We start from the raw sequence: 57169 nt of genomic DNA, 5'->3' as shown, positions 1-57169 counted from the left end.
GCCCGGGGACCTGGCCCTGGTCGCCTACGACGACGAGATTGCCGACCTCGCGGACATCTCGCTCACCGCGGTCGCACCGCCCAAGCACCTGCTGGGCATCACGGCCGCGCAGACCCTGCTGCACCGGCTCGACGATCCCGCCCTGCCGCGCCGCCGCGTCCTGCTGCGTCCCGGCATCACCGTCCGGCAGTCCTGCGGGGCGGCGCAACCCCCCACCCGAGACACCTGATGGGCCCGCCCCCGAGACAGCTCGACGGGCCCACACAGAACCACCCTGACGAAACGGGAGACAGATTCGTGAGTGACATCCGGCTGGGCCTGATCGGCGCCGGCGCCGTCGGTGCCCTGCACGCCGAGGCCGCCGAGGCGACCCCGGGCGTGCGGGTGACCGCGGTGTGCGACCTCGTCGAGGACACCGCGCGGGCGCTCGCCGAGCCCCTGGAAGCCGGCGTGCACACCGACCACCGGAAGCTCATCGCGTCCGGCACGGTCAACGCGGTGGTGGTCAACACGCCCCACGCGCTGCACACCGACATCGTCACCGACTGCGCGGCGGCCGGACTCCATGTGCTGGTGGAAAAACCCATGGCCACCAACACCGAGGACTGCGCGATCATGGAGCGCGCCTGCCGGTACGCCGACGTGGTGCTGTTCGTGGGGCACATCCAGCACTTCCTGCCCCCGATGACCGCCGCCAAGGCCGCGCTCGACGCCGGCACGATCGGGCCCCTGCTCGCGGTCTCCGACTGGCGCAGCACCGACTACCGTCCGGGCAGCCGCCCTTCCTGGTTCTTCGACCCGGCCGTCTCCGGCGGCGGCGTCTTCATGAACATCGGCGCGCACTGCGTCGACCGGCTGCTGTGGCTGACCGGCCGCCGGGCGGTCGCGGTCGCCGCCACCGCCGGCCACCGCCTGGCGGCGGGCGTGGAGACCGACGTGCTCGCACGGCTGGAGCTGGAGGGCGGCCTGGTCGGTCACGTCGGAGTGACCAGCACCGGGCTGCCGGCCCGCGACGAACTCGTCCTGATCGGCGAGCGGGGCGTGATCCGCGTGGCCCGCGGCGCGGGAGCGGAGCTGTACGCGGACGACGGCCCGGCTGATCCCGGGCAGCCCGGCGCGTTCGGCACTCCGGTCGTGCTCGCCGAGGAGGGGGCGGACGACGTACCGCGGGCCTTTTGCGCCCAGCTGGCGGCGTTCGCCGCCGCCGTCCGACGTGAACAGCCGCCGGCCGTACCGGCCGAGCACGGGCGGCGGGTCATCGAGGTCATCGAGGGCGTGTACGAGTCCTGCGACAGCGGCCGCCGGATCGTCCTCGGCGCGAAGGCGGGCGTCGCCGTTGTCTGACCCGTTCCGCGGTACGTCGAAGGAGACAGCCTGCGACGACCGCTCATCCGCACCCGCGCTCACGCGGGACCGGCCCGAAGGACGCTCATGAACGGTCACATCGCACGGTCCCGGGCGAAGGCCGTGGCGGGCGGTGAGGTCCGCCCGGAGAAGGGCCGCGGGAGCGCCGCCGTGTCGTCCGGCCCTCACGCCGGCGTGGTGCCGCATGGTCACGTTGTCGCCATCGACCTCGGCGGCACCGACATCAAGGCCGCCCTCGTGGCGCACGACGGCAGTGTGGTCCGGCGCGTGCGCCGGGCGACCCGCCGTGAGCGCGGGCCGGAGGCGGTCGTGGACCGGGTGGCACAGACCGCGCAGGCCCTCGCCGCCGACGCCGTGGAGGCGTTCGGGACGACGCCGCTTGCCGTCGGTGTGGCGGTCCCCGGGATCGTCGCCGAGCAAGCGGGGCGGGCGGTGTACTCCGCGAATCTGGGCTGGCGGGAACTCCCGCTGCGCGATGTGCTGGCGGAGCGGCTGGGCCTGCCCGTGGTACTGGGGCACGACGTCAGGGCCGGGGCCGTTGCCGAGGGACGGCTGGGCGCGGCGCGCGGACGGGGCGAGTTCCTGTTCGTCGCGCTTGGCACCGGCATCGCAGCGGCCCATGTCCGCGACGGCCACGCGCACGGCGGCAGCGGCGGCGGAGCCGGGGAACTGGGTCACCTGACCGTGCGGCGCGGTGGCCCGACATGCGGCTGCGGAAACCGGGGCTGCCTGGAAACCCTGGCGTCCGCCTCGGCCGTGGCCCGCCGCTACACCCGGGCCGCGCGCCGGACGACGGTGGGGAAGACCGCCGCCCCCGCCACCGCCGAGGAAGTCTCACGGCTCGCCGCCGCCGGGGATCCGCTCGCCCGCCGCATCTGGCAGGACGCTGTCGAGGCCCTCGCCGAGGGGCTGGCCGTCTACACGGTCCTGTGCGATCCCGGCCTCGTCGTACTGGGCGGCGGCCTGACCCGCTCGGGCGCCGCACTGCTCGGACCGGTCCGCGCCGCACTGGCCGGCCGACTGCGCTTCCACTCGGCCCCGGACCTGCTGGCGGCGGAGCTGGGTGCCGAGGCCGGTTGCCGGGGCGCCGCACTGCTCGCCCTGGACACCGTCTCGACACCGCTGCCCTTTTCCCTGCCATAAACCCCCTTCCCGGACCTGTTCCACCCTGCACCGAGCTCCGCCCGCTGTCCGATCACACAGTCATCGCACCGCACTCCCGAGGAGACCCCGTGCACGAGTTCACCACCCGGCGGCTCGGCCGCCGCAGATTCCTGACCGCTGCCGCGCTGACGCTCGCCCCGCTCACCGGCGCCGCCCAACTGCTCTCGGGCGCCACCTCGGCGGCCGCGGCCGACGACGCCTACGACACCCTCCGCGCCACCTGGGCAGACATCCTGACGGGCGGAGACATAGACCCGTCCGACACGGGGTATGCCACCGCTCTGTCCGCCCTGTCCACGACCGCCACCGGCCTGTGGAACTCCCTCTCTGCGAATGCCTCGGCGAACTCCCTCTGGCCCGGCCTGACCCTGTCCGTCCCGGCCAACATGACGGCCAGTTACAAGCAGCTGGCGACCATGGCCACCGCCTACGCCACCCCGGGCACGGCGGCCACCGACGGTAGCGGCCGCGCCCTGTACGCCAACAGCACGCTCGGCGCCGCCGTCGTAGCAGGCCTGGACTTCCTCCACACGCAGGTCTACAACGCCGACGCGACGGAGTCGGGCAACTGGTGGGAGTGGGAGATCGGCTCACCGGTAGCCCTGACCAACGCGGCCACACTCGTCCACCCGCTGCTGACCACCAGCCAACTGGCCGACTACACGGCGGCGATCGACCACTTCGTCCCCGACCCCACCCTCAACAGGTACGGCCCCGCCCGCACCACTTCGACCGGCGCCAACCGGGTCGACCTGTGCCAGGTGGTCACGGTACGCGGCATCCTCGGCAAGAGCGGCGAGCGCCTGACGACGGCCGCCGCCGCACTGTCCGACGTCTTCCCCTACGTCACCACGGGCGACGGCCTGTACGCCGACGGCTCCTTCGTCCAGCACACCGACATCCCCTACACCGGCACCTACGGCATGGTCCTGCTGCGCGGTCTCACCCTGCTCTTCCAGCTCCTGGACGGATCCGACTGGGACATCACCGACCCGGCCGCCGCGCACATCCACGACTCCGTCGACGGCGCCTTCGCCCCCTGGGTATGGAACGGCCTGTGCATGGACGCCGTCCGGGGCCGGGCCGTCAGCCGCTCCGCCGAGACGGACTTCTACGACGGAAACCTCATCGCCCAGGCCGTGCTGCGCGCCGCGATCTCCGCCCCGACCACGGCCCGGGCCACCCGGTTCAGAAGCCTCGCCAAGGGCTGGATCATCCGCGGCGACGCGTACGCCCCCTTCACCAGGACCGCGGGCGTCGCGGGCATCGCGCTGGCGCGGCTGGTGCTCGACGACTCCTCCCTCACCGCGGCCGCCGAGCCCGTCGGGCACGTCCAGTTCCCGTCCATGGACCGGGCCGTGCACCGTGGTGACGGCTGGGCGTTCGCCCTCGCCATGTCCTCCGCGCGCATCGCCCGCTACGAGGCGATGAACGGCGAGAACCTGCACGGCTGGCACACCGGCGACGGCATGGGATACCTCTATCTCGCCTCCGACCTCGGCCACTACACCGACGGTTACTGGCCCACCGTGGACCCCCACCGGCTGCCGGGCACCACCGTCGACACCCTCGCCCTCGCCGACTCCGCCGGGACCGGCACCCGGCCGGCCGCGACCTGGGTGGGCGGAGCGAGCCTGGCCGGCAGGTACGGCAGCGTCGGCATGGACTTCCGCCAGTACGGCTCGACGCTCACCGCCAAGAAGTCGTGGTTCTGCCTGGGCGACTCCGTGGCTTGCCTGGGCGCGGGCATCACCGGCGGCAGCGGGGCCGAGGTCGTCACGGTCGTGGAGAACCGCAACCTTGGTGCCGACGGCACCAACACCCTCACCGTCGACGGCACCGCGCAGTCGGCCAGCATCGGCTGGTCGGACACCCTCGACGTCTCCGGCTGGGCGCACCTGAAGGACGTCGGCGGCTACCTGTTCCCGGGCGGAGCCACCGTCCAGGCTGCCCGCACGGCCCGCACGGGAGCCTGGCGCGACATCAATGCGGGCGGCACCATCGACACCATCACCCGGCGGTACGCCTCTCTGTGCCTGTCCCACGGCACCGCCCCGTCGGGCGAGTCCTACGCCTACGTCCTGCTGCCCGGATTCAGTGCCGCGCGGACAGCGGCCCGCGCCGCCTCGCCCACCGTCACCGTGCTGGCCAACACCGCCTCCGTCCAGGCCGCCCGCGACAACTCGCTCGGGCTGACCGCCGCGAACTTCTTCAGTGCCGGGTCGGTCGGCGGGATCACCGTCAGCGCGCCCTGCTCCGTCATCATGCGGAGGAAGGGCAACCAACTGGTCATCGGCGTCTCCGATCCCAACCGGACAGCCTCGACCGTCACTGTGCAACTGGTCTACGGCGGAACGCTGGTGAGCGCGGACTCCGGCATCACGGTCACCCGGTCCTCGCCCACCATCACCCTCACGGTCGACGTCTCCGGCGCGGCCGGAGCCACCCGCGAGGCCACGTTCAAGGTGACCTCCGCGACCCTCACACCCACGGCCGACACCTACGTCCGCGACGGCTCCTACGCCGACACGAACCACGGCACGGCCACGACCCTCGTCGTCAAGAACGCCAACGGCAGCGGCTTCACCAGGCAGGCGTATCTGACCTTCGACACCACCTGCGTCTTCGGGACGGTCACCGCCGCCACTCTCTCGATCCGCGGCTTCGTCTCCGACAGCGGCGGCACCAGCGCCACCCTCAGCGCGTACGCGGCGGCCGACACCTCATGGAGCGAGTCCGGCCTCACCTGGAACACCCGACCCGCACTCGGCACCGCCCTGGCCTCCGCCACCGCCACCACGACGAAGTCCACGCTCCCCTTCGACGTGACTCGCCACGTCGCCGCCCGGGCCCGCGCTCGGCAGCCGGTCTGCCTCGCCCTGGCCGAGGCCGCCCCGGGACTCGCGGTCGTCCTCGACTCCCGCGAGAACAGGACGAGTCCACCGGTCCTGTACCTGGACCTGGCCGGAGCGTGAGGCCATCGCCGCATCAGGCCGCGGCCCGAACGGGAGAGAGCGGCACGTCCGGGCCGCGCGTATAGAGATTGACGACCAGCCGTCGTGCTGGTCGCGGGTCACGGCCATAGCGGCCGGTGCCGGCAAGGCCGCGCTCCCGGCCCCGGGCGAGGAGGTCGCCGTCGTCGGCTGCGGCACCTCGTGGTTCATGGCCCAGTCGTACGCCGCTCTGCGCGAAGGCTCCGGACACGGCCGCACCGACGCCTTCGCCGCGTCGCAGTTCCCGGCCGGCCGCCGCTACGACCGTGTGCTGGCGCTGACCCGGTCGGGCACCACCACCGAGGTTCTCGATCTTCTGGGGCGGCTGCGCGGCACCACCGTCACCGGCGTGATCACAGCGGACGACACCACCCCCCGTCGTCGGCAGCGTCGACCACGTCCTCGCGCTCCCCTTCGCCGACGAGCGCTCGGTGGTGCAGACCCGGTTCGCCACGACGGCGCTCGCCCTGCTGCGCACCCACCTCGGTGAGGACCTCGCGCCGGTCGTGGCGGACGCCCACAGCGCCCTGGCCGACCCTCTCGACACCGCCGTGGTGGCAGCCGAGCAGTTCACCTTCCTCGGCAGCGGATGGACGTGCGGACTCGCCGACGAGGCGGCGCTCAAGATGCGTGAGGTCGCCGGGGCGTGGACCGAGAGCTACCCGGCGATGGAGTACCGCCACGGTCCCATCAGCATCGCCGCCCTCGACCGTGTGGTGTGGGCCCTCGGCTCCCTCCCGGACGGGCTCGCCGAGGACGTCGCCCGCACCGGCGCCACCCGTCTCTGTGTGTTGCTCCCCCGCGTACGGGCGCGCGGCCTTGCCTGCATTCCGCGGGCCCTTTCCGGAGCCGAGGCTCAATGGTTGTCAGCGGTGGCGAAGTCGGGCAGCTCGGTGGACAGCAGGTGGTCGGCGGCGCCGTCGAGGAGCTGGGCCGTCTCCGTGGAGCGGGGGAGCATGGTCTTCTCGTAGGCCTGGATGGCTTGGTCGATGGTGGGGTGGCGTGCGATGGCGAGGGCTAGCTCGCAGGCGTCCAGCATGGCGAGGTTGACGCCGACGCCCAGCGGGGGCATGAGATGGGCGGCGTCGCCGAGCAGGGCCACCGTGGGGTTGTGCTCCCAGGTGTGGGGGACGGGCAGGGCGAAGATCGGGCGGTCGACGTAGAAGCCGTCGTTGTCGGTGATCAGCTGACGCAGGCGGGGTGACCAGTCGCGGTACCGTTCCACGAGGTGAGCGCGGATGCCGCTGGTGTCCTGGGGTGTGAGGCCGCTCGCGGTGATCCAGTCGGCCGGGACACGCTGGATGAGGTAGACGCGGATGTGGTCGCCGCTGTTGCGCTGGGCGAACAGGCCGCGGTCGCCGTCCGCCGCGGCGGCACTGCCCTGGCCGACGAGCTCGGCGATGTCGGGGTGGCGGGTCGAGACGTCGTGGAACCAGGCTTCCAGGAAGCTCACACCGCTGTACTGGGGCGTGGCCTGGGAGACGGCGCGGCGGACCTTGGACCATGCGCCGTCGGCGCCAATGACGAGGTCGCATTCGATGATGGTGCCGTTCGTGAAGTGCAACTGCCGAGGGCCTTCTTCGGGGCCGCTGATGGTCCGGAGGGTGTGGTCCCAGCGCACGGTGCCGGGCTGAAGCGAGTTGAGCAGGAGGCCGCGCAGCTGGCCGCGGTCGATTTCCGGCTTGAACCTCTCGTCCTGCTCGGGGACGTGGTGGAAGAGGATCGTGCCGGCGGGGTCCACCTGACGCATCTCCTGCCCCTCGGGGCGGGCCAGTTGGAAGAACTGCTCCAGGAGGCCGGCTTCGTGCAGGGCGATTTGGCCGTTGTCGGCGTGCAGGTCGAGGGTGCCGCCCTGGTCGCGGGCCTGAAGGCCGGCGTCGCGGTCGTAGACGGCGGCGGTGACGCCGTGCCGCTGCAGGATGCGGGCGCAGGTCAGGCCGCCGGGGCCGGCGCCGATGATGGCGATGCGGGGTGAGGTGGTGATGGGCATGAGGTGCTCCGTTCGTCTGTGGGGAAGTGGGGTGTCTGTCGTGGCCGCTGAGCCGGAGGGACGGCGGGGTCTCGTCGAGGGGGAGAGGGGGCGCCGGGCGGTGCCGCGCAGCCGCCGCTCAACAAAAGCACATCAACTAAATAAGTGCAACGGTTCAACTTTTGGAGTTGGTTAATCGAAGAGGTAGGGTGTCGTCATGTCCAGCACGACGACCGGCTCTGCGGCAGATGCCTCTCCTGCGCCGACGGGGCGCCGCGAGCGCAAGAAGGCCGCCACCCGACAGGCCATCGCCGACGCCGCACTGCGCCTGTTTTTGCAGCGCGGATACGACGCGGTCGGCGTCCGCGAGATCGCGGACGCCGCAGATGTGTCCACCACCACGCTGTTCAAGCACTTCCCGGTCAAGGAAGCCCTCGTCTTCGACGAGGAGGCCGACCAGGAGGCCAGCCTGCTCGCCGTTGTCCGCGAGCGGCCCGAGGGCCAGTCCATCCCCGCCGCGCTGCGCGAACACGCCCTGACCACCCGACTGGCCTCCGCCGACGGCGACGCTCGCTTCACCGCCTTCACCAACCTGGTGGCCGGCACGCCCGCGCTGCGCGACTACGCCCAGAACATGTGGCTGCGCCACACCACCGCACTCGCCCAGGCCATCGCCGAGGAGAGCGGCCTCGCCGCGGACGACCCCGCCTGCACCGTCCTGGCGCACTTCGCCCTCGAAGCCCCCCGCGCGGCCTACACCCGTGACAACCCCCGCCAGGTCGTCACCCGGGCCTTCGATCTCCTGGAAAACGGCTGGAGCACGCTCGCCCGATCGAAAGCGTGAGCAAGCCCTTGTGTCCGTGCCCCTCCCACATCGGCCACTCCGTGATGGCTGGCAAGGCGGGGAGGCCGCCGAGTCGACCCAGAGCGTAGCCACGGCCCGCTGACAGAGGCTCGGCGACCCTTGCCGCACCGTGCGCAGCTGTTCAGTCCGTGGCCGTGGATCTCCGGGCGGCGGTTACGCATGCTTCCTCCCAGGTGTCACCATCCCTGGCCTTCGCCGTGTTCCAGGAGCTTCCGGATGCGCGGCAATCCCGCATCCGGTGGGACATCCAGCGCGACCATCCGGTACCGCTCGATCCCCTCGCCGGTTGTGCCGAGACGGTGGAAGACCTCCAGCACGCTCTGCCGTGCAGCAGTTGAGCGTCGTCCTTCAGCACGATCAGCCGGATGGTGACGGCGATGCCAGTCGGCTCGTCTGCATCTCTTGGACTGTGCGGGTGCTGTCAGTGGCCTCTGTCAGGGCCGACTCGTTGAGCAGGACGTCGAGTTCGTTCATGACAGCCTCCCGTGGGCCTGACGCCGCTCCGCAGCGCTGATCAGGATTCCGAGCAGCACCGCCAGATCGGCTGCGCCCTCTGCGTCGTCGGCCCAGCGGGTGGTCTGCAGTGGGTGAACCTGGTCGAGGAGGACGCCTTCACGTGCCAGGACGAAGGCCAACGCCAGCATGGCCGCGCGGGCGTTGCCGTCCTCGAACGGATGGAAGAAGAGGATGTCGAGGTAGGCCCGGGCAGCGCGTGAGGGCAGGGGCAGATCAGGTTGAGAGCTTTCCGACAGACAGTGCTCGAACAGCGCCTGCGTGTCGGGTGCAAGATCGTAGCGCTCCCGTCCGCCCTTCGCGAAGGCCGGCAGCGCGCGGAAATCGACCCGGTCGTGGCCCAGAAGATCCCGCTGCCACTTCGCCATGAGGGCGAAAGTCAACGGCCGGCCCTGTTCGGCGTCGGCGAAGGCCACGGCGAGGGCGGTCAGGAACCGCGCGGTTCCCTGGCTGTCACGTCCGCCCCGCGTTGCCATGAAGAAGTCCCGGAAGCCGTCGCGGGCCGGTGTTGCAGAGAGAGTGGGCGAGCCGTGCCAGGATGGCCAGGAGATCTCCGTCCGGATGAGCAGCCAGTCGGCGAGGCTGTCCTTCGGCCGGCCGGGCCCGGCAGTCATCTGATTCCGCCCACGCCGCTGGCGAACCGCGAGCTCACGGCATCGACCACCGGAACGTCGGGTGCGATCCAACTGCCGAACCGGCCGCCGACCGCGTTCTTGACGATCTCCTGGGCCTGGCCCTCGTCGATACCGTTGTACGCGAGGAACCATTGGAGGACTTGTATGCAGTGCCCGTACCAGCCGCTCTCGGCCTGGGTACGGTCGGCCACCACGGTGACCAGGCGGGTGCATGCTCGCTCCCAGTACCAGCGGTCCGTCGAAGCCACCGGGGTGTTCCCCGGCGGAGCCAGATCCGCGAACCGTTCCGCCAGGTCCTCCAGCCAGCCACGCCATTCCCGAAGGGCCTCAGCAACCAGTGAGGCTGTCGCATCCGAGGTCGTCACAGAGTCCGATGAACAGCACCACGCCTCAACGACGCCTCCGTCGACGTCGCCCTCGCCAACCGACCAGTTCCATCCGCAGGCCCCTCGGCCGTACTGGCCCCTCAGAAACCCGGTGACGGGATCCAGCGATCGCCAACCATCCTTGCGAGCGACTTCAACGCTGGGCAGCAAGGGCGCGACAAGGCTCGCCAACTCCTCCGCTGCATCGTCGTTCATCTCGAACGGATGTCGAGCCGGATCCACATCTGCCCACGTCAGGGTATGTGCCCACAGTTCACTCACCGCCCCACTCTGCCTTGCGTCGCCACCCTGGCTCCACTCCATATCGAGTGGCCGCCCCATCAGCGGGAAACGATCGTTGGTCTACTGGGAAGCGATCTTCAACCGCGGGTCTGTGTTGCCCGGTCAGAGACACTCGTGAACACCCCGGTGACGGGCGAGGTGCCGACGTAGGCCTTCAACCACGGGCGTCGGGGGGCCACCCCGGCTGGCGGCGCCCTACGCCCGCTTCGCGACCCCGACACAGTGGAATTCGACGAGGACGACGAGGCACAGCGGGAGCAGACTCTGGCCAGATACGTGCGCTGGCGAGGCCGTACCACTCCTGTATGGAGACGCGCCTGACCCGTTTTGCGCCCGACGATGCTTTCGCCCCTTGACCTTGACGCAACGGCAGGGTTTCTACTGGCGGCATGCGAATCGGAGAGATCGCCGCGCTCGTGGGGGTCACCACCCGGGCGATCCGGCATTACCACCACATCGGGCTGCTTCCGGAACCGGAGCGGCGCCCCAACGGCTACCGGGCCTACAGCGTCCGCGACGCCGTCCTGCTCGCCCGGGTGCGCCGGCTCACCGAACTCGGCCTCAGCCTCGACGAAGTGCGCGACGCCCTCGCCGACGACGCCGGGCGCGAACTGACCGAGATATTGGAAGAACTCGACGCCGACCTGGCCCGCCAGGAAGCCGACATCAGGGAGCGCCGCTGCCGGCTCGGCGCCCTGCTCGCCGAGCCGCCCGGCGCGACCGGGCCCGTCTCACCCGCCCTCGCCGCACTGCTGGCGCAGGCCCCCCGAACGGACTCGCCGAGCGCGGCCAAGGACCGTGACTACCTTATGCTGCTGGACGCCACCAGCAGCGGTAACCAAGAGATGTTCGGGCTGCTCGGGACGCTGGTCGCCGATCCCGCGGTTGTCGAACTGTATGAGCGCCTGGACGGGCTCGCCGAAGCCCCCACCGACGATCCGCGCATCGCACCCCTGGCAGCTGACCTGATGGCAGCCGTCCCCGAGGAACTGTTCGCCGCGATCCCCGAGGACGGGGTGGTCGTGACCGGATTCAAGGAGGCGCTGCTCGCCGAGTACACCCCAGCGCAGGCGGAAGTCGTGGGCCGGCTCATGGAGGCTCTCGTGGAAAGGGCCGGGGATGAGCGGCCGGGCAAGGGGCGTACGGGCGGCGCGGGTCGCGGTAGCCGCCGTACTGCCGGGGGAACTGGCACTGGCGGCCTGCCTCGTGGCCGGGGTCCGGCCGCCCGGGTGGGCGCTGGCGGGCGCCGAGGTGCTGGTGCTCGCAGTGCTGCTGCTGGAAGCCTGGGTGCTGCGCTCTCTGTACGTCGCCGCACGCGCCCGCGGCGCGGACCGCCGGGCAGCGCTGCGGGCTGCCGTACGGGAGGCGGTGCCGGCGCCGGTCCGCCGCCTGGTCCTCCACGAGCTGCGCGCCCTCGCCTCCCTGGGGCGGTGGGTCCGGCGCGGCACGCACGGGGTGCGCCCAGGGGACCTCGCTGCCGCGTACACCGGGCCCCAGACCGCGATGATGTACGGGCTGCTCTTCGTGATGGTGATCGAGACGGTGGGCCTGGCCTTCCTCATCCCTTGGCCCGTGGTCCACCGGGTGATCCTGGTACTCGACCTGTACGGCGTCGTCCTCGTACTGGCACTGCACGCCGCCTGCGTCACCCGGCCGCACGTCGTGCGCCCCGACGGTTCTCTGCGGATCCGCTACGGAGCCCTCTTCGACCTCGCCGTACCGCCGGACGCGGTCGCCTCGGTCCGGGTCGACCGTCGCTATCCCGAGGGTGGCCTTATCACCCTGTCCGAGGACGGGGTCCTCGACCTGATCGTTGGCAGCCAGACCTCGGTGACCCTGGAGCTGAACCGGCCACTTCCCTTCACCCGCCCGCTTGGCGCAACGGAAGAGGCCCACACCATCCGCTTCCATGCCGACGACCCGCGTGCACTGGTCAGCGCACTCCGTCAGCCCGCCTGAACACACAGTTCGGTCTTCGCCGCGACGCGGCGCCGGGCAAGGCGCGTCGATCGATTGCACGTTCGATAACGAAGCACTACTAGCTAGCTAGGCTGCTTCCAGCGCTGTGAGCTCGGCGTGACGCAGCCAGTCGGTGTACCAGCGAGCGAAGGTCACTGGAGTCCCGTCGTCGCTCCGAAGTGGGGCCAGGTCGGCCTCGTCCGCACGATCGTCGGTCCACATCGTGCCTTGATGCGCGCCGCTGATCACCAGCCAGTCACGCAGGGCGCAGCCGCGGTGGGAGATGACGATGGCACCGACGGTGCGATCGGGGTTGAACATGACGGCGTCCCAGCGTTCGTCCCACGCCTCGATGGCGTCGTCGAACTCTTCGACTTCGTCGAAGTCCTCTTCCTTGGGGCACTGGGCGGCCAGTTCCTCCAGTAGCTTCGGGTCCGGCCCCTGCTCGGGAAACGGCTCGGCAAGCCGGGACAGATCTGCCAGCTCGGCGCCATCACCCTCCCACCGCCAGCGGCCTTGCACTCGCCGCACCGGGAACACGCCATACGCGGGACCGGCGCCACCCGCGCCGACACACAGGAGGAAGGTCCGGAATTCCTCTGGCAGCCGCACCTTCATCTGCGCCTCGAGCTCTGCGAGCTCGGTGTGGCTGAGCGGCTGCTCCAGAACCCAGTTGTGCCCCAAGGCCCCGAACACCTCGTTGCTCGCGGGGGATGCCCCCAAGGCCTCGACCCGTTGACGCATGCCCGCCCATTGCTGATCAGTCATGTGCAAAAGGTAGGTGCCGCCACCGACACCGGGATCGACAGGCCCCTCCTGGGAGCCAGGTGGGGCCGATTCACACCGTTCCTACCGGAGCCAGATGAAGCCGTCGCAGCGGGGTCAAAGAAGACCGTCCTGGACAGGCAAGCGGAGCAGGGCCAGGCTGGCCGTGCACGAGCAGAAGGCCGGCGGAACCTGGCTCTCCCGCTTCCGCAGGTGGCGCGACCACACCTCGGCTGTCAATGGCGGCTGCCAGTCTGAACGGATGGACCGTGATGGCGAGTAGCTGCTACGCCGCCGGGTCTACGGCGCCGACCACGACCACCCCGGCCCGCGGCCCGACCCGACCGGCGACCCGGCATCGTTCCCTCGGCTTGAAGTCGGCCGCCCGAGGCGAGTGTTATCCTGCGAAGCGACATTTGCCGTCAACCGAGGAGTCACAGACGTGGTGGGTGAAGACGACATTTCCGGGTGAGATCCGGATCTGACGGCCACCGGCCGGCGCCAGCGGGTGCTGCAGCCGAGGTGGTCCGTTTCGTCGTACCACTTTTCCCACGTCTGCCCAGAGGCAGAGGACCAAGCTCTGCCCTCAGTACCTCCGAGGTCCTCACATGTCCGACGTCGCCATCGTCTGCTCGAACCTCTCCTTCGCCTGGCCCGACGACACCCCGGTCTTCCACGACCTGTCCTTCTCCGTGACCCCCGGCCGTACGGGCATGGTCGCCCCCAACGGGTCCGGCAAGTCCACCCTGCTCAAACTGATCGCCGGTGAACTGGGACCCGCCACCGGATCGGTGTCCGTCAGCGGCACGCTCGGCTACCTCCCGCAGAGCCTGCCCCTGACCGGGAACCTCACGGTCGCCGAGGTGCTCGGCATCGCCGACGTGATCCGCGCCCTGGACGCCGTGGAGTCCGGCGACGTCGACGAAACGCACTTCACCACCATCGGCGACGACTGGGACATCGAGGATCGCACCCGAGCCCAGCTCGACCGACTGGGCCTGGCCGACCTCACCCTGGACCGCAGCCTGAGCACGCTCAGCGGCGGCCAGATCGTCTCCCTCGGCCTCGCGGCCCAGCTGCTCAAGCGCCCCGACGTCCTCCTGCTCGACGAACCCACCAACAACCTCGACCCCGAGGCCCGGCACAAGCTGTACGACGTCCTGTCGGACTTCAACGGCTGCCTGCTCCTGGTCAGCCACGACCGCGCCCTGCTCGACCGGATGGAACGCATCGCCGAACTCGGCAGTGACGAGCTGCGCATGTACGGAGGCAACTTCACCGAGTACCAGGAGGCCGTACGCGCCGAGCAGGAGGTCGCCGAGAAGAACGTCCGCAACGCCGAACAGGAGCTGAAGCGGGAGAAGCGGGAGATGCAGCAGGCCCGCGAACGCGCCGAGCGCCGCGCGAGCAACGCCGCCAAGAACCTCAAGAACGCCGGTCTGCCCCGCATCTTCGCCGGCAACATGAAGCGGGGCGCGCAGGAGTCCGCCGGCCGGGCCGGGCAGATGCACGCCACCCGGGTCAGCGAGGCCAAGGCCCGCCTCGACGAGGCCGGGCGCGCCCTGCGCGAGGAGCAGCGCCTCACCCTGGAACTGCCCGACACCCAGGTGCCCGCCGGCCGTAACCTGTTCCTCGGCGAGGACATGCAAGTGCGTCTCGGCGACCAGGACGTGTTCGCCGCGAACGGCGTCGACCTGACGATCCGCGGTCCGGAACGCATCGCGCTGACCGGCCCCAACGGTGCGGGAAAGACCACCCTGATGCGCCTTGTCACCGGCGACCTCACGCCGGAGAGCGGGGAGATCAAGCGCAACGACGGCCGCATCGCCTACCTCTCGCAGCGCCTGGACCTGCTGGACCTGGACCGAACCGTGGCGGAGAACTTCGCCCAGTACGCCCCGGAACGGCCCGAGGCCGAGCGCATGAACCTGCTCGCCCGCTTCCTCTTCCGGGGCCCGCGGGCACACCTGCCGGTCGGAGTGCTCTCAGGCGGCGAGCGACTGCGCGCCACCCTCGCCTGCGTCCTGTGCGCCGAACCCGCCCCGCACCTGCTCCTGCTCGACGAGCCGACCAACAACCTGGACCTGGTCAGTACGGGCCAGTTGGAGAGTGCGCTCAACTCCTACCAGGGCGCCTTCCTGGTGGTCAGCCACGATGAACGGTTCCTCGCCGAGGTCGGGATCAGCCGGTGGCTGCGGCTGGCCGACGGGAAGCTCACGGCGACGGGAGCCCACACGGTGTGATCCGCCGGTGTGTGATGTGGCCCGCTCCGAGGCTCCCGTGCCCGGCGGGCCGACCACCGACCCCATCGGACGGACACCCATGACCCCACCTGCCCTGCTCGCCCACGACCTCGTCCGCTTCCTGGGCGGCCGACCCGTCCTCGACGGCGTGTCCCTCACCGCGTCCCCCGGCCACCGCATCGGGCTGATCGGCGAGAACGGCGTCGGAAAGTCCACCCTGCTGCGAGTGCTGGCCGGCGTGGACGAACCCGACGCGGGCAGCGTCACCCGCCCCGGCGACCTCGGCTTCCTGCACCAGGAAATGCCGTTCGACGCGGCCTCGACCATCGCCGCCGTGCTGGACGAGGCGCTCCGCGAGGCCCGCGAGGAACTCGCGGAACTGGACCGGCTGGGTGAGGAACTCGCCCGCGTTCCCGAGGACGACCCCGGCCACCAGGAACTCCTCGACACCTACGGCAAGCGTCTGGAACAGGCCCAGGACCGGGAGTACTGGGACGCCGACCGCCGCGCCGCCCTGGTCCTGGACGGTCTGGGTCTCGCCGCCGTCGGGCACGACCGTACGCTCGGCTCGCTCTCCGGTGGCCAGCGTGGACGCCTGGCCCTGGCCGCGCTGCTCGTACGCCGGCCCTCGGCGATCCTGCTCGACGAGCCGACCAACCACCTCGACGACGGCGCCGCCGCCTTCCTGGAGGAACAGGTCCGCTCCCTGCCCGGGACCGCGGTGGTCGCCAGCCACGACCGGGCGTTCCTCGACGCCGTCTGCACCGACGTGATCGACCTCGACCCGGCGGTGGACGGCCCGGTCCGCTACGGCGGCAACTACAGCTCCTACCTGTCAGAGAAGCGTGCCGAGCGGGAACGCTGGCAACGGCGCTACACCGAGGAACAGCAGGAGCTGGACGCACTGCGCGAGTCGGCGGGCGTGAGCGCGCACCGGGTCGCCCCGGACCGGGGCCGTACCGACAACGAGAAGATGGGCTACGGCCACCGGGCCGGTCGGGTGCAGAACCAGATCTCCCGCCGGGTGCGCAACGCCACCCGGCGGCTGGAGGAGCTGGAGCGCAGCCAGGTCCCCGAGCCGCCGCATCCCCTGCGGTTCGCCGCCGGGGACCTGGCGGCACGGGCGGAGGAGGGTCCGCATCCGCTGGTGGCCATGAAGGACGTACGGGTGCCGAAGCGGCTCGCGCTGAAGGACCTCGAGGTGTCGGCGACCGACCGGCTGCTCGTCACGGGCGGCAACGGAGCGGGCAAGTCGACGCTGCTCGCCGTGCTCGCCGGGCGTCTGCGGGTCGCCGAGGGCGAGGTGAGCAGGCGGCGCCGGCTGTCGGTGGGGCTGCTCACCCAGGACACCGTGTTCGACCGGCCCGAGCGTACGGTCCGCGACACCTACGAGTCGTCGCTGGGCCCCGCGCGGGCGGAGAAGGTACCGCTCGGCTCGCTCGGCCTGATGCACGAGGCGGACCTGGCCAAGCCGGTCGGCCAGCTGTCCGTGGGGCAACGCCGGCGGCTGGCGCTGGCGCTGCTGGTGGCCCGCCCACCCCAACTGCTGCTCCTCGACGAGCCCACGAACCATCTGTCGCCCCGCCTGTGCGACGAACTGGAGGAGGCGCTGGGCACCGGGCCCGGCGCGATCGTGGTCGCCAGCCACGACCGCTGGCTGCGGCGGCGGTGGCGGGGCCGCGAGGTCCAGCTGCCGTGACGTGACAACAGAAGGCAGAGGGGATGTCGGCCGGCGGGATCCACGGATCACACTGGCCGATTTCATGATCCGGGGTGAGGGGTGGTGCGGCCGAAGCCGTGGGAAGGCGACGACGAGTCGTTGGCGGTGCACGCGGCTGCGCCGCGGAGAACAAATCCGTCGACAGCGCCCCTCGGCACCCGGCAAAGTGGCTGTCCGTGACGAGCAGTGAACTGTGGACCCGTGCGACCGCCGACCGCTACGACGCCGAGGAGACCGAAGCGTCCTCGGCTGCCGTTCTCGGACCGACTCTCGCCTTTCTCGCCGAGCTCGCCGGAGACGGCCGGGCACTGGAGTTCGCCATCGGAACCGGACGCGTGGGAGTCCCGCTCCGGGAACGCGGCGTGCCAGTAGTGGGCATCGAACTGTCCGAGCACATGGCAGCGGTACTGCGGCGCAAGATCGACGAGGAGACGCTCCCGGTAGTCATCGGGGACATGGCCACCACCGTCGTTCCCGGTGAGTTCACTCTCGTCTATCTCGTCTACAACACCATCACGAACCTGCTCACACAGGACGAGCAGGTCGAGTGCTTCCGCAACGCCGCACGGCATCTTGAGCCCGGCGGCCGATTCGTCATCGAGCTGGGTGTGCCGCCGCTGCGGTTCCTGCCGCCCGGCCAGGTCGCGGTGCCGTTCGATGTCTCCGAGCGGCATCTCGGCTTCGACACCTTCGACCTGGTCGAGCAGATTCTCGTCTCGCACCACCTCACCCGCGACGGCGACGACGGCCGCTACCGCCGCGAGAACTCCCGGCACCGGTACGCCTGGCCGGCAGAGCTCGACCTGATGGCACGGATCGCCGGGCTCGAGCTGGAACGTCGGGTCGCGGACTGGGACGAGGCTCCGTTCACCCAGGACTCCGCGAAGCACATCTCCGTGTGGCGCAAGCCAACCTGAGGTGCCTGTGCTTGGAACTACTCCTGTTGGGAGTTCAGCCGTCGCCAGTGGATCAGTGCGCATCGGAGGGTGAGTAACTGATCCTTTCAGAATGCCGTCCTGCGGAGACGTTGGCGGCCCATGGAACAATCCCCTCAGTCACGGGCTCAGGGGGGGTGACGCCGTGTGGAACGGGTTGGGGCTGGGCGGGACCTCGTACGCGGTTACGTCGACGCTCTGAACGCAGTCGACGAGGCCATGAAGGCAGCGATCCCCTCGCTTGAGCGACTCGCAGACGTTCTCGGCCTGGTCCGTTCGCGCCGTATCAGCCGGAGTGGGCAGGTCGGCACCTACGCATACACGGTTCACGGGGCCGGGTGCCGCTTCGCCAACGGCAACGGCACCGAGATCGATGTGGACTTCGCGGTCGACGGGAGCCAAATCTTCGACCTCTGGCGGCTGCACTGGTACGGGCTGAGCCTGCCCGAGCCTTTTGACGTCACGGATCAGGACCTGCGGACCGCGGTGCGATCCCTGCAACCGCTTCTGACCGAGGTACGACCAGGCTGGTTCAGCGTAGCCAACTGATCGCGTCAGGATGAGGTGCGCAGGCGGCGCAGGCACATCAGGCTGCAAGCCGGTTCGAGCAGGCCCTGATGAAGATCGGCGCGTCGTTCGTAGCGGGTGCGGAGCCGTTTGAACTGGTACAGCCAGGCGAAGGCGCGCTCGACCACCCAGCGCACCGTGCCCAGTCCGGAACCGTGAGCGACGCCGCGGCGCGCGATCAACGGCTTGATGCCGCGCTTCCACAGCAGGCGGCGGTACTTGTCGAAGTCGTAGCCCCGGTCGGCATGCAGGCGCCGGGGCTTGCGGCGGGGACGCCCCCGCAGACCCCGTATCGGCGGGACGGCGTCGAGCAGTGGCAGGAGCTGGGTGACGTCGTGCCGGTTGCCGCTGGTCAGGGCGAGCCACCAGGCCGTCGCCCTGCGCACCGCCGCGGACAAGGTCTTCCTCGACGGCGTCTTCGTCACCGGCGACCATGACAGCCTGCTCCTCGACACGGCCGCCAGGGACAAGCTCGGCCGCGTCTACGTCTCCAACTCCTACGTCCTCGGCAACGTCGACTTCATCTTCGGCCGCGCCACAGCCGTGATCGACCGCTCCGTCATCACCCTGCGCAAGCGCTGGGACGGCTCCTCCGCCGGTTACATCACCGCCCCCAGCACGGCCGCCGACCGGAAGGGCCTCCTCATCGCCAACTCCACGGTCAACGGCGATGTCTCGAGCGACTCCTTCTACCTGGGCCGCCCCTGGCACGCGGGCGGCGACACGACCCTGGTCCCGCAGACGACGGTCCGCAACACAAGCCCCGCACGGGCCCTGCTCGGATCACCTTCCTGATGGACCACGACGTCTCGCCCCGCCTTCGGCCAGGTGACCACGCCCTCATTGCCATCCCCGGACACGCAAGCAGCCCTGACATCTGGAGCACAGACGAAAAGCAGATCGCCCACGACCGCGCCTGGATCCTCGCAGGGCTCGAGGAATCCCGCACGCTCACCTGCGACCAGGTCCCCGCCTCCGACTGACCCCAGCCGGGCGGTCTTGACGACGTGCTTCTCCCCGCGGCGCCTGCCTGCTCCTGGCAGTGGGAGAGCTGGGCAACCCACCTCCGCGTCGGCGGCGTGTTCCTGAAGTGCCGGTTGCCCCGGACGCAGACGCCTTCGCGCTGGGCGTGGTCTGCCACCTCCAGGCGCGCCTGGACGAACGCAGCGCCCGCATTGAGGACCTGTACGGCATCGACGAGGAGGTGGCGGGCGACGGCGTGGACGCGGCCGGCGACATCACCGCCCCGACCGCAAGGCCCGGCGTGCCAACGCGCGGTCGGCGCATGGCTTTGTTCACGAGTGTCGACAGCGATTGTTCAGCACTTCGGGAGGCACTGACACCGCGCTGTGTTCGATGGTCAAGGGAGGTGACAGCGCCCGATCCGGGCGCTTCAGTCCTTCCGGTGGGTGGCGACGGCGTCATCACCGAAGGAGGCGGTGAGTGCCCGTGCGATCAGGTCGGGCAGTCTGGTGCGTCCGTCGTCTTCGACCCAGCGCGTCAGCGCCGTGTGCATCGCGGCCAGGCAGGCGCTGGTAGCGGCTTGGGCGCGGAACGCGGCGTCGGGATCGGTCGCATCCTTCCCGAGAGCTTCGACGATGGCCTGTTGTAGCGCGTACTGGCTGTCCAGATGCCGGGCCCGCAGCGCGGGCGTTGAGACCATGAGCCGGAGGCAGTCCAGCAGGAACCGTTCGTTCGCCGCCTGTTCGTCCCCGTTGCCGCCGGTCGAGGCGGTGGCCGCGTCGACGAGGGCGCTGCCGATGCGGCGCACCAGAGGTTGCGTTGCTGACGACGCGGCAACGTGCTCGGCGATGAGCTGGGCGGGCTGGTCAATGAGGACGAGGTCCTCCTTGGTGGGAAAGTGTCGGTACACGGTCATTGACGAGACGCCGGCAGCCCCGGCCACGTCGGCCACCGTCACCGCGTCGTAGCCGTGGTCGGTGAACAGCCGCACCGCGTGCGCCTGGACCAGGCGCCGCGTCTCGGAGCGCCGTCGTTCCCGCAGGTTTGGTTGCCGCTCACTCATGTGTTAGACACTACCATCATGTTAGTGGCTAACGAAATGGGGTGAAGGCGTGGGTGATCTGATGGGCAGAACGGCTCTGGTGACGGGTGCTTCGCGCGGCATCGGGCAGGCAATCGCGGCTCGGCTGGCGGCCGAAGGAGCCACGGTCATCGTGCACTTCGGCTCGGATGAGAGCGGGGCTGCGGCAGTGCTCGACGCGATGGAACGCGCCGGTGGGACCGGCTTTGCCGTCCGAGCCGAACTGGGCGTGGACGGCGACGTCGAGACCCTCTTCGCCGGCGTGGAGGCCGGCTTGGACGGTCGGCCGCTCGACATCGTCGTCAACAACGCAGCGGCCGCACCGGCCGGCGCGCTCGGCGTGACCACCCGGGCGGAGTTCGACCACTTGTTCGCGGTGAACGTGCGAGCACCGTACTTCATCATCGAGCGTGCACTGCCTCTGTTGCGCGAGGGCGCCCGGATCATCTCGGTCTCGTCAGTGGCAACCCGGATGGCCAACTCGTCCCAGACATCCTTCGCCATGACGAAGGGCGCGATCGAGACGATGACCAAAACCCTCGCCAACCAACTCGGTCCTCGGGGGATAACGGTGAACGCGGTCGCTCCTGGGGCCACCAGGACAGCGACTAACGCAGCCGTCTTCGACGTGCCGGGCCTCACCGAACAGATAACCGGCATGACAGCACTCAACCGGCTGGGCGCGCCCGACGATGTAGCCGATGTGGTCGCCTTCCTCGCCTCCGATGCCGCCCGCTGGGTCACCGGGCAGATCCTCGACGCGAGCGGTGGCCTGTTCCTCGGTCCACGCATCTGACCGACGAGGGCTGAGCGAAGGCGGCGCAGGTGTAGTTCCACCTAGCCTTCCGGCTCCGTGGCATCCGGCCACGGAGCCCGCGCGGAACTCCTTCGGCGGGCTGACTCCGTCGGGGCCCGCGCTGCCCGAGGACGTAAACCGTTCGAATTCTCCGGCGCCTCGAGTGCCGCCCGATCTCGTGTACAGGTGCTGTCGGGTTCTCGTGAAGAAAGCCAGGCGCACCGCGCGCAATGACGGGGTATGAGTAGCTGGTGAGGCCCTGATGAGTAAGTGAGCTCATGTCGCTGTCCGGTTGCCGAGTGCAGCCTGGATCCGTGAACGTGACCCAGAACGTCAAGCCCCGCGACCTGGCCGACTGGCCCGCGTGTCGCTTCCTCGCCTTGTTCTTCTGGAGCGGGGTGTCGCTGATCACCTTCGGTCCCGTTCTTCTCCTGGCTGTTCTCTCCGTCGCCTGGATGCAGCCGTTGACGCCGGTGATCTCGTTGGCAAGGGTGACCGTGCTCCAAGTCGGCCTCATCGCAGCCGTTGTGACACCCCTCTACTTCGGCCCTGGCATCCGTCGTCTTGCCCGCTCTGCCCGGTTCGCGCTGCTGGGTCCCCTGGCTGGTGCCATGGCTCTGGCCGTGTTCCTGTGCCACGGCCATCACATGTGACCGGGGCCCCCGTGCGGGCCACAGGTCAGCCCATCCAGTTCGCCGGACGCTGCCCGGTCTCATCCACCGGTGGATGAGACCGGGACTGCGTAGCCGGGGTGACGGCATGCGTCGAACCGCTGGGTACGAATTCGACCAGATAGTCCTCGAGCGCCGTCTTCGGCGTGACACCGCGCAGGTCGCCGTCGAAACGCTCCTGGGAACTCTCCCCGCCCTTGCACCACACGTGCATCGTGTACACGCTGCTCGGCTCCAGACGGAAGTCGAGGCTTCCGCCCGCGTTGGGCGTATCGAGTAGCAGCGTTCCCAGGTAGCTGCGGAAGGGCCAGCTCCCGACCAGCATGAACCCCTCACCCACACTTGCTGACGGGCGGTTACTGACCTGGAGCGTGAGCGTGGCGTCGTGCTCCTGCGCGTTACTGATGAACAGGGCGGTGCCCTCCGCAACGTGCACTGCACCGGTCGGTCCCATCGGCAGGTCCGTCCACTCCACAGTGCTGCCCTCAGCGGTGAGACCGAACAGGGACCGTTCGATGTGGACCGTCGTCGTCATGCGAACCTCATCAGGCATGGCAGTCACACTAGGGTCCGTCTTCGAACGGATCTTGCCCAGAGCAGGAATGATGCGAGGGTGATTGCAGCTTGCCGCCGACGGGGGCCGAAGGGGAGAGCCGGATCGGCGTGGAGATGGCCGGGGAGAAGGCCGTCCGGCACCCGCAGACCGAAGCCGCCTGACATCCAGCGCGCCCCGTCTGCGTGCTCAGACGGGGCGGCTTTGGTGCCGGCCAGGGCTGATGCGGATACCGGTCTACGCGGGGCCGCTGACAGTGCCGGGGCGGCGCGTCGACGGGATGTAGGGGTCGGGTGCCTGTTCCGTGGCGCGGGATGCGGGCGCGAGGTGGGTGGGGATCTGGTTGGCGTGGCGGCGCATGGTCTGCCGCCTGGCGCGGGCTGGGGACGGAAACGGGCGGGCGCTCATCGGGCCAGGGCGCGCTCCGAGCGCGCGGCTCGTCGCCCTGGTCTCCACCACGCACAAGGCCCAGCGGGTCCTGGACATCGGAGCCGAGGCCGCCATCGACCTGTCGGCGCAGGACCTGGCATCGGCCGTTGCCGACATCACCGACGGGCAGGGGGCGGATGCCGCCCTCGACCCGGTAGGCGGTGTACGGCTGGGTGAACTGCTGCGCTGTGTCCGGCTCCGGGGCACCGTGGTCTCCCTCGGCTTCACCGGCTGTAAGCTGGCCGAACTCGACATCGTGGACCTGCTCATGGGGGAGAAACACCTCACTGTCTACGCCGTCCACAACGAACCCGAGGAAGTGATCGCCCCCGCGCTGAAGACCATCGGTGCGGTGGCTGCGCAGGGCCTCCTCCGCTCCGTGATCGACAGCCGGTTCGCCTTCGGCGACTTCGAGGACGCCTTCGCCCGCCTCACCTCCCGGCAGGCGATCGGCGCGATCGTCCTCAACTTCTAGCGGCACGGACGGTGAGGTCTGGCGGCTCAGCACGGCCCTGTGTGCCGGCTCGGCGTCCGGGGGAATCCCCCACATCGTGGGCGCCGAGCTCTCCCAGGCGCCTCCCGCCGCTGTGGCGGTAGCGGGACTACGCGCTCCAAAAGTTGGGCCAGGACGAGTTACTGGCCCAAGTGCTCCCCCATCGTGTTGTCTGGTAGCGGACTGTCGGCATGCGGTCAAAGACTCAGCGTGACGGCCGAACCGATACCGCCGAGACCGACGGCGACGGCGGCCGAGGCCCAGCCGCCCCGGCCCCAGCGGAAGAACCGGTCGACGGCGAGCCGGCCCGGACCGATCATCGTGATCACCAGGGCGGCGACGGCGATGCAGACGTTGTACTCCACACCACCGTCCGCCGCCCAGAGCCCGTGGGCCCCACTGACAGTCACCATGGCATTGATCATCACTCCGATCAGTGCGGCAGCGGCCAGCGGGGTAAGGAAACCCAGGGCCAGCCCAAGGCCTCCGAGCAACTCCGACAGGCCGCCGATCACTGCAAAGACCTCTCCCGGGTGGTAGCCCAGGGCGTCGAAGCCCTTGCCGGTCGCTGCCAGCCCGCCTCCGCCGAAAAGGCCGAACAACTTCTGGGCACCATGCCCGGCCATGAGCAATCCGAAGGTCAGCCTCAGGAGCAGAAGTCCCCAGTCGGAAGCCGAAGCCCTTGAGGCGGTGGGATGCGCTGTCGGTTCTGCCGGGGCCGACAGCCGGTAAAGAACGCGTTTCACAGCCATTTGCATGCTCCGAAAGAAGAAGCCATAGGGAGAGCGACCCGAGCCCGGAAAACACTCGAGCCACCGGTCCGCGGCGCGATCGCAGAGCGTCTGCCACCCTCCCCACGCTTCCCCAGCGGCGGTGAACTTGCATCCGGGGCCACGGACACCGACCACCACCGAGAACAAACAGCCGACACAGAGCTGCATGCGCCCTTCACCGCAGTGAGCAAACAACGCGGCCGCACCCCGGCAGCGGAGGTGCCCCGGATATTCGGGGCATTCGGGGCTACCTGCCGCGTCCCTGTGCAGGTCAGCCGGTGAAGGCTTCGATCAGGGTCCAGACGGCGAGGACCGCCATGCACAGCGCTCCGATGCGCTGCACGGTCTTGAGCGGGACGCGCTGGGCGATGAACCGGCCCACCAGCAGGGCCAGAGCCGAGACGGACATGAGGGCGGCGGCAGAGCCGATCGCGGTCGGCAGCCAGCCGTTGGTGGCGGCAAGATTGGCGGTGGTGATCTGGGTGAGATCACCCCACTCGCTGATGAAGACGGCCATGAAGGCGGTGGTGTAGACGGGCCAGAACCCGGTGACCGGGCGGGCGGCCCCGTCCTCGTCATCGTCGTCTCCGCCGCGCAGCAGGACGACGGCTCCGAACGCGAACAGGGCTGCGGAGACGAGTTTGACGGCCATCTCCGGCAGCAGGCCGAGGAGGCTTCCGGCGCCCACCGCAATCGCCACGTGCACGATGAACGCAGTGGACGTGCCGAACCACACGTACAGCGGGCGCATGCGGGTGCCCATGGCCAGCGAGGCGAACATGGTCTTGTCGGGAAGTTCGGCGAGGAAGATCAGCCCGAAGGCGGTGATGAGCGCCAGGGGGTCGAATGTCATTCCGGGACGGTGCTTTCTGCTGGGGCCGGGCCGCGGACTCGTACGGCACCCAGGCGGGCGACGAGAGGAACCCTTTCGGCCCGGCACGACGGGAACCCCCCGCACGGTGTGCGGGCAGGGTCATGCCTGGCCGAAGGTCTCGTCCGCCCCCGCAACATGTACGGCGGCCCGATGGCCGGGACGTCCTCGGACGTCCAGTGTGTCGACCAGCGGTTCTCGGGACTACTCCCCTTCGCGGCCCCCATGCTACACAGACCCCCCTCACCGAACCTGTGGCCCCGCATCACCGATTCTCGTCGACCCAGGACGGGGAGTGTCTTGTTCCAGTACGGTCCCGCGCCAGGCCCTGGGGCAGCGCCCGGTCGACGAAGGCGTCGCTGGTGTAGCCGGGTCCGCCGGAGTCGTCGCCGTAGACGGGACGGTCCAGCTGGAGTTCGCGCGCTGGTCGGCAGGGCCGTCCAGCTCCTGGGCAGCCAGCAGGCCAACGCCCTCTTTTGCCGCCTGCCCCAGCAGGCCACCGAAGGGCTTCTCGCCGGACCTCGGCGCCACCGCGGCCGAGATGACCTGGAAGGCCGGCATCGACGTGCTGTCTTCGGTGCCACCAAGACAGGGCTACAGCTTCTACCACGACCGCTGGGCGTCCGGCTTCGTCCGCCTCGTCACCTCCTTCGCCCACACCCGCGACGACATCCACCCGGCCGGGTGCTGCTCCAGACCAGGCCGGACCGCCGCTGTGAGGCCGACCATGCCCGGCGCGACCTTGACCACGTGTGACTGGGCACTTCAGTTGGCCACTTGAGCGCGATGCCGTCTCAGGTCAACGGCTCGCCCTGTGTCCGACGTGTCCAGGTCGCCGCCGCGACCTGTCTCGGTCATCGGTGGGCATTCGAAGGACAATCGACAGTTTCCCGCCCGCGAGAAGATCGTTATGCGGTGCATGAACACCACGAAGCGCGTAGCTGCCGTTGTCTCTGTCGGAGCCTCTGCTCTCCTTGGAGCCCTCGCCACCCCCGCCAGCGCCATCCCCGACCCGCTTGCGACACTCACCTGCCTGACGCAGGCGGCCGGTGATCTCACGTCCGTCGTCGATCCCTCTGCCCCCGGCGTGCCCTCCGAGGTGCCCGGTGGGAGCTGCCTGGCGCCCTGAAGTACCACCGACAACCGTCCGAACCCCGCGCTGGCCCTTGCCGGCCCAAGGGTCCGTGCCGTGCCCGGCGCGGGGGTCGGAGCTATTGGTGGGGCGGTCAACGGACTGCGTGGCCAACTGAGGTGTACAGAGTGGTCAACTGAAGTGCTCCTTACCTTGTTGGCGGGTTGATTCCGGTTCTTCGTACGATCGGGAGACCCAGGGGCCGGGGTGTGGCTGAAAGCGCTGATGCCGCGTTTGGCTTTGACTGATAGGCCGCCCAGCGTCCCCGCGACGACACGGCCTCATTGGGATGAGCGAAAATAGATCGCTTCAGTCACACCACGGCTTCGGTCGGGGCGTGTCCGATGTGGCACCAGCTTCGAACAGACGATCTGATGCGGGTATGGGCGCGACCGACTTCTCTGACGAGTTGGTGCAGACGCAAGCGGCCTGGAACGCCACCTACCAAGCGCTCGCCGCACCCCGCCCCCGCGCACCACCGTCCTGCGCCGCCGCCTGCTGCGCCTGTCCGTCCGGCTGTGGTGGCACCCGTACTGGGAGACCGCCCCCTCGGGGTCGTCGTCAGCCACGACCGTGAACTGCTGGACCTCGTCGACCAGATCGCCGATCTGCGCTCCGGTGAGATCACCTGGTACGGCGGCAACTACTCCGACTACGAGGAGGCACTGGAGATCGAGCAGGAGGCGGCCGAGCGCATGGTGAGGGTCGCCGAGTCCGACTTCCGCAAGCAGAAGCGCGAACTGGCCGACGCTCAGGTCAAACTGGCCCGCCGCAAGCGCTACGGGCAGAAGATGTGGGACAGCAAGCGCGAGCCGAAGATCGTCACGGGGGCGCGCAAGCGCGCGGCGCAGCAGTCCGCGGGCAAGCACCGCATCATGCACGAGGAGAAGCTCGCCGAGGCCAGAGAGCGGCTCGACGAGGCGGTGGAGGCCGTACGGGACGACGACGAGATCCGCGTCGACCTGCCGTACACGGCGGTGCCGCCGGGGCGGACCGTCCTCACCCTCCAGGATCTCGGGCTCCGGTACGGCGCCCGTGTGAAGGGCGGTTTCGAACTGCGCGGGCCCGAGCGGGTCGCGCTGATCGGGCGCAACGGCGCGGGCAAGACGACGCTGCTGCGCACGATCACCGGGGAGCTCGCCCCGGAGTCGGGCGAGGTGGTGGCGCACGTCCCGCTGCGGTTCCTGCCACAGCGGCTCGACGTCCTCGACGGGGAGCTGTCCGTCGCCGAGAACGTGGCCCGGTTCGCACCGGGCGCCACCAACAACCGGGTCCGGGCGCGGCTGGCGCGCTTCCTGTTCCGGGGCGCCCGCGCCGACCAGAAGGCGGCGACCCTGTCCGGCGGCGAACGCTTCCGGGCCGCGCTGGCCGCGCTGATGCTGGCCGAGCCCGCGCCGCAGCTGCTCATGCTGGACGAGCCGACCAACAACCTGGCCATGGCGAGCGTCCGGCAGCTCACCACGGCCCTGGAGTCGTACGAGGGAGCGCTGCTCGTGGCCAGTCACGACCTGCCCTTCCTGGAGTCGATCGGCATCACGCGCTGGCTTCTGCTGGAGGAGGGAGAACTCAAGGAAATCACGCCAGAGGCTGTCGGGATTTCCTCCTAGCGTCGGTGGCATGACCGACTTCGCACACGATGCCATCACCCTGACCGGAGCACGCGAGAACAACCTCAAGGACGTCACCCTCCGCATCCCGAAAGGCCGGCTGACCGTGTTCACCGGCGTTTCGGGATCGGGGAAGTCGTCCGTCGTCTTCGACACGATCGCGGTGGAGTCGCAGCGCCAGCTGAACGAGACCTACCCCTGGTTCGTCCGCAACCGGCTGCCCAAGTTCGAGCGGCCGCGCGCGGACGGCCTGGAGGACCTCACGCCCACGATCGTCGTCGATCAGCGGCAGGTGGGCGGCCACTCCCGGTCGACCGTCGGCACCATGACGGACGTCTACTCGGTGATCAGGGTGCTGTTCTCCCGGCACGGCACGCCGAGCGCCGGACCGGCGACGGCGTACTCGTTCAACGACCCGTCGGGTATGTGCCCCGAGTGCGACGGCCTCGGCCGGACGGTGCGACCCGACTGGGACCGCATCCTCGACCCGGGCCGCTCCCTCGCGGACGGGGCGGTCCGCTTCCCGCCGTTCGCCGCCGGCACCTGGCAGGGGCAGGCGTACACCAACAGCACCGACCTCGACCCGCACAAGCCGGTGGGGCGGTTCACCGCCGCCGAACGCGAGTTCCTGATGCGCGGGCGGCCCGGCAGCAAGGTCACCGTCAACGGCAGCGGCGGCACGTGGACCACCGAGTACGAGGGGCTGGCCGTCCGTTTCGAGCGGCTGTACCTGAAGCGGGACCTGTCGGCCATGAGCCAGAAGACCCGGGACCTGGTCCGCGCGTACCTGGTGGAAGGTTCCTGCCCGGTCTGCCATGGGGCGCGTCTGAACGCCGCGGCGCTCGCGACCCGCATCGGCGGCCGGACGATCGCCGACTGCACCCGCATGCAGGTCACGGATCTGATCACCGTACTGAAGGAGATCGACGACCCGGTGGCCCGCCCGATCGCCTCGGCCGCCGTGGCCGCGCTGGAGCGCATCGAGGCGATCGGCCTCGGCTATCTGAGCCTCGACCGGGAGACCGCCACGCTCAGCGGCGGGGAGGGGCAGCGGCTGAAGACGGTGCGGCACCTCGGCTCCAGCCTGACCGGGATGACGTACATCTTCGACGAGCCGAGCGTCGGCCTGCACCCGCGGGACGTGGGCCGCCTCGGCGAACTGCTGCTGCGCCTTCGCGACAAGGGCAACACGGTGCTGGTCGTCGAACACGATCCGGACGTCATCGCACTGGCCGATCACGTCGTCGACATGGGGCCGGGCGCCGGGGCAGGGGGCGGCACGGTGGTGTTCGAGGGGACGCCGCAGGACCTGGCGGCGTCCGGCACGCTCACCGGGCGGTGCCTGCGCCGCCGTACGGCGGTCAAGGGCGAGGTGCGGGAGCCCGTCGGCGAGCTGTGGGTCAAGGGCGCCGGGCGGCACAACCTGCGGGACGTGACCGTACGGTTCCCGGCCGGTGTGCTCACGGCGGTGACCGGGGTCGCCGGGTCGGGGAAGAGCACCCTGGCCGGGGAGTTCACCGCGGCTCACGACGAGGCCGTGGTCGTCGACCAGTCGTCGATCGGCATCTCCGGCCGCTCCACCCCGGCGACGTACCTGGGGATCATGGACACGGTCCGCAGGATCTTCGCCCGCGAGACGGGGGCCGAGGCGGGTCTCTTCAGCTTCAACTCCGGCGGGGCGTGCGGCACCTGCGAGGGCCGGGGCCTCATCTACACCGACCTGGCCTTCATGGACCCGGTGACGACGACCTGCCACGCCTGCGAGGGGCGGCGCTTCAAGGAGGAGGTGCTGCGGCTGACCGTACGGGGCAGTTCCGTCGCGGACGTCCTGGAGATGACGGCCGAGCAGGCGCTCGGCTTCTTCGACGACCCGGGCGTACGGCGCCGGCTGCGCGCCCTGCGGGACGTCGGGCTGACGTACCTGACGCTCGGCCAGCCCCTCTCCACCCTCTCCGGGGGCGAGCGACAGCGCATCAAGCTGGCCACGCGACTGCACCGGACCGGGGCGGTATACGTGCTCGACGAACCGACGACCGGCCTGCACATGGCGGACGTGGAGGGGCTCGTCGCCCTGCTGGACCGGCTGGTCGACGCGGGCAACACGGTCGTCGTGGTCGAGCACAACCTGGACGTGGTCGCCCGGGCGGACTGGGTGATCGACCTCGGCCCGGGCGGCGGCAGGGACGGCGGCGGGATCGTCTTCGAGGGGATGCCCCGGCAGCTGCTGGAGGCCGCGGGCTCGTTCACCGGGGAGCATCTGCGGCGGGCGGTCCGGGCGGACGTCATCGGGCCGGTGTGAGTTCCCCGGTCAGCGGTACGTCCGGCTGGGCGCTGTTGCTGACGACGGCGAGGCGGGGGCCGTGCGGGCCGGGGTGCCACTGCCCGCCGACCAGCGGGAGGAGGGCGATGTTGGGCGTCGGCCCGCTGGTCCAGTCGAGGTGTCCGGCGATGGTGTCGAGGCGGGTGCCGGAGAGGGCCTGCGCGATAGACGCCCGGTCGGCGGGGTCGTCCGCGACGGTGAGGGCGTGGTGGGCCGTCTCCACGAGGGCGTGGGCCAGCCCCAGCGGCTGGAGCCAGGCGGCGCCGGTGTCCTGCCGGTAGGCGCGGGCGAGCTCGGCGCAGGTGGTGCCGTCCAGGCCGGAGCGGTAGGGGTGGCCCGGGCTCCAGTAGACGAGGGTGGCCACGCGAGCGTCGGCCAGTTCGTCGTGGACGGCGGGGGCGGGGCTGGTGTGGGTGTGGGGGTAGGTCAGCCAGCGCGAGCAGGTGATCAGCCGCGGACGCAGCCCTGTCTGGCGGGCCTGGCGGTGGAAGAGGGCGAGGTCGGTGGCGGTGGCGGCGCTGGTGACCAGGTCGGCGCCGTGCTCCCGCATCCGTGAGACCTGTGCCTGGAAGCCGTCGGCCGGTTCGCCGTAGGCGCCGAGGTCGACCAGGGTGTGCCCGCGCGGGGACGTCACCGGGGCGAAGCCGTGGCGGTCGTGACGCAGCAGAGAGCCCTGGAGGTCGTCGTTCCAGAGGCACCCGACGGCACTCCGGCCGCCTGCGAGCTCCCACAGGTCCGCGAAGACGCCGGCGATGTCGTCCAGCCCCCACGCGAAGTGGTACGTCCACCGGAAGCGGTGCCCGGGTCCGGCACCGCGTGTGTGGACGTACGCCTGCCAGGGGAACGTGGTCGACACACAGGGGACCCGGAGCTCCTCGCAGGCCGCGGCGACGGCGGGCAGGACCCGGGTGCCGGCCATGGTGATCACGAGGTGGGCGCCGTCGGTTTCCGCCAGATCCCGCACGGCCTGCCGGGCCGCACCGGGGTCCGAGCGGCTGTCGCGCACGACGACGTTCACCTCGCGGCGGCGCCCGCCGCCGCGGAGCTGCGTGAGGCGGGGCGCGAGCCTGCGCAGCACGTACGACAGCGGTGACCCGAGAGGGGCCAGTCGCCCCGTCAGGGGCGCCACCACGCCCAGACACAGGGAAGATGACGACATGACGGCCCCTCTCCGGGCTGTATCGGTGCGGTCGGTCAGCGGCCGGAGCGGTCCGTGGTGACGCAGGTGGTCCTGCTGAACACCGCGACGGTCTCGTTCCCGCAGTTGTTGCTGTGGCCCGAGGCGTTGCGGGCGAAGAGCAGGTTGGACAGGACGCCGCCGCTGGGGCCCGCCTGGTCACCGCCGCCCCTGCCGTCGTCCTCGGCCACGCAGGTGCGCTCCTTGAAGAGGGCCACCTTGCCCGTCCCGCAGAGGTTGGCGTGTCCGGAGGAGTTCCTGCCGGAGAGGTTGGACAGCACCCCGCCCGCCCCCGCGTCGCCGTCTGCGGCATGGGCGGTGGCCATGCCAGCCGGAACAGCCAGGAGCATCCCCACGATCGAGGCCGTCACCGCGATACGCCGCGCGCCGTACATGTCTTTCGGTTTCCTTCCGTCGGGTCGGCCCCGGCCCTGTCGGCCGGGGCACTACGCCTAACGACCGGCCGGAAGATCGACATGGGCCCGGTGCGGTGAATCATCCGCAAGACGGTTGATCAGGTACTCCGACGGGATGTCGGGCGCTCCGGCGTTGACACGTCAAGGGAACGCACCGCGCCGTGCACCGATCGGGTGGTTTGGCCGGACGTCGGCCGATCGGGCCTGCCTGTCCCCGAACACTGGAGGAGGGGGTGGCGCGGGCCACCGAGGAGGGGGACGGCATGGCCGAGGGCACGGTTCTGGTGGCGGTGGCGGAGCGTCCGGAGGACGAGGGCGCCGCCGCGGGGCAGTTGGCGCGCATCGCCGAGGGGATCCGGGCGCGTGGCTTACAGGTGCGGTGGGTGGTGGGCGTCGCCGACGCCGAGGCGGTGCTCAGGACCGAGGCCGGTCTGGCCGCCGCGGTGGTCGCCTGGGACCTTCCGGCCGCCGCCGGGGACGGGCCGGGCGGGGCGACGGTGCTGCGCCGGATCGGCCGCAGGTTCCAGAACCTGCCGGTGTTCCTCGTCATGGCGGACGAAGGGCTGCGTGAGCTTCCGCTGTGGGTGTCCCAGACCGTGGTGGGCTATGTGTGGCCGCTGGAGGACACGCCGTCGTTCATCGCGGGCCGGATCACCACCGCCGCGCGCGGCTACCAGGACGCGCTGCTCCCGCCGTTCTTCAAGGCGCTGCGGCGCTTCGACGACGCGCACGAGTACTCGTGGCACACCCCGGCGCACTCCGGGGGTGTCGCCTTCCTCAAGTCTCCGGTGGGCCGGGCGTTCCACGACTACTTCGGTGAGCGGCTGCTGCGCAGCGACCTGTCGATCTCGGTGGAGGAGCTCGGCTCGCTGTTCGAGCACACCGGGCCGATCGGCGAGGCGGAGCGCAACGCCGCACGGGTCTTCGGCTCCACGCACACGTATTTCGTCCTGCACGGCGACTCCACCTGCAACCGTCTGGTCGGCCACTTCAGCGTGACCCGCGACGAGATCGCCCTGGTGGACCGCAACTGCCACAAGTCCGTGCTGCACGGCCTGGTCGTCTCCGGGGCGCGACCGGTGTACCTGGTGCCCACCCGCAACGGTTACGGCCTCGCCGGGCCCCTGCCGCCGGCCGAGATCGCGGTGGACTCGGTGGCGGCCCGGATCGCCGCGAACCCGCTGACGGCGGACGCCGTGTCCGTGCGCGCCCAGTACGCCGTGTTCACCAACTCCACCTACGACGGGCTGTGCTACGACGCGGTGGCGGCCGCCCGGGCGTTCGCCGACGGCACGCCCCGGCTGCACTTCGACGAGGCGTGGTTCGCCTACGCCCGCTTCCATCCGCTCTACGCCGGGCGCTACGGCATGTCGGTGGACGAGGAGACCTTCCCCGGCCAGGACCGGCCGACGGTCTTCGCGACCCAGTCCACGCACAAGCTGCTGGCGGCGCTGTCGCAGGGCGCCATGGTGCACGTCCGGCCCGCGCCGCGGGCGCCGGTGGAGCACGACCGGTTCAACGAGGCGCTGATGATGCACGGCACCACGTCGCCGCTCTACCCGATGATCGCCTCGCTGGACGTGGCGACGGCCATGATGGACGGCCCGCAGGGACAGTGGCTGGTCGACGAGGCGGTGACCGAGGCGATCCGGTTCCGCCAGGAGATGGTGCGGATCGGGCGGCGGATCGAGGCGGCGGGTGACCGGCCGCCGTGGTTCTTCGGTGTCTGGCAGCCGGACGAGGTGACGGACCCCGCGAGCGGGAAACGCCTGCCCTTCGCCGAGGCACCGTCCGACCTGCTGCGCACGGAGCCGTCCTGCTGGCATCTCACGCCCGACGCGGACTGGCACGGCTTCCCCGGACTGACCGACGGCTACTGCATGCTCGACCCGATCAAGGTCACCCTGACCTGCCCGGGGCTCGACGCGACGGGGCGGATGTCCGACCGGGGCATCCCGGCCCGGGTGCTCACCGCCTATCTGACGACGCGCGGCATCGTCGTCGAGAAGACCGACAGCTACACCACGCTGGTCCTGTTCTCCATGGGCATCACCAAGGGCAAGTGGGGCACCCTGCTGGACGCCCTCATGGACTTCAAGGATCTATACGACGGTGACGCCCAGCTCGACCGTGTGCTGCCCGCGCTGGTGGCGGAGCACCCGCGGCGCTACACCGGGCTGACCCTGCGCGATCTGTGCCAGGAGATGCACGACCATCTGCGCGCGGCCCGCCTGGTCGAACTGCTCGACAGTGCCTTCCAGCACCTGCCCGAGCCGGTCGCCCCGCCCCAGCTGTGCTACCAGCGCCTCATCCGCGGCGGCACGGAACGGATCCGGCTGACGGACGCGCCGGGACGGGTGGCCGCGGCGATGGTCACGGTGACCCCGCCCGGCATCCCGGTCCTCATGCCGGGCGAGAGCACCGGCGAGGCGGACGGCCCTCTCCTGCGCTACCTCGGCGCCCTGGAGTCCTTCGACCGCCACTTCCCCGGCTTCGGCAGCGAGACCCACGGGGTGACCCGTGACCCCGACACGGGCGACTACCTGATCGAGTGCCTGCGTTCGGACGAGCAGGCGGAGACCACCGCCGGTGCGGTGACGCCGGCTCAGCGGCGAGGGCTTGAGGAGGCCGGGACAGTGGGCTGACCCGGGGAACGCGACCGCCCGGGGCGGCGAGGGGGGCCAGAGGCGCCGGGCGGCCGGGGGCCGGGTGCGCCGGGCGGGCGAAGACGGGAGGCCGGGACGGGGGGTTGAGTTGGAGGTGCGCTCGGCGGGTACCCGGCGGGCGGTGGCTCGGCCCCTCCACCCGCTCCGCCCCCTCTCCGGGGCTGTCCTCGCCTCGTTCGCCCTGCATGATGGTCGGCCGACGCCCGATGGGTTCCGGTCGATCCCGGAGGCTCCGTCGGTGCGGCCCGACCCTCCCATCCGATACGGAGTCACGCTCGTGCCCAGCAAGAAGGCCCTCGTCCGCCGCCCCAGCCCGCGTCTCGCCGAAGGGCTGGTGACGCACATCGAGCGGGAGAAGGTCGACGCCGACCTCGCCGCCGAGCAGTGGGAGGCGTACGCGGAGGCCCTGCGCACGCACGGCTGGGAGATCATCGAGGTGGACCCGGCCGACGACTGCCCCGACTCGGTGTTCGTCGAGGACACGGTCGTGATGTACAAGAACGTGGCTCTGATCGCGCGTCCCGGCGCGGACTCCAGGCGGGAGGAGACCGCCGGGGTGGAGGAGGCCGTGGCCGGTCTGGGCTGCTCGGTGAACTGGATCTGGGAGCCGGGCACCCTGGAGGGCGGAGACGTCCTGAAGGTCGGCGACACGATCTACGTGGGCCGGGGCGGCCGCACCAACGCCGCCGGCGTCCGGCAGCTGCGCGCCGCGTTCGAACCGCTCGGCGCGCGGGTCGTCTCCGCGCCGGTGAGCAAGGTGCTGCACCTGAAGTCGGCCGTCACGGCGCTGCCCGACGGCACGGTCATCGGGCACATCCCCAAGATGGACACGCCCTCGCTGTTCGGGCGCTTCCTACCGGTCCCCGAGGAGGCAGGCTCGCACGTGGTCCTGCTCGGCGGCGACAAACTGCTGATGGCGTCGAGCGCGCCGAAGACCGCCGAGCTGTTCGCCGACCTCGGGTACGAACCGGTCGTCGTGGACATCAGCGAGTTCGAAAAGCTCGAGGGATGTGTGACGTGCCTCTCGGTGCGGCTGCGGGAGCGGTACGCCTGAGCGCCCCTCTGCCCCCGTCGGGCCCCTCGACCTGCGGGTCGGGGGGCCCGACGCCTCGCCGGGCGACCCTGCTGATCAGCGGCCTTTAGACCGTGTCCTATGTGGTGAGGCGGACGAGTCGCTTGTAGCAGCAGAGGGCGGCTGCGAGTCCGAGGAAGGCCAGGTAGTTGCGGGGATGGCGCTCGTAGCGAGGGCTCAGGCGCCGGTAGCCGGACAGCCAGGACATTGCCCGCTCGATGACCCAGCGGCGGCGCCCTACAGTAGGACCTCTAAAAGAAGTGCTTGCGTCCACCGACCGCGCGACCGGTCGCACCCAGGATCCACAGGATGGCGCCAACCAGAATGAGGATGCCACCGATCGTCGTCAGCAGGCCCATGCCGACAAGCAGGCCGATAATCAGCAGAATAAGCCCAAGGATAATCATTTCAAAACCCTTCTTTAATTCCGGAACAAGCGCGTTTGCGTTTGATCTTCACAAGGGCCTGAGTTCGTCCCTTGGTTGGTAGATCCTGACCAGCTCCGTAGGTCAGGACCTCGATGCATGCGATAGCCCTTGTGCCCAGCGACACGGGGTTCACGCACTCCTTCGAGACTTCGTTCAGACGCCATCAGCTCTCTAGCTAGGTTCCTTTGCGACGGCGGACCTCTGCGACCTAGCATGATTTCGGCGCGAACGGTGGTCGTCCGGGGCTGCCGAACGGGTAGGGGGTGGGCGGGTTGAGCGGGTTGGAAGCCTTGGAGCCGGGAGATCCGCAACAGGTGGGCCGGTACCAGATCACGGCGCGGATCGGCGTAGGCGGGATGGGTCAGGTGTTCCTGGCGCGTTCACCCGGTGGGCGGCCGGTCGCGATCAAGGTAGTACGTCCGGAACTGGCGCGTGAGGCTGATTTCCGGCGTCGGTTCGCCCGCGAGGTCGCCGCCGCGAGGCGGGTCAACGGAGCCTTCACTGCCGGGGTGGTCGATGCGGACCCGGACGGTTCCCCAGCCTGGTTGGCCACCGTCTACGTTCCCGGCGTCTCCCTCGGGGAGGCGGTCGCCGGGCGCGGACCCTGGCCAGCCCCCACGGTCCTGGCCCTTGGAGCGGGTCTGGCCGAAGCCCTGGAAGCTATCCACGACGCTGGGGTGGTTCACCGGGATCTCAAGCCCTCCAACATCCTCCTGGCCGCCGATGGACCGCGGGTCATCGACTTCGGGATCTCGATCACGAGCGAGGCCAGCGCACTCACTGGTGCCGGCGTGACCATCGGAACAGCCGGCTTCATGTCCCCCGAACAGCTCACTGGCGCTCCCGTCGGTCCGGCCAGCGACGTCTTCGCCCTAGGCGCGGTCCTGGCCTATACCGCCACCAGCTCGGGCCCGTTCGGGACCGGTAGCGCCCACGCCCTCCACTACCGCACCGTGCACGAGCACCCCGACCTCCGGGCCCTCCCACCTGAGCTGCGCGACATCGTGGCTGCCTGCCTTGCCAAACAGCCCGGTCAGCGCCCCGTGCTGGCCGACCTCCTCCGGCATTTCGCCCTGGACACTTCCGGCAGACATCGGGGCGCGCAGTCAACACACTCGCTCAACGAGCCGGGCTGGATGCCCGCCCCGGCTGCCAGGCTCGTCCGCGAACACGCCACGCTCACCCACCCCCCCACTTCGCCCCTGAGACCCCACCACCCCGTGACACCTCCACCAGCCGGGTTTCATCAGGCACCCACCCAAACCGGGAAACGACCCAGACTGAAAAGCTTCTTCCGCAGCAAAGCGTCGACCCCCACGCCCCACGTCTCGACCGGCTTGACGCTGCACTTCGCTGCATATTCGCACAGGGGACTGATCCAGGAAGGCAACGAGGACTCCGGTTACGCCGGTCCGCGGCTGCTCGCCATTGCCGACGGCATGCACGGCCACGCCGCCAGCCAGGCCGCGGGTAGGATTGCTTCCTCGGAGGTGATCTCCACCATCGTCTCGCTCGACGACGACGAACCCGGATCCGACATCCTCACCTCACTCGGCACCGCCGTGCAGCGTGCCAACAACCAGCTCCGGCTGATGGCCGAGGATGACCCACAGTTGGAGGGCATGGGCACCACGCTCACCGCCCTGCTGTGGACCGGCCAGCTGCTGGGTCTGGCCCATGTCGGCGACTCCCGCGCGTACCTGCTGCGGGACGCCATGCTGACGCAGATCACCCAAGACCACACCTGGGTGCAGCGCCTCGTCGACGAGGGGCGCATCACCGAGGAGGAGGCCACCACCCATCCGCAGCGCTCCTTGCTGACGCGCGCGCTGGGCGGTGGCGATCACGCCGAGCCGGACCTCTCTATCCGCGAAGTCCGCGTCGGCGACCGGTACCTGATCTGCTCCGACGGCCTCAGCAGCGTCGTCTCCCAGCGGACGATAGAAGACACCCTCGCCACCGCCATGGGCTCGCAGGAGACCGTGCAAGAGCTCATCGAGCTCGCGCTGCGCTGCGGCGGCCCGGACAACATCACCGTCATCGTGGCCGACGTCCTGGACACCGACTCCGGCGACACTCTTGCTGCACAGTTCTCCGACATCCCGATCGTGGTCGGCGCGGTCGCCGAGAATCAGCTTCCCCCGTGATGCGGAAGGTAATGACAGAGGGTCAGGTGGGTCTCATGAGAGGAGTCCAGACGATGCCCGCGCTGAGGAAGTACCCGCTGAAGTTGCGTGAGCACGCGGTGTATGCGCCGCCGAGCCCAAGCCCGTTATCTGCCGTATGGCCGCGGAACTCGGCGTGCATCACGAAACCCTGCGCGGCTAGGTGTGCCGTCTCATGACATTGCTTCCTCGCTGTCAGGCTTGGCGGGCGTAGGACGTGAGGCGATCGGCGAGCGCGATGACGAGGTCGCGTAGTTCATCGGGGCGCTCGATGACGAATGGCCGGTCGAGTGAGGCGAGTATCTGAGGCAACCAGTCGAGCTGCTGCGCCCGTAGCTCGACGCGCAGCCAGCGCTCGGCCGCCAGGTCGTGGCCGGCCGCGGGCTCGTGCTCCTCCAGGCTCGCGACGCTGGCGGGGAGGTGGGCGCGGATCTGCTCAACTGTCCCGTGGATCCGCAAGGTCACCTCATGGCGGTACTCGGCCGTGGCGAATCCTGACAACACGCGCTGTGCCGGATCGGGACCCACGGGCGCTTCGAATGAGCCGGGCAGGGTCCGCGCGGCTGCGATGCGATCGAGCCGGAAGGTCCGGTCCTCGTCGACGTGGGCGTCCTTGCCCGTGACGTACCACCGGCCCGCATGGGCGACGATCCCGTAGGCGTGCAGTGTGCGTTCGCTGCGCCGTCCGTCGCGGTCGGTGTAGCGGATCGAGACCGGTCGGCGGTGGCGCACCGCATCGGCGACGGTGAGTAGGAGCCCGGCGTCCGGGTGGTCCAACTCGCCGGGCTGATCCGTGAAGGCGAGAGCTTCCAGAGGTGTGTCGAGCCGACGGGCGATGTGCTTGGGCAGCACCCGCCGGATCTTCGCTGACGCCGTCTCGTTTGCCGTGCGCTCCGTCGTCGTCAGCTCTGCCCGGCGGCCGGCGACCAGGCCGAGCAGCACGGCCAGCGCCTCGTCGTCGCTGAGCATGAGCGGAGGCAAGCGGTACCCGGGAGCCAGCCGGTACCCGCCGTAGCGGCCGCGCACCGACTCCACGGGCACGTTCAGGTCGATCAGCTGGTCCACATACCGCCGCACGGTGCGCCCTTCGACGCCGAGCCGGTCGGCGAGCTCGGCGACAGTCCGGGTGCCGCCCGACTGCAGCAGCTCCAGGAGTGTCAGCACGCGGCCGGTGGGTCGAGGCATGTTCGCAGCCTAACGCGAATACAGGACCGATTCTGTCCACTATTTCTCCTAGCCTGCGACGTGCACGCCTCCAGCACAGCCAAGGAGATTGCCATGGACTTCGTCTCGATCCGCATCATCACCAGCGACGTCGCACGCCTCGTCGAGTTCTACGAGCGAGCCACAGGGATGGAGGCGATACGGGCCACCGAGGACTTCGCCGAACTCAAGACCGCGGGCGCCACCCTCGCGATCGCCGGCACCCGCACCGTCCCGCTGTTCGCCCCGGGCTCTGCCCGCCCGGCGGACAACCACAGCGTGATCACCGAGTTCCTCGTCGACGACGTGGACCGCGTTCACCAGAACCTGACCGGCTTCGTCACCGACTTCGTCAACGAGCCCACCACGATGCCCTGGGGCAACCGGTCGCTGCTGTTCCGCGACCCTGACGGCAACCTCGTCAACTTCTTCACCCCCGTCACCGCGGCGGCCATCGAAAAGTTCGCACGCTGACGCCACGCACAGCCGCTCACGCGGGAGCCCCGAGATCCCAGGGCTCCCGGTGAACGCGGCCGCCGAGTCCATGAGCGCCACCAGCAGGGGACATCGGAACGCACCGCTGACCCCCGAAGGACGTCTGCGCTTGTGCCTGCGGGTCGATGCCGGACGTCCGATCGCACACGTCGCTGCGGAAGCAGGAATCTCCCGCCGCTGCCTGGCCAAGTGGTACGCCCGCTGGCTCGCCCACGGCGAGAACAGCCTGACGGATCGTTCCTCCCGGCCCATCGCCAGCCCCAACCGCACGAGACCGGAATCGATGCCGAGGATGCTGAGGCCATCGCCGCCTACGACTCGGCCATGTGTGACTTCACGGTCGAGTTGAACCGGCTGCACATCGAGTTCGGCGCACCCGCCTACGCGGCGATCGTGAAGGCATCGACGCGGCCCAAGCTGACCAAGGCCGGCATCAACGAGGTGCTGTCCGGCAAGCGACTGCCCTCCGTGGATGTGCTGATGGAGTTCGTCCGCGTGGTGAGCAACCCGCTACCTCCCCTCGCCGATGTGCCGGCTCCCCGCTGCGCCACAGGACTGGCAGATCAATGGCGCACCCGGTGGCGATACGTGAAGTTCGCACAACGACGAGCTCAAGCACCATGGCGGCGGCTGCGGGACATGGTGCGCGAGACACTCGACGGAGCTGTCCAAGAAGCCGCGGCCGTGCGCACGGCCGCGTATGCGGAGGCGGAACGCATCCTTGCTGCCGCCCGGAAAGCGGAACTCGCCGACGTGTGGAAGCACCCAGCCGCAGCCCCAACGGGCACGGAAGCAGCCTTCCGGACTGGCAATGGGACAGTGCGGCGCTCACGGCCGCCTTGCGAGGACAGCCGCTGCCGCCATGGAGCGGGCCGTTCTGGTTCGCTGTGCCGACAACGCGCCCCCTGTACGCGCTGGACAGCAATCCATACCGCATTACCGATCTGGTGCCCAACACCTGGTACCTCGCCGTTGAACAAAAAGGGCAATCACTCGTCGCGCAGACACGAGACGGACAGAGAGGCCTGCTCACGAATGCCACGGGTATCCAGCGAGGCTGAGGCCGGAGAAGCTACCCCGCCGACACGGGCATGACATCCTCCGTGTCGCTGGCCCTGCCCGTACGGGTGGCACCACTCGACCGCGACGGCGACCGCACAGGGCACGTCGATCCGCTGGACCCTTGGGCGACGGCGCGACCGTCACCTGCACCGGCCTCGGCACCCACTACCGCGGCAGCGAGAGCATGGCCGACTCCCCGGACTGCGGGCACCGCTACACCCACAGCAGCAGCGGCCAGCCCAGCGAACGGTGCACCGCCGCGGCGGCCGCCACTGACACCCGGCGGTGCCGGTGAACCCCACCGGCTCCGCCACCGCACCACGCGGCGCGCCACCCGTCCCTCCACCCGGCCGGGTTTATTCCCTCGAAGACAGCGCGGACGGTGTCCTGGCCGGGGAATGATGGTGGCTGTGTCCGTGTTGGGATGAGCGTGGTTGTGGAGGGGACAGTGTCCCCGGGCCTCACCTATTGCCTGCAGGGACGATCGTTCGGCTGAAGCCCTGCAGAGCCTTTCGCCGCGTAGGCGACCGCCTTTCACAACCGCATCCTTCGATCAGCCTCGACCGGTGCACGCCGGCTGGGGCTGATCTGCGTGTGCCTGGTGTCCGTGTGACCAGTACGGTGCCGGGTACGTTGCCCGGTCATGGACGACTACGAGCCCCCCGGCCTCGACGGGAGCGACCTGATGCCCGGAGCAAGTGCGACGCCGGACATTTCGCTGACCTTGACCGGAGACTCCGGGGGACACCGAGCCGCCGCTTGTCACCGTGAAGATCGACTCCACGTCCCACCGGCGTCCGGAAGCCCCGATCTCGGTGAACTCCGGATCCAGAAGCTCCAGGACACGGGCCGGGGAAGCACGCACCTCGGGATCGAGAAGCTCCATCTCCCCGTCGATGGCCGCCTGCACGGCGCGCTCACTCTCATCCGTGAACGAGCACCTGCGCACCACGGGCCTCGAACTCCGCAGGAAACCCTTTTTCACAACCGTGTCGTCCGTGGCGATCCCGGACGTGAACTCCCCGAGGACCCGCCGCCGGTGGACCGGCTTGTGCTCGCCGCACAGCCACTCCGCCCAGACCGTCTTCGGGTACAGCACGGGATCCCCGGCGTGGAGCTTCGCGGCGACCTCGGGAAGGCCAGCCGCGAACGCCTCGGCCTCCTTGACCAGGTGGTGGAAGACGAGCGTGCGCCGGAAGCCCTCCTCCGAGGACGCCTTCAGCAGCGCGGTCTGCAACGCGGCGAGCCGGGCCCCGCGCACCTCGTCCGAGCGTCCCTCCACGCCCAGGAGCTGCGCAGCCTGGAGCTGGGTGTCGGTGATGTCCACACACACCACCTGGTACGGCGCGCAGATGCCCCGGTCGATCGCCTCCGGGAGCGTCAACGTGAACGCCCTGCTGCCGAAGGGTCCTGCGGAGTCGTCTTCCATGCTCGCGACCAGCTCGCCCGGTGCGCCGGCCGCCTTCTCCCCGAGCTGCCACAGGCGGGGCGTGGCCGTCATGTACAGCCGCCGCAGCGACGGGATACGGGCGTTGTCGTGGACGATCGCCCACGGCTTACCGATCCGGCCCGACGTCCGGTGCGCCTCGTCGACCACGATCAGGTCCCAGCCCGGAAGGCCGCCCCGGTGCGCACGCTCCAGCGTGCCCAGCCCGAGCGAGGCGTAGGTGGCGAAGACGGTGACCTTGTCGAACGACCGCACCCAGTCGACCAGCTCGCCCACGTCGGTGGTGTTGGGGAAGCCCACGCCCTCGCCCCGCAGGGAGGAGACCCCGATCATCGGGCCCGTGCGGCCCGCCTCGCGCCAGGCAGCCTCGGTCTGCGCGAGCAGGTCCAGCGAGGGGACGAGCACCAGGACGCGTCCCGCCTGGAGTTCGTGTGCGCTCTGCGCGGCGACGAGGGTCTTGCCCGAGCCGGTCGCCATGACGACCTGGGTGCGCAGACCACGCTCGGGGACGGTGCCGGCCGCGGGCACCACGGCCCGCAAAGTGATGTCGCGTTGGGGCCTCAGCGCGGTCGGGCGCGCATCGGGCCGGGGCGGCGAATCCCTGTACGCCGCCGACCAAGTCCAAGCAGCCCAAGCAGCCCGTCCGGGCAAAGGCCGGCGCGGTGCGGCGCGCAGCGAGAGCGGAAAGTTCACCGCCTTCGTGGACTAGTGCACCGCGGCTACGCGGGTGCACGGTCATCTCGGCGTCGGCACTGCCCCCGACCGGGCCACACTTGTCAACATGATCGAGCAAGCTGCCGGACGGGGCTACGCGGCGACCGCCGCCGGAGCCGAGGCCGTCACCTACCAGCCGGTCAGCCGGGGAAAGTTCCTGCGCGCCGTCCAGCTTCAGCGCGTCAATACGGGCTTGGTGAGCGCGCATCTCAGCCGCCCGGGGCTGAGCCGTTCGGGCTCGATGGGAGCTGCGATCATGGGCTGGCAATGTGCTCCTCGTGCTGCCGGAGCGCCGAGCGCCCGCGCTTCTGCGCTGCGGGCAAAGGCCATCTACGTATGGTGAGTTGGTGGCATCGTGGTCTTCTACGTACGTAGCTGACGAGGCGGGGGCTGGTATGAACCGGTGGGCCAGGTGGACGGTAGCGGGCGTGGTGACGGTTGCGTCGTTCGCCACGGTCACCTCACTCTGCGGGGCGCTGGTGCTTCCGCTGGTGATGGAGGACGCCGCGCTCCGCTGGGGGCTGGCCTCCGCAATGGGAGCGGCACTGGCGGCACTGGCTGCTGCATGGGGCCACGGATTCGCCACCCGCATCCCGCACAACCCGGGGCAGACGCCGCCCGGCGGGACAGCCCAAGCCCAGGCCCCGCGCTCGGTCGCTGTCGCTGGCGACAACTCGGGCAGCATCTCCACCGGCGACGGCACCCCGGGGACACTCCCTCCTCAGCCCTCAGACCAGCCTGACGCCGCACCACCGCACCCTTCCTCGCCCTCGTCGAGCAGCACGGTGTCGGCGTCCGGGGAGCGGTCCATCGCCATCGGCGGGAACAGCTCGGGAACCCTGTCCACCGGCGACCAGTGCGACGGACCGGGCCGGTGAAACGGCCTTTCATGTCATGGCTCTCCCGGGATCGGAAGACGCCGCCCGCACCCGTCGGGACCGATCCCCAGACCGCGGCGTCGGCGGAGCGTGCCGTCGCTGTGGGCGGGGACAGCTACGGGCCGGTGGTGACCGGCGACAACGCCAGGGCCGTGACACTTCCCGCGGAAGCATTCCGATCTCCCGCACAGGTAGCAGCGCCCCCAGGACTGGACAACCTTCCCTTACGCCCCGCTCTGTTCGTCGGCCGCACCAGCGAACTGCAGCAACTCGACGCCGCGATGGCGACCCCGGGCGGGGTATTCGTGCAGGCGGTGCACGGGCTCGGCGGGGTCGGCAAGAGCACCCTGGCCGCGCACTGGGCCGCCACCCGCCCCCATGGCTGTGCCCCGATCCGATGGATCAACGCCGACAGCCCCACCGGCGTCCAAGAGGGTCTGGCGGCGCTGGCAACCGCACTGCAGCCAGCCCTCGCCCAGGTGCTGTCCGTGGAAGAACTGGCAGACCGCGCGCTGCAGTGGCTCGCTACCCACACCGGCTGGCTGCTGATCCTGGACAACGTCAACGATCCCGCCGACATCACCCCCCTGCTCGCCCGGGCCCCCGGCGGACGATTCCTGATCACCAGCAGGCTCGCCACCACCTGGCACCACCTCACCACCGTTGTGCGCCTGGACGTCCTGGGCCGAGCCGAGGCACTGGACCTGCTCAGCCGCCTCGCTGCCAGCACCGCCCCGGGACGGGACATGAACGGCGCCGCCGACCTGTGCGCCGAACTGGGCCATCTGCCCCTGGCCGTCGAACAGGCCGGCGCTTACCTGGCACAGAACCAATTCACCACGCCCCGCACCTACCTGGACCTCCTCACCCACAACCCCGCGACGACGTACGACCAAGGTGCCGTGGGGACCACACCCGAACGCACCATCGCCCGGATCTGGCGCACCACCTTGGACCGGATCAGCGCCGACCAGCCCCTGGCTGCCGACCTGTTACGGCTCCTGGCGTGGTACGCCCCCGATCAGATCCCTGCCACCCTCCTGGACGGTCTAGTCGACGGGCCTACACCGCAGGCCGCACTCGGCCTCCTGACGGCCTACAGCATGATCACACCCGATCCTGCGACCCATACCCTGGCAGTCCACCGGCTCGTCCAGGCACTCGCCCGCACCCCCGACCCGGACGACCCCCACCGCACCCCCCGACTCGTCGACCAGGCCCGCAGTCACGCGACTTCCTGCCTGCACGCAGCCCTGCCCCCCACCTGGGACAACCCCGCAACCTGGCCCACCTGGCACGCGCTCGTTCCCCACATCGACGCATTAGCCGCCCGCGCGTTCGCCGAAACGGACACCACCACCACCGCAGCGGTCCTCAACCGCGCGGGCCGCTTCCTCGAATACCAAGGTCAGATTTCTCGCGCGATCAGCCACCTCCGACGAGCCCTGGCCGCCGCAGAACGGACGCTCGGCCCTGACGCCCCTGACACTCTCGCCACGCGCGGCAACCTTGCCCACGCCCACTTTGCGGCGGGGGATTCCCAGGGGGCGATTCCGCTGTACAAGCAGAATCTCAGCCAGTTGGAGCGGGTGCTGGGCCCAGAACATCCCGAGTCTCTGACCTGCCGAAGCGACCTCGCCAATGCCTACTGGGGTATGGCGGATCTCGAGCGGGCGATTGCATGGCACGAGCGGACCCTCACCGACCGCATGCGGGTCCTCGGCCCCGACCACCCCGACACCCTGGGATCCCGCCACAACCTCGCCACCGCCTACCTGCACGCGTGGGAGTACGAGAAGGCGATTCCCCTGTACGAGCGGACCCTCACCGACCGCATGCGGGTCCTCGGCCCCGACCACCCCCACACCCTGACCACCCGCTACTGCATCGCCCGCGCCTATTGGGGAGCGGAAGGGCCGGTACGGGCGATTCCGCTACTCGAGCAGACCCTCACTGACCGCGTGCGGGTCCTCGGCCCCGACCACCCCGACACGCTGGGATCCCGCAGTGGCCTCGCAGAGGCGTACCACGATGCCGGTGACGTCGGGCGGTCGATCGCGCTCTTCGAGCAGGTCCTTGCCCACGCGGAGCGGGTACTCGACCCTGACCATGTCGGCAAAAGGATCTACCGGCATGGCCTCGCCCAGGCCTACCACACAGCCGGAAACGTTGAGCAGGCGATTCCGTTGTACGAACGGAACCTCACCGACGATCTGCGGATACGCGGTCCCGACCATCCCGACACGCTGGACTCCCGCCTTGGCCTCGCACAGGCGTGCTGGGCCACGGGGGACCATGAGCGGTCGGTCTCCCTGTACGAGGAGAACCTCACCTGCACGGAGCGCCAGTGGGGATCGGACCATCCCGAGTCGCTGACCTGCCGGTACGACCTTGCCAACGCCTACTGGGCAATGAGGGATCTCGAGCGGGCGATTCCGCTGTACGAACAGACCTTCACCGACCGCGTGCGGGTCCTTGGCCCCGACCACCCCGACACTCTGGCCTCCGCCCACAACAGGGCCCGCGCCTACTGGGCCAGAGGAGATGTTGTGCAGGCTGTGCGCCTGTACGAGCAAACTCTCACCGCGATGGAACGGGTGCTCGGCCCCGACGACCTGACCACCCTGGTCACCCAGCACAATCTTGCTCTTGCCTATGAATCCACTGGGGACTTTGGGCAGGCGATTTCTTTGTTGGAGCAGGCCATCGCCGGCATGGAGCGGACGCTCGACCCTGACCACGCCCACACCCTGAACTCCCGCAACGTGCTCACTCGAGTGCTGGCTAAGTGTGACAGCGGTGAGTTCGGACAGCCTTGAGGGGCGTATTCTCCCATCGCTTATCCCGGAATCTGCTGTTTGGCTGAACCGTCTTCTTCGACGGCGGAGCCCCAAAACTGCGCGACACCGACCGCTTTGGCGACGTCGTCCGGCGTGAGGGAGGGACAACCCGGGGGGCCTGCGCGTGGATTTCTGGGACGTCGAATACATCAGGATAGATTTCTGACCGCCCCGAATACGTGACTGCTATAAAACTCTCTAGGATCGAGGAAGCAATGAGATTACGACACCGTCAGCTTCTTGCGCTCAACGAGCGAAGGAATCGAAGGAATGCCGACGAGGAAGGAACCAGCGAAACCCCTCACATTAACACCGCAGCCAATGTCGCACTCGCGACTGCCGCTCTTCTCGGCCTTTTACTGAACCTATTTCATCTTGAATAGTTGCAGGTCAACAGTGTGTGGACGGCCTGGACGATGGCGCTGATGCGGCGGGTGGAGCATCTGGCTCGCCGTAGTAGCCGCCAGGACTTCAACTGCGCGAAGGCTCGTTCGCCGGGGGCTCGGAGCCGGGCGTGGTGGCGGTTGAACTGCTGGTAGTGCTCGGGCTGTTCGCTGTGGTGGTAGTACGGGGTGCGGAAGGTGGCGCCGGCGCTCTGGTAGGCGCGGTCGGCGAGGACGAGGATCTGCCGGGTGAGGCAGGCTTGGACGATGCCGTGGGCGCGGGCCGCGGTCAGGTCGTGGGTGCGGCCGGGTGTTGCGCGGGAGAACCAGAGCGGGGTGCCGTCGGGACGGGCGATGGGCGGTGCGTACTTCACAGCAGGGATTGCCTGCAGTCGTCGAGGCCACGGCATGGACTTCCGGGGCCGTGCCGGGGGCGGGTGTCAGGACCTCGGTGCCAGGCCGGACTCCGTCTCCGCCTGCGTCGGCGTCGCGGCGCCGGCGATGACGCCGTCCAGCAGGGAGCGGGAGCGTTGCAGATCCTCGATCATGCGGTCGATGCGAGCCCGCTCCACTGTCAGTTCACTGACCAGGAGTTCGTCCGCCGTCTCGTTCGGCCCGCCGTCGCTGTCGCGCATGCAGGGAAGCAGCTTGGCGATCTTCGAGCTGCACAGGCCCGCCGCGTAGAGTTCCTGAATGCGTCGCACCCGGTCCACCGCCGTCCCGGCGTAATTCCGGTGACCGCCCGGCGTGCGCTCGGCCGACAGCAGTCCCTCCTGCTCGTAGTAGCGCAATGAGCGCTCGCTCACGCCCGTACGGCGGGCCAGCTCACCGATTCGCATGACGCAGATCACATCACTTCCGCTTGATTCTCACATCCGTGTCAACTTCTACGGTAACGGCATGACGCACGAAACGACGACCTCCCCCCTCCTGATGCCCGGCCGCCTCGGCCGCCACGAGCTCGCGAACCGCCTGGTCATCGCCCCCATGACCCGCAACCGTGCGGAGAGCGACGGCACCCCCACGCCGCTCATGGCCGAGTACTACGCCCAGCGGGCCACCGCCGGGGCGATCATCGCCGAGGCCTCCACCCCGAACGCGGTCGGCCAGACCTACCCGAACACCACCGCCCTGCACACCGACGCCCACACCGCCGGATGGCGGCAGGTCACCAAGGCCGTCCAGGCCGCCGGCGGCGGCCCGATGTTCCTCCAGATCCAGCACGGCGGACGCGTCGGCCACCCCGACAACAGCGGCCTCACCCCCATCGCCCCCTCACCGATCCCGCTGCCCGAGCCGATCCACACCCCCACAGGACGGCAGACGGCAGTCACCCCGCGCGAGATGACCGCCGCCGACATCCGGCAGACCATCCGCGACTTCGCCGACACCGCCCGCCGCGCCGTCGACGCAGGCTTCGCCGGCGTCGAAGTGCACAGCGCCAACGGCTACCTGCTCCACCAGTTCCTCGCCCCCAACACCAACCACCGCACCGACGCCTACGGCGGCAGCACCGACAACCGCATCCGTTTCACCACCGAAGTCGTCGATGCCGTCAGCGATGCCATTGGAGCCGACCGGACCGGCCTGCGTATCTCTCCCGGAAACACCGTCAACGGCATCGCCGACACCGACGCCGACACCCTCTACCCCGCACTCCTCGAAGCCAACGCGGGCAAGGACCTTGCCTATCTGCACGTCGCCTTCGCCGACCCTGCCCAGCCCCTGTTCGCACGGCTGCGCGAGATCTGGACCGGCACCCTGATCGCCAACCCGGTGCTGCCGGCCGACCAGATCCCCGCCGACGGAGGACGCGAAGCCGCCGAACGCCTCCTGAACGCCGGCGCCGACCTCGTCGCCCTCGGCCGCCCCTTCCTCGCCAACCCCGACCTCGTCCACCGCATCCGTACCGGCGCCCCCATCAACGCCGTCCGCGCCAAGTACGCGATGTACACCGGAGGCCCGACCGGATACACCGACTACCCCGTGTACAACTAAGAACTGCTAACGAAATGAGGTGCCGTCGGCTCAACATGGTCCGACGGCACCATGTGTGGTCCAGGCGTCATTGCCCCAGAGATTGAACTCGGAATGACAGCCCTTCCGGGCTGTGCAGTCTCAGATTGGACTGGTCGGTCTCTCGGATTCGGTTAGCGAGGCTCGGGCCACCGCCACCGATCTGCATGCGGGAGATGACGCCCTCCAGGTCATCGACCCCGACGCAGAGTTCCCACTGCGGGGTAGTGATGGGTTCACGCGCCGCGATGAATGCGGCAGCCGCGAGAGGAGTGCCTGTCAACTGGTGGTAGAAGTCCCGGGCCCGCTCCGGTTGGCCGCAGGCCAGGACCATGTGATGTGGGGCGCCTGCCAAGCGGAGCGGGAACGTCCACCCGGTGAACCCATGGGGTTGCCACAAGGAGAAAGGGGCACCCACCGGGTCGATCAACGTCGCCGTACGGCCCTGATCACCCGCGTCAAAGGGAGCCACGACAAGACGCGCGCCGTTCGCCGTCGCGGCTTCGGCGCGGCGGTCGACGTCATCAACGGCCAGGTAGTAGGCGACGTGGGCGGGCGTGCCCGGCGGGTAGATCGGGTTCGCAAGGTCGCTGACGCCGCCGATCTGGTACCCGCCGATGGTTATCTTGGTGGCCTGGCGCCAGTCCTCCTCATCCACTGCAAAACACCAGCCCAGTGCCTGCGATAGGAAGGCAGCGGTGCCGGATGGATCGCGGGTTTTCAGGTCCATCCAGCAGAACTCGTTCAACGAACCGAGGGCGGTCATCGTGTCCTCCTTGTCTTTCGAGTGCTGGGTATCGGCTCACCGGGCGACTGCACAAGCGGGTTTCAGCTGCTAGCCGTGCGAGAGGTCCGGCGGGATGCCACAGGTCTGTGCTGCGTATGCAGTGACACCAGCCGTCTCCAGCAGATGAGAGCGCATCCGAGGCTGAGGAACGCTTCGTGCCATTGCAGGTGAGCGAATGCGCGCTCGACGACCCAGCGTTGGGCTCCGAGTCCGGAGCCGTGTTCGGTGCCGCGGCGGGCGACCAGCGGCTTCACGCCAAGGGCCCGGACCATGTGGCGGTACTTGTCGTGGTCGTAGCCGCGGTCAGCAAGGATCACGTCCGGGCGGCGCCGGGGCCGGCCGCGCTTGCCTCGCACCGGCGGCACGGCCTGGAGGAGCGGGATCAGCTGAGTGACATCGTTGCGGTTGCCACCGGTCAAGGAGGCAGCAAGCGGGATGCCGGTGGCGTCAGTGATCAGATGATGCTTACTGCCCGTTCTGCCCCGGTCAACGGGGCCTCGTCCGGTCTTGGCTCCCCCTTTAACGCCCGGATGTGGGAGCCGTCGACCACCGCGCGGGAGAAGTCCAGGGCGTTCGCGGCGCGCAGCTCGGCGAGGAGGACCTGGTGCAGCTGAGGCCACACCCCGGCCTCGGTCCATTCGGCCAGGCGGCGCCACCATGTCATGCCCGAGCCGAAGCCGGGTTCCTGCGGTAGATGTTCCCAGGCGATCCCGGTATGCAGCACGAACAGGATGCCCTGGAACACCAGCCGGTCCGGATGCCGCTTGCGCCCTGGATGCCGGGTCCGGCGCTCGATCTTGGGCAGCAGCGGTTCGATCACTGCCCACAGCTCGTCGTCGACTTCCCATGCCTTCGGCCGTGCCACCCCGCACCCCCAGATCCTCGGTCGGTCTTGGAGCGATCCAATCACCTCGAAGATCATTTCGTTAGGACTTCTAACGAGCTCGTGCACGGTAAGCGGTGAGACGTCACGGACTCCGGTGTGGCCCGTGGTCACATCTGTCGTGTCAGGTTCAGGTCCGCTGTCTGCTGGTGGGACAGCAGGCCGGCGATGGCTTGGACGGTGTCGCTCATGTGCTCGCGGCGGCCGAGGTGGCGGGCCAGGGCCCGCCAGTTCTTGAGATGGGCGATGCCGTGCTCGACACGGATACGCCGTGATGAGTGCGCCTTGCGCTGGCGCTCGTACATCTCCTCGTACCAGTCGGGGGCGTTCTTCTTGAACTTACGGTGTGGTGGTGTGATCACCCGGCCGCCGGTCTGGGCGCCCAGGCCCTGGTAGCCGGCGTCGGCAAGGATCTCCACCACGGGTCCGTCGGCCAGAAGCCTGACCAGCCCTAATTGGCGGGCGTGGGTGATATCTGCGCAGCTGCCGGGCTTGGTCGGGCTGCAGAAGAGCACGCGGCCGTCCCCGTCCGTGACGACCATGGTCTTGACCGCGTTCTGCTTGTTCTTGCCGGAGATGAACTTGTCGCGGTCCTCGCGTCCGGCGGCCGGGCGGCGGACCCGAATCTCGGTGCCGTCGATGATCCCGGTCTTCCCGTCGGCACCGAGGTGGTCGATGACCTCGTCCAGGGTCCGCAGCCGCACACCCTGGCTGGCGGTGCACCCTCGCTCGGCGAGCAAGGGTCGAACCTCCCCGATGGCACGAGTGATGGTGGAGAGGTCGACACCGAACCAGCAGGCGAGCACGTCGTGCGTGGTGGCATGCCGGAGGTGCACGAGCGTGGCCAGAAGCCGGTCGACGAACATCAACCGGTGCTTCGCTCCGGCGCCCACAGCACGCTTCCGTGGACGGGACGCAAGCTCGGCCTGGTGCCGTTCGTGCCACAACGGGCCGAGCTCTGCGACCAGTTCAGCGATCATGTTGGCCGACAGGCCCGTGACCCTCCGGTCGCTGATGATCGCTGCATGAGATGCGTTCCCCACCACATGGCCATGATCGACGATCAGAGTCCCGACGTCTCACCGCTTACCGTGCACGAGCTCGTAAGCCGTGTCCGTTAATTCGGTCGTGTGGTCAGCGGTCTACCCAGTCCGGCGCCCACACGTCGTGCGGGGTTGGCGGGCCTGCGGTGCGCAGATGGTCGCGTAGCGCGGTCAGCACGGGGTGCTGGTCTCCGCTGCGGAACAGCAGCACGTGCGGGTAGACCGGGGTCGGGTCGTGCAACGGGATGCGCCGTAGGTCGTAAGTCTGGGGCCACAGGTACCGGTCCCCACTGCCGACGAGGGTGGCCAGCGAGGCCGAGTCGGCCAACGCGTCCATCAGGGCCTCGTCACCGAAGTTGGGGCCGAGCGCGTCGATACTCAGGCCGAAGGCCTCGGACAGCGCCTGGTAGAACGCCGCCCACTCCGTGTCCGGCCGGATCCCGGGGATCCAGATGCGGTGACCGGCCAGGTCTGCAGGACTGACCCAGGGCGCGTCAGCCAGCGGGTGGCCGGGTCCGACCAGGAGCTCCAGGGGTGCGTCCAGAAGTCGTTCGGCGCTGATCCCCGCCGGGACCTGGTCTGCCGGCAGGGCACGGAAGGACGCGTCGACAGTCCCTTCGAGCACCGCCTGGGCGGCCTGGGCGGCGTTCTCCGTGCTCAGCGTGACCGCGTCCAGATCCGTCTCGGGGTGGGAGCGGTAAAACCGGTACACAGCCTGGGCCGGGAAGATGCGCCGATTGAGGACATCGACGCGCAAGGGACGGCTTCCGGGGCGCACGGCCTGCTCGGCCTGTTCGATGGCCGCCACTGCCTTCTTCGCGTGCGGCAGGAAGACCTGCCCGTCCAGGCTCAGACGGGAGCCTCGGGAGGTCCGTACTAGGAGCGTGACTTCGATGTGCCTCTCCAGGGCCGCGATCCGCTTGGAGACCGCCTGCTGGCTGACCCCCAGCTCGTCGGCCGCAGCCTGGAACTGGCCGGTCTCGGCGACGGCCACGAACGTCCGCAGCGCTTCAACATCCACGCTTCCACCCTACTCCCACAACTATTGGTTGTATCTGGTGTGGTGCAGGGTTGTTTGATCGAGTGTTCTGCGCGGTGGTGGGATCAGCGCATGTCTACCCGCACAGAGCAGGTCATGTATGTCCAGACACCTGAGTTCGCGCGTCATGTGGAGCGGATCGTGGAGGTGACCGATGCGACGTCTCGACTGAACGTGCTTCCATTCAGCGACAGCGAGGGTCGCGCAGAACAACTTTCCGTTGTGTTCGGCGGTCCGCTGCCGGAGTCGGTGATGATCTACCCGCCGTTCTCTACCGAGTGCGGGCTGAACACGACGTTCGGGGAAAACGTCTTCGTCAACCAGGGGTGCACCTTCATGGACAAGGGGGGCATCCGTATCGGCAACGGCGTCATGATCGCCCCGAAGGTCAGCCTCATCACCGGAGGCCATCCACTGCCCCTGGCCGAGCGCCGCGAGTACCTCTCCTTCGCCCCGATCGTCATCGAGGACGACGTCTGGATCGGGACGGCTGCCGTGATCACGCAAGGGGTGACCATCGGTGCCGGTGCAGTGGTCGCTGCCGGTGCGGTGGTCACTCGTGATGTCCCTGCCGGCACCGTGGTCGCGGGAGTGCCCGCCCGGGTGATCAAGACGATTGACTGAGCCCGGCCGGGTTGCTGGCCCGGGTGCGCAGCGCCTCTGCGGTCTGATTGTGATGCCTCGTCACACCCGGCTGACCGACCGGCAGTGGGACCGCATCCTCCCTCTGCTGCCCTCCAATACCGGTCGTCGTGGCAGGCCGTGGGCCGATCACCGCCGCATTGTGGAGGCGATCATCTACCGGTACCGCACCGGCGTTCCTTGGCGAGATCTCCCAGCCAGGTTCGGCTCCTGGAAGACCGTGTGGGCCCGACACCGCCGCTGGGCCGCCGACGGGACCTGGGACCGCGTGCTCAGCGTCCTGCTCGCCCGCGCGGACGACGACGGGCTGATCGACTGGCGGTGGCGGTGGACTCCACCATCACCCGGGCCCACCAGCACGCCACCAACACCCGCCGCCCCGAGAAGTGCCGGGCCGCAGCCCGAGGGCAGGGCCTCGACGCCCACCGAGAGCCCGCCGGGCACGCGATCGGCCGTTCCCGCGGCGGGCTGACCACGAAGATCCACCACGCCGTGGACGGTCAGGGCCGACCGCTCGCCGTCGTCGTAACGCTCGGGCAGGCGCACGACGGCCAGTCCCTGCCGTTGCTGCTGGGCGACCTGCGAGTCCCCAGGACCGGAGCAGGCCGCCCGCGTACGACCCCGGCCATGCTGCTCGGGAACAAGGCCTACTCCTCCCGCGCGATCCGAGCGGCGCTCAAGGCCCGCGGGATCACCCGCGGTCATCCCTGAACGGTGTGACCAGCAGGAGCACCGTCGCCGACCTACTCATCGGCCGGTTAGCCAGGGTGGTGGCCTGCATGAATGCGGGCGTGATCGAACTCGAGATGTTCAGTGCCGAGGGCTGCCGATGGGGGACGAGGTTCCCGAGGCGGCGGCGTATTCGTAGACGTTGGAGCGGTCGGCGTTGACGGCGTAGAGGCGGTCCTTGGTGGAGTTAGGCGTCTCCCGTTCGGTTGGTTTGACCACCTGTTAGCGTGCGCGGATGGAAGATCTGGGGTCTGTGGCTTGGCCGCCTGAGCCGATCAAGACCGAGAGGCTCGTGCTCCGTGAGCCCGGGACCCGGGATCGTGCGGGGTTCATCGAGCTGCTCGCCTCGCCGGAAGTGCACACCTACCTCGGCGGCCCCCGGCCGCGTGACGAGCTTGAGCGCGAGATGTCCGGGGCACCCGAGCGGTGGCCCGGAAGCTTCGCCGTCGAGCTCGACGGGTCGGTGATCGGCCAGATCCTGCTCAGGAGAGCACCGGGGCACCACCGCCCGTCTGCCGCTGGGAAGGCCGATCTCGGCTACCTGTTCCTGCCGCGGGCGTGGGGACACGGCTACGCCGCCAAGGCATGCGCGGCGGCACTCGACTGGTTCGCCGGAGTGCTTCCCGGCGAACCAGTGGTGCTCGCCACCCAGACCGCCAACGCCCGCTCGATGCGCCTCGCGGCGAAGCTGGGGTTCACGGAGGTGGAGCGGTTCGATGCCTGGGACGCCGAGCAGTGGCTCGGCATGTGGTCCCCGGTCACGCCGTCCAGTTGAGTTCGCGACGGAACCACTGGGGAGTACCCGCCCATCCACGCGCGGGCGCCCTGTGACTCCGGAGGGGGACCCGCCAGCGGGCCGGCTGCCGTACCAGGCTGGTCTTCACCGGCCGGTCTCGCTTGAGCCTCCGTTCTTCCACCAGGAAGGGGTCTGTGTAGCGAACGGTGGGACTCGGTTGGTTTTGTTCAGCGGCGTCCGGCGGTGAGCCGGCCGTCGAAGGTGATGTCGAAGGCTTGGAGTGCGGCCTTCCAGCGCATGGTCCAGCGTTTGCGTCCGGTGCCGGTCGGGTCCAGGCTCATGACGGCCAGGTAGACGCATTTGAGCGCGGCCTGGTCGGTGGGGAAGTGTCCCCGGGCCCTCACGGCCTTGCGGATCCGTGCGTTGATGCTCTCGATCGCGTTGGTGGTGCAGACGATCTTGCGGATCTCGACGTCGAACTGGAGGAAGGGCACGAACTCCGCCCACGCGCTCTCCCAGAGCCGGACGATCGCCGGATACTTCCCGCCCCAGGCGTCGGTGAAATCCACGAACCGCTCCAGGGCGGCGTCCTCGGTCGGCGCGATGTAGACGGGCCTGAGCGCCTTCGCGATCTTCTCCCAGTCCTGCCGGGCCGCGTAACGGAAGCTGCTCCGCAGCAGGTGAACGACGCAGGTCTGGACGATCGTTGCAGGCCAGACGGTGTTCACGGCGTCCGGGAGGCCGGTCAGGCCGTCGCAGACCAGCATCAGAACGTCGGCCGTGCCGCGGTTCTTGATCTCGGTCAGGACCTGGAGCCAGTACTTCGCGCCCTCACCGCCGTCACCGATCCACAGGCCCAGGATGTCCCGGTGCCCCTCGGCAGTGACCGCCACCGCCATGTAGACGGGCCGGTTGGCGACCTGCCCGTCCCTGACCTTCACGTTCACACAGTCGATGAAGACGACCGGGTAGACGCTGTCCAGCGGACGGTTCTGCCATTCGGTCATGCCGGCCATCACGCTGTCGGTGATCGTGGAGATCGTGGACTTGGAGATCTCCGCCCCGTAGACCTCGGCGAGATGCGCGGAGATCTCCCCGTGCGTCAGCCCTTTCGCCGACAGGGACAGGACCATCTCGTCCACCCCGCCCAGACGCCGCTGCCGCTTCTTGACCAGCTGCGGTTCGAACGACCCGGCCCTATCCCGCGGCACCGCGATCTCGACCGGCCCCGACTCGGTGATCACCGTCTTCGACCGGTGCCCGTTGCGGTAGTTCTCCCGGCCGCCCTCGGCCCGCTCACCTGGCTCATGGCCCAGATGATCGGTGAGCTCGCCCTCCAGCGCGGACTCCAGCACCCGCTTCGTCAGCTGCTGCAGCAGGCCGCCCTCCCCGGTGAGCTTCACCCCACCGGCCTGAGCCCGGGCCACCAGCTCGGCAACCAGCCCGTCATCCACGGCGCCCGTCCCACTCACCACGGCCTCCCCGGCCTTGATGTCACTCGCCACGTCAGTCATCAACTGTCGCTTCCAGCTCGGGAGTTACACCGCTCACCGTACAGACCCGCGCGGCGTCGTCTACGGCCCGGGCTCCGGCATCGTCGGCCTCCTCTTCTGGTCACTGCGACTCTGGATGGCCTAGCGAAGTGCCTGACGCCCGACCACTGACCGGGCCACTCCGTGAAAGGCGGCTGCCCTTCAGCAGTGAAGCGACCCGACTCCAGAGTCGGGTCGCTTCACTCTCGGCTGAGGAGGCAAGGCTTGGCTCAGAGTTTTCCCCGTGATCGATCGCAGTACAGCCCGAGAAGTCGGGTTTGACGTCATGTGCTGTGTGATGGGCGGTGCTGGCGGGCCGTGATCGAGCGGACCTGGATTTGCTGGTTCTGCACGGCCTCGTGGCCCCGCCCGGGGGCATACACGGAACTGAGACACGCCCGATGAATGGCTGGTGCTGACGTGGCAAGAGTCACATGCCGTTCAAGTATTACGGGCCGAATGCCCCGGACTGTCACCGTTGTTGCTTGCTTGATCAGCACCGTAGGAAGGAAGGCGGCGCGACACAACATCAAGTCGTTGGAAGAAATCAGACTTGTCTTCTGATTTACGACGTAGACGTACCTTGCCCCGCCTTGCCCTCGCGGCAGCTCTGCTGACCGGTGTGCCGCTCACCGTCGCTTCCGGGTTTGCTCTCGGAGCAGGCAGTGATGTGAGGTTCCCCCGAGATGCGGGAAGAGGTGACAGAGGGTCAGATGGGTCTCACGAGAGGAGCCCAGACGATGCCTGCACCGAGGAAGTACCCGCT

47 protein-coding genes and 10 pseudogenes (1 of these 57 cut by a window edge) are annotated in these 57169 nt (G+C 69.5%); 33 read left to right on the top strand and 24 right to left on the bottom strand.

The genetic code is table 11. The features are described from left to right. The 5 genes and pseudogenes from ACIGO6_RS36615 to ACIGO6_RS36595 form a co-directional block, all read left to right on the top strand. Window positions 1–229, top strand: the final stretch of a protein-coding gene (locus ACIGO6_RS36615; RefSeq protein WP_399884175.1) for a substrate-binding domain-containing protein. Its footprint begins 896 nt before the window's first position; 229 of the gene's 1125 nt are visible here — the last part of the coding sequence; the start codon falls outside the window, past its left edge; the stop codon is at window positions 227–229. 68 nt (window positions 230–297) lie between these two features. Then, window positions 298–1344 carry a Gfo/Idh/MocA family protein gene (locus ACIGO6_RS36610; RefSeq protein ID WP_399884173.1) on the top strand — a complete coding sequence of 349 codons (1047 nt, stop codon included), beginning with the start codon at window positions 298–300 and terminating at the stop codon, window positions 1342–1344. An 87-nt stretch (window positions 1345–1431) separates the two neighbouring features. Further along, complete coding sequence (locus ACIGO6_RS36605; protein ID WP_399884171.1) at window positions 1432–2508, top strand: ROK family protein; 1077 nt, start codon at window positions 1432–1434, stop codon at window positions 2506–2508. 89 nt (window positions 2509–2597) lie between these two features. Continuing rightward, window positions 2598–5504, top strand: a complete 2907-nt coding sequence (locus tag ACIGO6_RS36600; protein ID WP_399884169.1) for a polysaccharide lyase family 8 super-sandwich domain-containing protein — start codon at window positions 2598–2600, stop codon at window positions 5502–5504. Window positions 5505–5565: 61 nt separating this feature from the next. Further along, window positions 5566–6493, top strand: a pseudogene (locus ACIGO6_RS36595) (SIS domain-containing protein). Here ACIGO6_RS36595 and ACIGO6_RS36590 read toward each other — a convergent pair. Further along, window positions 6379–7512, bottom strand: coding sequence for an FAD-dependent oxidoreductase (locus tag ACIGO6_RS36590; protein ID WP_399884167.1), 1134 nt, complete (start codon window positions 7510–7512; stop codon window positions 6379–6381). The pseudogene ACIGO6_RS36595 and the gene ACIGO6_RS36590 sit on opposite strands and share 115 nt — an antisense overlap. A 196-nt stretch (window positions 7513–7708) precedes the next feature. Here ACIGO6_RS36590 and ACIGO6_RS36585 point away from each other — a divergent pair, with 196 nt between their 5' ends. Further along, window positions 7709–8335 (top strand): TetR/AcrR family transcriptional regulator, encoded by a 627-nt coding sequence (locus ACIGO6_RS36585; RefSeq protein ID WP_399884165.1) that lies wholly within the window; start codon window positions 7709–7711, stop codon window positions 8333–8335. 197 nt (window positions 8336–8532) lie between these two features. Here the strand turns inward: ACIGO6_RS36585 and ACIGO6_RS36580 are convergent, their stop codons facing one another. The 3 genes from ACIGO6_RS36580 to ACIGO6_RS36570 all read right to left on the bottom strand — a co-directional run bounded on the left by ACIGO6_RS36580 (window position 8533) and on the right by ACIGO6_RS36570 (window position 10151). Continuing rightward, on the bottom strand, window positions 8533–8673 hold the full coding sequence (locus ACIGO6_RS36580) for a DUF4265 domain-containing protein (RefSeq protein WP_399884163.1): 141 nt from the start codon (window positions 8671–8673) through the stop codon (window positions 8533–8535). 153 nt (window positions 8674–8826) lie between these two features. Beyond that, entirely contained in the window at window positions 8827–9483 is a 657-nt protein-coding gene (locus ACIGO6_RS36575; RefSeq protein WP_399884161.1) for a Fic family protein, read from the bottom strand. Then, entirely contained in the window at window positions 9480–10151 is a 672-nt protein-coding gene (locus ACIGO6_RS36570; protein WP_399884159.1) for a hypothetical protein, read from the bottom strand. The genes ACIGO6_RS36575 and ACIGO6_RS36570 overlap by 4 nt, the downstream gene beginning before the upstream one ends. Window positions 10152–10561: 410 nt before the next feature. Here ACIGO6_RS36570 and ACIGO6_RS36565 point away from each other — a divergent pair. Further along, window positions 10562–11284 (top strand): annotated as a pseudogene (locus tag ACIGO6_RS36565) (MerR family transcriptional regulator); the annotation flags it as partial. Window positions 11285–11291: 7 nt separating this feature from the next. Beyond that, window positions 11292–12131, top strand: a complete 840-nt coding sequence (locus ACIGO6_RS36560; protein WP_399884157.1) for a hypothetical protein — start codon at window positions 11292–11294, stop codon at window positions 12129–12131. 87 nt (window positions 12132–12218) lie between these two features. Here ACIGO6_RS36560 and ACIGO6_RS36555 read toward each other — a convergent pair whose 3' ends face one another. Further along, complete coding sequence (locus tag ACIGO6_RS36555) at window positions 12219–12899, bottom strand: SMI1/KNR4 family protein (protein ID WP_399884155.1); 681 nt, start codon at window positions 12897–12899, stop codon at window positions 12219–12221. Between the two features lie 605 nt (window positions 12900–13504). Between ACIGO6_RS36555 and abc-f the strand changes: the two genes are divergently transcribed. The 4 genes from abc-f (at window position 13505) to ACIGO6_RS36535 (ending at window position 18343) form a co-directional block, all read left to right on the top strand. Beyond that, window positions 13505–15139, top strand: coding sequence for a ribosomal protection-like ABC-F family protein (abc-f, locus tag ACIGO6_RS36550; RefSeq protein WP_399884153.1), 1635 nt, complete (start codon window positions 13505–13507; stop codon window positions 15137–15139). Between the two features lie 79 nt (window positions 15140–15218). After that, window positions 15219–16838 (top strand): ABC-F family ATP-binding cassette domain-containing protein, encoded by a 1620-nt coding sequence (locus ACIGO6_RS36545; RefSeq protein ID WP_399884151.1) that lies wholly within the window; start codon window positions 15219–15221, stop codon window positions 16836–16838. 197 nt (window positions 16839–17035) lie between these two features. After that, entirely contained in the window at window positions 17036–17776 is a 741-nt protein-coding gene (locus tag ACIGO6_RS36540; RefSeq protein ID WP_399884149.1) for a class I SAM-dependent DNA methyltransferase, read from the top strand. A 165-nt stretch (window positions 17777–17941) separates the two neighbouring features. Continuing rightward, window positions 17942–18343, top strand: coding sequence for a DUF6896 domain-containing protein (locus tag ACIGO6_RS36535; protein WP_399884147.1), 402 nt, complete (start codon window positions 17942–17944; stop codon window positions 18341–18343). 5 nt (window positions 18344–18348) lie between these two features. Here the strand turns inward: ACIGO6_RS36535 and ACIGO6_RS36530 are convergent. Further along, window positions 18349–18717, bottom strand: a pseudogene (locus ACIGO6_RS36530) (transposase); the annotation flags it as partial. 4 nt (window positions 18718–18721) lie between these two features. Here ACIGO6_RS36530 and ACIGO6_RS36525 point away from each other — a divergent pair. After that, a pseudogene (locus ACIGO6_RS36525) lies at window positions 18722–19150 on the top strand (pectinesterase family protein); the annotation flags it as partial. A gap of 604 nt (window positions 19151–19754) precedes the next feature. Here ACIGO6_RS36525 and ACIGO6_RS36520 read toward each other — a convergent pair. After that, window positions 19755–20387 (bottom strand): TetR/AcrR family transcriptional regulator, encoded by a 633-nt coding sequence (locus ACIGO6_RS36520; protein WP_399884145.1) that lies wholly within the window; start codon window positions 20385–20387, stop codon window positions 19755–19757. A 49-nt stretch (window positions 20388–20436) separates the two neighbouring features. Between ACIGO6_RS36520 and ACIGO6_RS36515 the strand changes: the two genes are divergently transcribed. Next, complete coding sequence (locus ACIGO6_RS36515) at window positions 20437–21201, top strand: SDR family NAD(P)-dependent oxidoreductase (RefSeq protein WP_399884143.1); 765 nt, start codon at window positions 20437–20439, stop codon at window positions 21199–21201. A gap of 314 nt (window positions 21202–21515) precedes the next feature. Next, window positions 21516–21854, top strand: coding sequence for a hypothetical protein (locus tag ACIGO6_RS36510; RefSeq protein ID WP_399884141.1), 339 nt, complete (start codon window positions 21516–21518; stop codon window positions 21852–21854). 25 nt (window positions 21855–21879) lie between these two features. Here the strand turns inward: ACIGO6_RS36510 and ACIGO6_RS36505 are convergent, their stop codons facing one another. Beyond that, window positions 21880–22407: a hypothetical protein gene (locus tag ACIGO6_RS36505; protein WP_399884140.1), complete on the bottom strand. Its 528-nt coding sequence runs from the start codon at window positions 22405–22407 to the stop codon at window positions 21880–21882. A gap of 349 nt (window positions 22408–22756) precedes the next feature. Here ACIGO6_RS36505 and ACIGO6_RS36500 point away from each other — a divergent pair, with 349 nt between their 5' ends. After that, complete coding sequence (locus ACIGO6_RS36500) at window positions 22757–23329, top strand: zinc-binding dehydrogenase (protein ID WP_399884138.1); 573 nt, start codon at window positions 22757–22759, stop codon at window positions 23327–23329. A gap of 215 nt (window positions 23330–23544) precedes the next feature. Here the strand turns inward: ACIGO6_RS36500 and ACIGO6_RS36495 are convergent, their stop codons facing one another. Beyond that, complete coding sequence (locus tag ACIGO6_RS36495) at window positions 23545–24099, bottom strand: DoxX family protein (RefSeq protein WP_399884136.1); 555 nt, start codon at window positions 24097–24099, stop codon at window positions 23545–23547. 292 nt (window positions 24100–24391) lie between these two features. Continuing rightward, entirely contained in the window at window positions 24392–24973 is a 582-nt protein-coding gene (locus ACIGO6_RS36490) for a TMEM165/GDT1 family protein (RefSeq protein WP_399884134.1), read from the bottom strand. Window positions 24974–25286: 313 nt separating this feature from the next. Here ACIGO6_RS36490 and ACIGO6_RS36485 point away from each other — a divergent pair, with 313 nt between their 5' ends. The 3 genes and pseudogenes from ACIGO6_RS36485 (at window position 25287) to ACIGO6_RS36475 (ending at window position 30029) form a co-directional block, all read left to right on the top strand. Then, entirely contained in the window at window positions 25287–25772 is a 486-nt protein-coding gene (locus ACIGO6_RS36485; RefSeq protein ID WP_399884132.1) for a hypothetical protein, read from the top strand. 905 nt (window positions 25773–26677) lie between these two features. Continuing rightward, window positions 26678–27730 (top strand): annotated as a pseudogene (locus ACIGO6_RS36480) (ATP-binding cassette domain-containing protein); the annotation flags it as partial. Window positions 27731–27740: 10 nt separating this feature from the next. Continuing rightward, window positions 27741–30029 carry an ATP-binding cassette domain-containing protein gene (locus tag ACIGO6_RS36475; protein ID WP_399884130.1) on the top strand — a complete coding sequence of 763 codons (2289 nt, stop codon included), beginning with the start codon at window positions 27741–27743 and terminating at the stop codon, window positions 30027–30029. Here the strand turns inward: ACIGO6_RS36475 and ACIGO6_RS36470 are convergent. After that, a complete protein-coding gene (locus tag ACIGO6_RS36470; RefSeq protein WP_399884128.1) occupies window positions 30013–31209 on the bottom strand; it encodes an ABC transporter substrate-binding protein in 1197 nt (398 codons plus the stop codon). The two genes, ACIGO6_RS36475 and ACIGO6_RS36470, sit on opposite strands and share 17 nt — an antisense overlap. Window positions 31210–31244: 35 nt before the next feature. Then, the gene (locus ACIGO6_RS36465) at window positions 31245–31622 is read right to left on the bottom strand and encodes a hypothetical protein (RefSeq protein ID WP_399884126.1); all 378 of its coding nucleotides are present in this window, start codon (window positions 31620–31622) and stop codon (window positions 31245–31247) included. A gap of 284 nt (window positions 31623–31906) precedes the next feature. Here ACIGO6_RS36465 and ACIGO6_RS36460 point away from each other — a divergent pair, with 284 nt between their 5' ends. Continuing rightward, complete coding sequence (locus ACIGO6_RS36460) at window positions 31907–34288, top strand: Orn/Lys/Arg decarboxylase N-terminal domain-containing protein (RefSeq protein ID WP_399884246.1); 2382 nt, start codon at window positions 31907–31909, stop codon at window positions 34286–34288. Window positions 34289–34586: 298 nt separating this feature from the next. Next, on the top strand, window positions 34587–35363 hold the full coding sequence (gene ddaH, locus ACIGO6_RS36455; protein WP_399884124.1) for a dimethylargininase: 777 nt from the start codon (window positions 34587–34589) through the stop codon (window positions 35361–35363). A gap of 97 nt (window positions 35364–35460) precedes the next feature. Here ddaH and ACIGO6_RS36450 read toward each other — a convergent pair. Then, window positions 35461–35622 (bottom strand): annotated as a pseudogene (locus tag ACIGO6_RS36450) (transposase); the annotation flags it as partial. Window positions 35623–35632: 10 nt separating this feature from the next. Next, entirely contained in the window at window positions 35633–35788 is a 156-nt protein-coding gene (locus tag ACIGO6_RS36445) for a hypothetical protein (RefSeq protein ID WP_010059700.1), read from the bottom strand. Window positions 35789–36072: 284 nt separating this feature from the next. Between ACIGO6_RS36445 and ACIGO6_RS36440 the strand changes: the two are divergent. Beyond that, window positions 36073–36864, top strand: a pseudogene (locus ACIGO6_RS36440) (serine/threonine-protein kinase); the annotation flags it as partial. Window positions 36865–37146: 282 nt separating this feature from the next. After that, window positions 37147–37947 (top strand): annotated as a pseudogene (locus ACIGO6_RS36435) (PP2C family protein-serine/threonine phosphatase); the annotation flags it as partial. 222 nt (window positions 37948–38169) lie between these two features. Here ACIGO6_RS36435 and ACIGO6_RS36430 read toward each other — a convergent pair. Next, entirely contained in the window at window positions 38170–39159 is a 990-nt protein-coding gene (locus ACIGO6_RS36430; protein ID WP_399884121.1) for a helix-turn-helix transcriptional regulator, read from the bottom strand. A 93-nt stretch (window positions 39160–39252) separates the two neighbouring features. On the opposite strand from ACIGO6_RS36430, the gene ACIGO6_RS36425 reads away from it, so the two are divergent. From ACIGO6_RS36425 to ACIGO6_RS36415, 3 genes are all read left to right on the top strand, one after another. Further along, entirely contained in the window at window positions 39253–39651 is a 399-nt protein-coding gene (locus ACIGO6_RS36425; RefSeq protein WP_399884119.1) for a VOC family protein, read from the top strand. 70 nt (window positions 39652–39721) lie between these two features. Continuing rightward, window positions 39722–40021: a helix-turn-helix domain-containing protein gene (locus ACIGO6_RS36420; RefSeq protein WP_399884244.1), complete on the top strand. Its 300-nt coding sequence runs from the start codon at window positions 39722–39724 to the stop codon at window positions 40019–40021. A gap of 834 nt (window positions 40022–40855) precedes the next feature. Continuing rightward, window positions 40856–41029, top strand: coding sequence for a hypothetical protein (locus ACIGO6_RS36415; protein ID WP_399884117.1), 174 nt, complete (start codon window positions 40856–40858; stop codon window positions 41027–41029). Between the two features lie 258 nt (window positions 41030–41287). Here ACIGO6_RS36415 and ACIGO6_RS36410 read toward each other — a convergent pair whose 3' ends face one another. Beyond that, window positions 41288–42712, bottom strand: coding sequence for a DEAD/DEAH box helicase family protein (locus ACIGO6_RS36410; protein WP_399884115.1), 1425 nt, complete (start codon window positions 42710–42712; stop codon window positions 41288–41290). A 250-nt stretch (window positions 42713–42962) separates the two neighbouring features. Here ACIGO6_RS36410 and ACIGO6_RS36405 point away from each other — a divergent pair, with 250 nt between their 5' ends. From ACIGO6_RS36405 to ACIGO6_RS36395, 3 genes are all read left to right on the top strand, one after another. Next, window positions 42963–43238, top strand: coding sequence for a hypothetical protein (locus tag ACIGO6_RS36405; RefSeq protein WP_399884113.1), 276 nt, complete (start codon window positions 42963–42965; stop codon window positions 43236–43238). A gap of 85 nt (window positions 43239–43323) precedes the next feature. Next, complete coding sequence (locus tag ACIGO6_RS36400; protein ID WP_399884111.1) at window positions 43324–43773, top strand: hypothetical protein; 450 nt, start codon at window positions 43324–43326, stop codon at window positions 43771–43773. A gap of 128 nt (window positions 43774–43901) precedes the next feature. After that, the gene (locus ACIGO6_RS36395) at window positions 43902–46592 is read left to right on the top strand and encodes a tetratricopeptide repeat protein (RefSeq protein ID WP_399884109.1); all 2691 of its coding nucleotides are present in this window, start codon (window positions 43902–43904) and stop codon (window positions 46590–46592) included. 391 nt (window positions 46593–46983) lie between these two features. Here ACIGO6_RS36395 and ACIGO6_RS36390 read toward each other — a convergent pair. Then, a pseudogene (locus ACIGO6_RS36390) lies at window positions 46984–47352 on the bottom strand (transposase family protein); the annotation flags it as partial. A gap of 84 nt (window positions 47353–47436) precedes the next feature. Then, on the bottom strand, window positions 47437–47835 hold the full coding sequence (locus tag ACIGO6_RS36385; RefSeq protein WP_399884106.1) for a MerR family transcriptional regulator: 399 nt from the start codon (window positions 47833–47835) through the stop codon (window positions 47437–47439). A 61-nt stretch (window positions 47836–47896) separates the two neighbouring features. Here ACIGO6_RS36385 and ACIGO6_RS36380 point away from each other — a divergent pair, with 61 nt between their 5' ends. Then, window positions 47897–48994 carry an alkene reductase gene (locus tag ACIGO6_RS36380; RefSeq protein ID WP_399884105.1) on the top strand — a complete coding sequence of 366 codons (1098 nt, stop codon included), beginning with the start codon at window positions 47897–47899 and terminating at the stop codon, window positions 48992–48994. A gap of 67 nt (window positions 48995–49061) precedes the next feature. Here ACIGO6_RS36380 and ACIGO6_RS36375 read toward each other — a convergent pair whose 3' ends face one another. The 4 genes from ACIGO6_RS36375 to ACIGO6_RS36360 form a co-directional block, all read right to left on the bottom strand. Continuing rightward, complete coding sequence (locus tag ACIGO6_RS36375) at window positions 49062–49778, bottom strand: VOC family protein (protein WP_399884103.1); 717 nt, start codon at window positions 49776–49778, stop codon at window positions 49062–49064. Window positions 49779–49840: 62 nt separating this feature from the next. Continuing rightward, window positions 49841–50664 (bottom strand): IS5 family transposase gene (locus tag ACIGO6_RS36370; protein ID WP_399884242.1). Its coding sequence is split into 2 segments (ribosomal slippage): window positions 49841–50316 and window positions 50316–50664, totalling 825 coding nucleotides; the frame shifts between segments, so codons are not numbered across the junction. A gap of 128 nt (window positions 50665–50792) precedes the next feature. Beyond that, entirely contained in the window at window positions 50793–51575 is a 783-nt protein-coding gene (locus tag ACIGO6_RS36365; RefSeq protein ID WP_399884101.1) for a transposase family protein, read from the bottom strand. A 241-nt stretch (window positions 51576–51816) separates the two neighbouring features. Then, a complete protein-coding gene (locus ACIGO6_RS36360) occupies window positions 51817–52746 on the bottom strand; it encodes a LysR family transcriptional regulator (RefSeq protein WP_399884099.1) in 930 nt (309 codons plus the stop codon). Window positions 52747–52860: 114 nt separating this feature from the next. On the opposite strand from ACIGO6_RS36360, the gene ACIGO6_RS36355 reads away from it, so the two are divergent. Together ACIGO6_RS36355 and ACIGO6_RS36350 are read left to right on the top strand one after the other, a co-directional pair. Then, the gene (locus ACIGO6_RS36355) at window positions 52861–53388 is read left to right on the top strand and encodes a DapH/DapD/GlmU-related protein (protein ID WP_399884240.1); all 528 of its coding nucleotides are present in this window, start codon (window positions 52861–52863) and stop codon (window positions 53386–53388) included. Window positions 53389–53434: 46 nt separating this feature from the next. Next, window positions 53435–54148: pseudogene (locus ACIGO6_RS36350) on the top strand (IS5 family transposase); the annotation flags it as partial. Window positions 54149–54216: 68 nt separating this feature from the next. On the opposite strand, the gene ACIGO6_RS36345 reads toward ACIGO6_RS36350, so the two are convergent. Beyond that, window positions 54217–54354 carry a hypothetical protein gene (locus ACIGO6_RS36345; protein ID WP_399884250.1) on the bottom strand — a complete coding sequence of 46 codons (138 nt, stop codon included), beginning with the start codon at window positions 54352–54354 and terminating at the stop codon, window positions 54217–54219. Between the two features lie 16 nt (window positions 54355–54370). Between ACIGO6_RS36345 and ACIGO6_RS36340 the strand changes: the two genes are divergently transcribed. Further along, window positions 54371–54910, top strand: a complete 540-nt coding sequence (locus ACIGO6_RS36340) for a GNAT family N-acetyltransferase (RefSeq protein WP_399884097.1) — start codon at window positions 54371–54373, stop codon at window positions 54908–54910. Between the two features lie 188 nt (window positions 54911–55098). On the opposite strand, the gene ACIGO6_RS36335 is transcribed toward ACIGO6_RS36340, so the two are convergent. Beyond that, window positions 55099–56388 (bottom strand): IS256 family transposase, encoded by a 1290-nt coding sequence (locus tag ACIGO6_RS36335; RefSeq protein ID WP_399884095.1) that lies wholly within the window; start codon window positions 56386–56388, stop codon window positions 55099–55101. Window positions 56389–57169 lie beyond the last annotated feature (781 nt).

Source organism: Streptomyces sp. NPDC053750 (genome assembly GCF_044544295.1).
Lineage (GTDB): Bacteria > Actinomycetota > Actinomycetes > Streptomycetales > Streptomycetaceae > Streptomyces.
Note: the sequence above shows the minus strand (reverse complement) of the source record. Positions and strands in the feature narration are given on the sequence as shown.

Bases quoted from the DNA above. Each gene is read 5' to 3' on its own strand.
- ACIGO6_RS36605 (WP_399884171.1), top strand. From the start codon at position 1,432: ATGAACGGTCACATCGCACGGTCCCGGGCGAAGGCCGTGGCGGGCGGT.
- ACIGO6_RS36590 (WP_399884167.1), bottom strand. From the start codon at position 7,512: ATGCCCATCACCACCTCACCCCGCATCGCCATCATCGGCGCCGGCCCC.
- ACIGO6_RS36585 (WP_399884165.1), top strand. From the start codon at position 7,709: ATGTCCAGCACGACGACCGGCTCTGCGGCAGATGCCTCTCCTGCGCCG.
- ACIGO6_RS36575 (WP_399884161.1), bottom strand. From the start codon at position 9,483: ATGACTGCCGGGCCCGGCCGGCCGAAGGACAGCCTCGCCGACTGGCTG.
- ACIGO6_RS36560 (WP_399884157.1), top strand. From the start codon at position 11,292: ATGAGCGGCCGGGCAAGGGGCGTACGGGCGGCGCGGGTCGCGGTAGCC.
- ACIGO6_RS36555 (WP_399884155.1), bottom strand. From the start codon at position 12,899: ATGACTGATCAGCAATGGGCGGGCATGCGTCAACGGGTCGAGGCCTTG.
- abc-f (WP_399884153.1), top strand. From the start codon at position 13,505: ATGTCCGACGTCGCCATCGTCTGCTCGAACCTCTCCTTCGCCTGGCCC.
- ACIGO6_RS36545 (WP_399884151.1), top strand. From the start codon at position 15,219: ATGACCCCACCTGCCCTGCTCGCCCACGACCTCGTCCGCTTCCTGGGC.
- ACIGO6_RS36520 (WP_399884145.1), bottom strand. From the start codon at position 20,387: ATGAGTGAGCGGCAACCAAACCTGCGGGAACGACGGCGCTCCGAGACG.
- ACIGO6_RS36505 (WP_399884140.1), bottom strand. From the start codon at position 22,407: ATGACGACGACGGTCCACATCGAACGGTCCCTGTTCGGTCTCACCGCT.
- ACIGO6_RS36495 (WP_399884136.1), bottom strand. From the start codon at position 24,099: ATGGCTGTGAAACGCGTTCTTTACCGGCTGTCGGCCCCGGCAGAACCG.
- ACIGO6_RS36490 (WP_399884134.1), bottom strand. From the start codon at position 24,973: ATGACATTCGACCCCCTGGCGCTCATCACCGCCTTCGGGCTGATCTTC.
- ACIGO6_RS36475 (WP_399884130.1), top strand. From the start codon at position 27,741: ATGACCGACTTCGCACACGATGCCATCACCCTGACCGGAGCACGCGAG.
- ACIGO6_RS36470 (WP_399884128.1), bottom strand. From the start codon at position 31,209: ATGTCGTCATCTTCCCTGTGTCTGGGCGTGGTGGCGCCCCTGACGGGG.
- ACIGO6_RS36465 (WP_399884126.1), bottom strand. From the start codon at position 31,622: ATGTACGGCGCGCGGCGTATCGCGGTGACGGCCTCGATCGTGGGGATG.
- ACIGO6_RS36460 (WP_399884246.1), top strand. From the start codon at position 31,907: ATGGCCGAGGGCACGGTTCTGGTGGCGGTGGCGGAGCGTCCGGAGGAC.
- ACIGO6_RS36445 (WP_010059700.1), bottom strand. From the start codon at position 35,788: ATGATTATCCTTGGGCTTATTCTGCTGATTATCGGCCTGCTTGTCGGC.
- ACIGO6_RS36430 (WP_399884121.1), bottom strand. From the start codon at position 39,159: ATGCCTCGACCCACCGGCCGCGTGCTGACACTCCTGGAGCTGCTGCAG.
- ACIGO6_RS36425 (WP_399884119.1), top strand. From the start codon at position 39,253: ATGGACTTCGTCTCGATCCGCATCATCACCAGCGACGTCGCACGCCTC.
- ACIGO6_RS36420 (WP_399884244.1), top strand. From the start codon at position 39,722: ATGAGCGCCACCAGCAGGGGACATCGGAACGCACCGCTGACCCCCGAA.
- ACIGO6_RS36405 (WP_399884113.1), top strand. From the start codon at position 42,963: ATGATCGAGCAAGCTGCCGGACGGGGCTACGCGGCGACCGCCGCCGGA.
- ACIGO6_RS36385 (WP_399884106.1), bottom strand. From the start codon at position 47,835: ATGCGAATCGGTGAGCTGGCCCGCCGTACGGGCGTGAGCGAGCGCTCA.
- ACIGO6_RS36380 (WP_399884105.1), top strand. From the start codon at position 47,897: ATGACGCACGAAACGACGACCTCCCCCCTCCTGATGCCCGGCCGCCTC.
- ACIGO6_RS36375 (WP_399884103.1), bottom strand. From the start codon at position 49,778: ATGACCGCCCTCGGTTCGTTGAACGAGTTCTGCTGGATGGACCTGAAA.
- ACIGO6_RS36355 (WP_399884240.1), top strand. From the start codon at position 52,861: ATGTATGTCCAGACACCTGAGTTCGCGCGTCATGTGGAGCGGATCGTG.
- ACIGO6_RS36340 (WP_399884097.1), top strand. From the start codon at position 54,371: ATGGAAGATCTGGGGTCTGTGGCTTGGCCGCCTGAGCCGATCAAGACC.